This window comes from Rugamonas rubra (assembly GCF_900114705.1).
Lineage (GTDB): Bacteria > Pseudomonadota > Gammaproteobacteria > Burkholderiales > Burkholderiaceae_D > Rugamonas > Rugamonas rubra.
On record NZ_FOTW01000025.1, the window covers coordinates 57,144 to 114,814 of the forward strand.

The 57,671-nt window shown below is 65.8% G+C and carries 44 protein-coding genes (2 of these 44 cut by a window edge); 15 read left to right on the forward strand and 29 right to left on the reverse strand.

Translation table 11 applies throughout. The features are described from left to right. Positions 1 to 949, reverse strand: partial view of an arginine/lysine/ornithine decarboxylase gene (locus BM252_RS23525; protein ID WP_093390114.1) — the start only. Its footprint begins 1,304 nt before the window's first position; only the first 949 of its 2,253 coding nucleotides appear in the window; its start codon is at positions 947 to 949; its stop codon lies off the left edge, out of view. 241 nt (positions 950 to 1,190) lie between these two features. After that, positions 1,191 to 1,811 carry a DUF4337 domain-containing protein gene (locus BM252_RS23530; RefSeq protein ID WP_093390115.1) on the reverse strand — a complete coding sequence of 207 codons (621 nt, stop codon included), beginning with the start codon at positions 1,809 to 1,811 and terminating at the stop codon, positions 1,191 to 1,193. A 323-nt stretch (positions 1,812 to 2,134) separates the two neighbouring features. Here BM252_RS23530 and BM252_RS23535 point away from each other — a divergent pair, with 323 nt between their 5' ends. Further along, the gene (locus BM252_RS23535; protein ID WP_093390116.1) at positions 2,135 to 3,841 is read left to right on the forward strand and encodes a methyl-accepting chemotaxis protein; all 1,707 of its coding nucleotides are present in this window, start codon (positions 2,135 to 2,137) and stop codon (positions 3,839 to 3,841) included. Here BM252_RS23535 and BM252_RS23540 read toward each other — a convergent pair. Continuing rightward, positions 3,807 to 4,304, reverse strand: coding sequence for a dihydrofolate reductase (locus BM252_RS23540; RefSeq protein ID WP_093390117.1), 498 nt, complete (start codon positions 4,302 to 4,304; stop codon positions 3,807 to 3,809). The genes BM252_RS23535 and BM252_RS23540 overlap by 35 nt on opposite strands. Before the next feature lie 204 nt (positions 4,305 to 4,508). Here BM252_RS23540 and BM252_RS23545 point away from each other — a divergent pair, with 204 nt between their 5' ends. Next, positions 4,509 to 5,084, forward strand: a complete 576-nt coding sequence (locus BM252_RS23545; RefSeq protein ID WP_093390118.1) for a MepB family protein — start codon at positions 4,509 to 4,511, stop codon at positions 5,082 to 5,084. A 68-nt stretch (positions 5,085 to 5,152) separates the two neighbouring features. Here the strand turns inward: BM252_RS23545 and BM252_RS23550 are convergent, their stop codons facing one another. The 11 genes from BM252_RS23550 to wrbA all read right to left on the reverse strand — a co-directional run bounded on the left by BM252_RS23550 (position 5,153) and on the right by wrbA (position 20,366). Next, positions 5,153 to 6,766 carry an alkaline phosphatase D family protein gene (locus BM252_RS23550; RefSeq protein ID WP_093390119.1) on the reverse strand — a complete coding sequence of 538 codons (1,614 nt, stop codon included), beginning with the start codon at positions 6,764 to 6,766 and terminating at the stop codon, positions 5,153 to 5,155. An 877-nt stretch (positions 6,767 to 7,643) separates the two neighbouring features. Further along, on the reverse strand, positions 7,644 to 8,618 hold the full coding sequence (locus BM252_RS23555; RefSeq protein WP_093390120.1) for a thymidylate synthase: 975 nt from the start codon (positions 8,616 to 8,618) through the stop codon (positions 7,644 to 7,646). 211 nt (positions 8,619 to 8,829) lie between these two features. Then, positions 8,830 to 10,380, reverse strand: coding sequence for a DEAD/DEAH box helicase (locus BM252_RS23560; RefSeq protein WP_093390121.1), 1,551 nt, complete (start codon positions 10,378 to 10,380; stop codon positions 8,830 to 8,832). A 97-nt stretch (positions 10,381 to 10,477) separates the two neighbouring features. Next, positions 10,478 to 11,566 (reverse strand): threonine aldolase family protein, encoded by a 1,089-nt coding sequence (locus tag BM252_RS23565; RefSeq protein WP_093390122.1) that lies wholly within the window; start codon positions 11,564 to 11,566, stop codon positions 10,478 to 10,480. 160 nt (positions 11,567 to 11,726) lie between these two features. Further along, entirely contained in the window at positions 11,727 to 13,574 is a 1,848-nt protein-coding gene (locus BM252_RS23570) for an ABC transporter transmembrane domain-containing protein (protein ID WP_093390154.1), read from the reverse strand. A gap of 38 nt (positions 13,575 to 13,612) precedes the next feature. Then, complete coding sequence (locus BM252_RS23575; RefSeq protein WP_093390123.1) at positions 13,613 to 14,728, reverse strand: lipocalin-like domain-containing protein; 1,116 nt, start codon at positions 14,726 to 14,728, stop codon at positions 13,613 to 13,615. Between the two features lie 14 nt (positions 14,729 to 14,742). Continuing rightward, a complete protein-coding gene (locus BM252_RS23580; RefSeq protein ID WP_093390155.1) occupies positions 14,743 to 17,391 on the reverse strand; it encodes an FtsX-like permease family protein in 2,649 nt (882 codons plus the stop codon). After that, positions 17,391 to 17,858, reverse strand: a complete 468-nt coding sequence (locus BM252_RS23585; protein ID WP_245774406.1) for a DUF4124 domain-containing protein — start codon at positions 17,856 to 17,858, stop codon at positions 17,391 to 17,393. The genes BM252_RS23580 and BM252_RS23585 overlap by 1 nt, the downstream gene beginning before the upstream one ends. Positions 17,859 to 17,878: 20 nt before the next feature. Beyond that, on the reverse strand, positions 17,879 to 19,306 hold the full coding sequence (locus BM252_RS23590) for an FAD-binding oxidoreductase (RefSeq protein WP_174900648.1): 1,428 nt from the start codon (positions 19,304 to 19,306) through the stop codon (positions 17,879 to 17,881). After that, entirely contained in the window at positions 19,303 to 19,713 is a 411-nt protein-coding gene (locus BM252_RS23595) for a DUF2069 domain-containing protein (RefSeq protein WP_093390125.1), read from the reverse strand. Before BM252_RS23595 ends, BM252_RS23590 begins: the two co-directional genes overlap by 4 nt. Before the next feature lie 44 nt (positions 19,714 to 19,757). Next, complete coding sequence (wrbA, locus tag BM252_RS23600) at positions 19,758 to 20,366, reverse strand: NAD(P)H:quinone oxidoreductase (RefSeq protein WP_093390126.1); 609 nt, start codon at positions 20,364 to 20,366, stop codon at positions 19,758 to 19,760. A 67-nt stretch (positions 20,367 to 20,433) separates the two neighbouring features. Between wrbA and BM252_RS23605 the strand changes: the two genes are divergently transcribed. Then, the gene (locus tag BM252_RS23605) at positions 20,434 to 21,810 is read left to right on the forward strand and encodes a YihY family inner membrane protein (protein WP_093390157.1); all 1,377 of its coding nucleotides are present in this window, start codon (positions 20,434 to 20,436) and stop codon (positions 21,808 to 21,810) included. A gap of 13 nt (positions 21,811 to 21,823) precedes the next feature. On the opposite strand, the gene BM252_RS23610 is transcribed toward BM252_RS23605, so the two are convergent. Next, positions 21,824 to 22,153 carry an addiction module antidote protein gene (locus BM252_RS23610; RefSeq protein WP_093390158.1) on the reverse strand — a complete coding sequence of 110 codons (330 nt, stop codon included), beginning with the start codon at positions 22,151 to 22,153 and terminating at the stop codon, positions 21,824 to 21,826. A 160-nt stretch (positions 22,154 to 22,313) separates the two neighbouring features. On the opposite strand from BM252_RS23610, the gene BM252_RS23615 reads away from it, so the two are divergent. Next, positions 22,314 to 22,832: a transposase gene (locus tag BM252_RS23615; RefSeq protein ID WP_093390127.1), complete on the forward strand. Its 519-nt coding sequence runs from the start codon at positions 22,314 to 22,316 to the stop codon at positions 22,830 to 22,832. A 266-nt stretch (positions 22,833 to 23,098) separates the two neighbouring features. On the opposite strand, the gene BM252_RS30415 is transcribed toward BM252_RS23615, so the two are convergent. From BM252_RS30415 to BM252_RS23625, 3 genes are all read right to left on the reverse strand, one after another. Beyond that, complete coding sequence (locus BM252_RS30415; RefSeq protein WP_139236703.1) at positions 23,099 to 26,392, reverse strand: class I SAM-dependent methyltransferase; 3,294 nt, start codon at positions 26,390 to 26,392, stop codon at positions 23,099 to 23,101. Between the two features lie 353 nt (positions 26,393 to 26,745). Continuing rightward, complete coding sequence (locus BM252_RS23620) at positions 26,746 to 27,549, reverse strand: alpha/beta fold hydrolase (RefSeq protein WP_093390128.1); 804 nt, start codon at positions 27,547 to 27,549, stop codon at positions 26,746 to 26,748. Position 27,550: 1 nt separating this feature from the next. Next, positions 27,551 to 28,861 (reverse strand): O-acetylhomoserine aminocarboxypropyltransferase, encoded by a 1,311-nt coding sequence (locus BM252_RS23625; protein WP_093390129.1) that lies wholly within the window; start codon positions 28,859 to 28,861, stop codon positions 27,551 to 27,553. Between the two features lie 198 nt (positions 28,862 to 29,059). Between BM252_RS23625 and BM252_RS23630 the strand changes: the two genes are divergently transcribed. Next, positions 29,060 to 29,506 (forward strand): CBS domain-containing protein, encoded by a 447-nt coding sequence (locus tag BM252_RS23630; protein ID WP_093390130.1) that lies wholly within the window; start codon positions 29,060 to 29,062, stop codon positions 29,504 to 29,506. A gap of 151 nt (positions 29,507 to 29,657) precedes the next feature. Here BM252_RS23630 and BM252_RS31830 read toward each other — a convergent pair whose 3' ends face one another. After that, on the reverse strand, positions 29,658 to 30,311 hold the full coding sequence (locus tag BM252_RS31830; protein WP_093390131.1) for a PEP-CTERM sorting domain-containing protein: 654 nt from the start codon (positions 30,309 to 30,311) through the stop codon (positions 29,658 to 29,660). Positions 30,312 to 30,331: 20 nt separating this feature from the next. Next, the gene (locus BM252_RS23640; RefSeq protein ID WP_217429952.1) at positions 30,332 to 33,040 is read right to left on the reverse strand and encodes a phosphocholine-specific phospholipase C; all 2,709 of its coding nucleotides are present in this window, start codon (positions 33,038 to 33,040) and stop codon (positions 30,332 to 30,334) included. A gap of 303 nt (positions 33,041 to 33,343) precedes the next feature. On the opposite strand from BM252_RS23640, the gene BM252_RS23645 reads away from it, so the two are divergent. The 5 genes from BM252_RS23645 to BM252_RS23670 all read left to right on the forward strand — a co-directional run bounded on the left by BM252_RS23645 (position 33,344) and on the right by BM252_RS23670 (position 38,212). Further along, positions 33,344 to 35,764, forward strand: a complete 2,421-nt coding sequence (locus BM252_RS23645; protein ID WP_281249383.1) for a penicillin-binding protein 1A — start codon at positions 33,344 to 33,346, stop codon at positions 35,762 to 35,764. Between the two features lie 585 nt (positions 35,765 to 36,349). Then, positions 36,350 to 36,697, forward strand: a complete 348-nt coding sequence (locus tag BM252_RS23655; RefSeq protein ID WP_174900649.1) for a FlxA-like family protein — start codon at positions 36,350 to 36,352, stop codon at positions 36,695 to 36,697. A gap of 32 nt (positions 36,698 to 36,729) precedes the next feature. Next, positions 36,730 to 37,065 (forward strand): FlxA-like family protein, encoded by a 336-nt coding sequence (locus BM252_RS23660; RefSeq protein ID WP_093390133.1) that lies wholly within the window; start codon positions 36,730 to 36,732, stop codon positions 37,063 to 37,065. A 139-nt stretch (positions 37,066 to 37,204) separates the two neighbouring features. After that, positions 37,205 to 37,885, forward strand: coding sequence for a hypothetical protein (locus tag BM252_RS23665; RefSeq protein WP_093390134.1), 681 nt, complete (start codon positions 37,205 to 37,207; stop codon positions 37,883 to 37,885). 135 nt (positions 37,886 to 38,020) lie between these two features. Further along, positions 38,021 to 38,212, forward strand: a complete 192-nt coding sequence (locus BM252_RS23670; protein ID WP_245774407.1) for a hypothetical protein — start codon at positions 38,021 to 38,023, stop codon at positions 38,210 to 38,212. 68 nt (positions 38,213 to 38,280) lie between these two features. Here the strand turns inward: BM252_RS23670 and BM252_RS23675 are convergent, their stop codons facing one another. After that, a complete protein-coding gene (locus BM252_RS23675; protein ID WP_093390136.1) occupies positions 38,281 to 39,054 on the reverse strand; it encodes an SDR family oxidoreductase in 774 nt (257 codons plus the stop codon). A 127-nt stretch (positions 39,055 to 39,181) separates the two neighbouring features. Between BM252_RS23675 and BM252_RS23680 the strand changes: the two genes are divergently transcribed. Further along, complete coding sequence (locus BM252_RS23680; RefSeq protein ID WP_093390137.1) at positions 39,182 to 40,075, forward strand: LysR family transcriptional regulator; 894 nt, start codon at positions 39,182 to 39,184, stop codon at positions 40,073 to 40,075. Positions 40,076 to 40,175: 100 nt separating this feature from the next. Here BM252_RS23680 and BM252_RS23685 read toward each other — a convergent pair whose 3' ends face one another. From BM252_RS23685 to BM252_RS23720, 8 genes are all read right to left on the reverse strand, one after another. Continuing rightward, positions 40,176 to 42,224, reverse strand: coding sequence for a TonB-dependent receptor plug domain-containing protein (locus BM252_RS23685; RefSeq protein WP_245774408.1), 2,049 nt, complete (start codon positions 42,222 to 42,224; stop codon positions 40,176 to 40,178). A gap of 121 nt (positions 42,225 to 42,345) precedes the next feature. Next, entirely contained in the window at positions 42,346 to 43,200 is an 855-nt protein-coding gene (locus BM252_RS23690; RefSeq protein ID WP_217429953.1) for a citrate synthase family protein, read from the reverse strand. Between the two features lie 176 nt (positions 43,201 to 43,376). Then, positions 43,377 to 44,249, reverse strand: coding sequence for a citrate synthase family protein (locus BM252_RS23695; protein WP_245774409.1), 873 nt, complete (start codon positions 44,247 to 44,249; stop codon positions 43,377 to 43,379). 11 nt (positions 44,250 to 44,260) lie between these two features. After that, positions 44,261 to 45,205 carry an SDR family oxidoreductase gene (locus tag BM252_RS23700; RefSeq protein ID WP_093390139.1) on the reverse strand — a complete coding sequence of 315 codons (945 nt, stop codon included), beginning with the start codon at positions 45,203 to 45,205 and terminating at the stop codon, positions 44,261 to 44,263. Then, positions 45,205 to 47,100, reverse strand: coding sequence for a thiamine pyrophosphate-binding protein (locus tag BM252_RS23705; RefSeq protein WP_245774410.1), 1,896 nt, complete (start codon positions 47,098 to 47,100; stop codon positions 45,205 to 45,207). The genes BM252_RS23700 and BM252_RS23705 overlap by 1 nt, the downstream gene beginning before the upstream one ends. Positions 47,101 to 47,488: 388 nt before the next feature. Beyond that, on the reverse strand, positions 47,489 to 52,018 hold the full coding sequence (locus tag BM252_RS23710) for an EAL domain-containing protein (protein WP_093390140.1): 4,530 nt from the start codon (positions 52,016 to 52,018) through the stop codon (positions 47,489 to 47,491). A gap of 41 nt (positions 52,019 to 52,059) precedes the next feature. After that, positions 52,060 to 53,259 carry an ABC transporter substrate binding protein gene (locus BM252_RS23715; protein ID WP_245774411.1) on the reverse strand — a complete coding sequence of 400 codons (1,200 nt, stop codon included), beginning with the start codon at positions 53,257 to 53,259 and terminating at the stop codon, positions 52,060 to 52,062. A 128-nt stretch (positions 53,260 to 53,387) separates the two neighbouring features. Continuing rightward, positions 53,388 to 54,554, reverse strand: coding sequence for an ABC transporter substrate-binding protein (locus BM252_RS23720; protein ID WP_245774412.1), 1,167 nt, complete (start codon positions 54,552 to 54,554; stop codon positions 53,388 to 53,390). 596 nt (positions 54,555 to 55,150) lie between these two features. Here BM252_RS23720 and BM252_RS23725 point away from each other — a divergent pair. From BM252_RS23725 to BM252_RS23735, 4 genes are all read left to right on the forward strand, one after another. Beyond that, positions 55,151 to 56,047, forward strand: a complete 897-nt coding sequence (locus BM252_RS23725) for a class I SAM-dependent methyltransferase (protein WP_093390141.1) — start codon at positions 55,151 to 55,153, stop codon at positions 56,045 to 56,047. 196 nt (positions 56,048 to 56,243) lie between these two features. Beyond that, the gene (locus BM252_RS31195; RefSeq protein WP_174900650.1) at positions 56,244 to 56,381 is read left to right on the forward strand and encodes a hypothetical protein; all 138 of its coding nucleotides are present in this window, start codon (positions 56,244 to 56,246) and stop codon (positions 56,379 to 56,381) included. A 168-nt stretch (positions 56,382 to 56,549) separates the two neighbouring features. Next, positions 56,550 to 57,530: a TOMM precursor leader peptide-binding protein gene (locus BM252_RS23730; RefSeq protein WP_093390142.1), complete on the forward strand. Its 981-nt coding sequence runs from the start codon at positions 56,550 to 56,552 to the stop codon at positions 57,528 to 57,530. A 13-nt stretch (positions 57,531 to 57,543) separates the two neighbouring features. Then, on the forward strand, positions 57,544 to 57,671 hold the 5' end (the start) of the coding sequence (locus BM252_RS23735; RefSeq protein ID WP_174900651.1) for a YcaO-like family protein. The gene runs 1,219 nt beyond the window's last position; 128 of the gene's 1,347 nt are visible here — the first part of the coding sequence; it begins with the start codon at positions 57,544 to 57,546; its stop codon lies off the right edge, out of view.

Consider the following 57,671-nt stretch of genomic DNA (forward strand, 5'->3'; position numbering starts at 1 on the left):
GGGCGAAAGGGTTGGCCTCGATCTTGCGGGCGATGCTTTCCGGCGTGAACTCCTCCAGCGGGATCGGACCGATGATGCCGAGGTGGTTGCGGGTCGGCATCAGGAAGACGGGGATGGCGCCGCACATGATGATCGAGTGCAGGATCGACTTGTGGCAGTTGCGGTCGACCACGACGATGTCGCCCGGCGCCACCGTCGAGTGCCAGACCATCTTGTTCGAGGTCGAGGTGCCGTTGGTGACGAAATAGCAATGGTCGGCGTTGAAGATGCGCGCCGCGTTGCGTTCGGAGGCGGCGATGGGGCCGGTGTGGTCGAGCAGCTGGCCGAGTTCCTCGACGGCGTTGCAGACGTCGGCGCGCAGCATGTTCTCGCCGAAGAACTGGTGGAACATCTGGCCGATCGGCGACTTCAGGAAGGCCACGCCGCCCGAGTGGCCGGGGCAGTGCCAGGAGTAGGAGCCGTCGTTGGCGTAGTGCACCAGGGCGCGGAAGAAGGGCGGCGACAGGCCGTCCAGGTAGGACTTGGCCTCGCGGATGATGTGGCGGGCGACGAACTCGGGCGTGTCCTCGAACATGTGGATGAAGCCGTGCAGCTCGCGCAGGATGTCGTTGGGGATGTGGCGCGAGGTGCGCGTTTCGCCGTACAGGTAGATCGGGATGTCGGCGTTCTTGTAGCGGATCTCCTCGACGAAGGCGCGCAGCGACTTCAGGGCGTGGTCGGTCTCCTCGACCGAGCCGGCGCCGAACTCCTCGTCGTCGATCGACAGCACGAACGCCGAGGCGCGCGACTGCTGCTGGGCGAACTGCGACAGGTCGCCGTAACTGGTTACGCCCAGCACTTCCATGCCTTCTTTTTCCATCGCGGCGGCCAGGGCGCGGATGCCCAGGCCGGACGTATTTTCAGAACGGAAATCCTCGTCGATGATGACGATGGGGAAACGAAATTTCATGCTGTCTCCAGAAAAGAAGACCGCCCCTGGCCATAGCTTGGAGGGGCGGGCAGGGCGCAACGGCGCCAAAAAAAAATAAGAACGGGATTCTCGCAGAAATGCCGCCGATCTGGTAAAAAATCGTACGGAAATCTACAAACGACAACCCCGCATAGTGTGGCAGCGGTGTGACGCGGCGATGACAACCGCCTTCGGAGCCTGCCAGCGGCCCGGCCAGCGGCCCGGGGCGCGCCCTTTTAGTCTAGTGGCCGGCCGCGCCGACGCCCAGTTTCAGCATCAGCGCGGCTATCGGATCGACGTGCAGCCAGGCGAAGGCGCCCAGCGCGATGCCGACGCCGGCCACGCCGTAGGCCGCGCCCTGCAGCCACTTCTTGCGCGTGAGCAGGGTGATGGCGGCCAGCGAGATGGCGATCTGCTCGGCGGTGGTGGCCAGCGCCCACTGGTGGTGCTGGTGCATCGCCTCGTCCGACTTGTGGTTCCATTCGGTCGAGGAGGCCTCCCACTTCTCGGCCTCCTTCTTGATGTCCTCCTTCTCGCCCTTGTAGCGGGCCACGTCGGCCTTGTACTTCTCCGGGTCGACGCCGGGCAGGGTGGCGGCCAGCTCGGCCAGGTTCTGCTTGTTCGACTTGGCCTGGTAGTAGTTCCAGCTGTTGGCCGCCTGCGTCTTGTCGATCGCCGCGTTGTTCTTGAACAGCGCCGCGTCGTTCTGCGTGGCGCCGCCCTGGTAGCCGAACATGGCGCCGACGGTGGCGAGGATCGCCGTCATGACGGCGATGTTGCTGGAAAAACCGTCGCCGCCGTGGGCGGCGTGCTCCACCGCGTGGTCGTGCGGGCCGTGAACGTGAAAACCGTCTCCTGACATGGGCTATTGAATCCTTGAATGCGTTAATTGGGTTGAACTGGGTTGAAATACGGCGGCCGGGTGGCACGCGTCGCAATTGTAGGGCTTTTTGCGCCGGCTGACGATGAATTGAATCGAATCGGCCGGTGCGGCGCCGCCAGGCGTGGCCCGGGGGAAGGTCGCCAGTGTTGGATTTTTGCCGCATAGAAATTTGCTCCAGTTCAACCCGGATGCCGATGTGGGATTCGGAGAGAATCGCCCCGACTGAATTCTCGTATCGTAGTTTGGTTCGCCGCATCAATTTCTACTCCGCACCAGCAGCGCCAACCGGCAAGGAGCAAGCCATGTTCGCCAATCTGAAAATCAAGACCCTGGTCGTGGTCGCGCTCGGCGTGCTGCTCGCGCTGATGCTGGCCAACGGGGTGATGGGCATCTATAGCGCCGGCTATTCGGTCGCGCTGGTCAAGGACGTCACGCTTAAGGACCAGAAGAAAAGCGCCGAGCAGACCGCTATCCGGCTCGACATGGAACTGAGCCGCAGCCAGATCCTGCAGGCCCTGCAGCACAATCCGGAGCTGGCCTGGTCCAAGTTGCACGACCATCCGCTGGCGCTGCATTTCGAGCAGATCGACACGCTCGCGGCGCGCACCGCCAAGCGCTGGGACGCCTACCTGGCCATGCTGGGCGGCGCGGAGGAGCGGCGGCTGGCCGAGAAATGGCAGGCCGACAGCGCCGGCCTGGGGCTCGAGGCGATCCGCGCGGCCGGCGCGGCGATCAGGGCCAAGCAGTGGGACGAGGCCGAGACGGTGCTGATCAAGCGGATCAACCCGTCCTATCGGGTGGGCGACGTGGCGCTCAAGGCGCTGGCCGAGTTCGACGTCGAGAAGGCCAAGGCCAACGAGGCCGAGGTAGGCGCCAACCTGCAGGCGACCGCCTACGCCATGTTCCTAGTGCTGGCCCTGGGCCTGGTGTTGGGCGTGGCGGTGGGCTGGCTGCTGCTGGTGTCGATCTCGGCGCCGCTGCGGCAGGCCATGGCGATCGCCAGCCGGGTGGCCGAAGGCGACCTGAGCGGCTCCGCCGAGGCGCGCAGCGGCAACGAGATCGGCGCCCTGTTGACGGCGCTGGACCGGATGCGCGGCAAGCTGGCCGGCATCGTCCACGAGGTGCGCGGCAGCACCCGCACCATCGCCGCCGCCTCGGGTGAGATCGCGGCCGGCAACCTGGACCTGTCGCGCCGCACCGGCGACCAGGCCGGCTCGCTGGAGCGGACCGCCACGGCGATGGAGCAGCTGACCGGCACCGTCAAGCAGAACGCCGACAACGCGCGCCAGGCCAACCAACTGGCGCAATCGGCCTCGGCGGTGGCGGTCAAGGGCGGCGCGGTGGTGGCGCAGGTGGTCGAGACCATGGGCTCGATCAACGACTCGTCCAAGAAGATCGTCGACATCATCGGCGTCATCGACGGCATCGCCTTCCAGACGAATATTTTGGCGCTGAACGCGGCGGTGGAGGCGGCCCGCGCCGGCGAGCAGGGCCGCGGCTTCGCGGTGGTGGCGTCGGAGGTGCGCAACCTGGCGCAGCGCAGCGCCGGCGCGGCCAAGGAGATCAAGGAGTTGATCGGCGACTCGGTCGACAAGGTCGGCAGCGGCGCCAGGCTGGTCGACCAGGCCGGCGCGACGATGCAGGAGATCGTCAGCAGCATCCAGCGCGTGACCGACATCATGGGCGAAATCACCCACGCCAGCCAGGAACAGACCGCCGGCCTGGAGCAGATCAACGGCGCGATCGGGCAGATGGACGCGATCACCCAGCAGAACGTGGCCCTGGTGGAGGAGGCCTCGGCGGCGGCCAGCTCGCTGCAGTCGCAGGCCGACACGCTGAGCCAGGTGGTCAGCGTGTTCAAGCTCGATGGAGTAGCGGCGGCGCAGACGGCGCCGCCGGCGGTGGTCCGGCCCCGGGCGGCGGCGAGCGCCCAAGCCGGGGCCGCGACCGGCTCGGCCGTGCGGACGCTCGGGCTTAAGCGGCCGGTGCGGGCTGGCGGCGCCAGGTGACGAAGGCGTATTGCAGATCGGCGCTTGGGGAGGCGTGCTCCTCGCGCGAGGCCTCCCGCCATTGGGCGGAGTCGATGGCCGGGAAGAAGGCGTCGCAGTTGTAGGTTTTTTTGACCTCGGTGACGATCAGTTGGTCTGCCACGGCCATCGCCTGGCGGTAGATGTCGGCGCCGCCGATGATGAAGGCTTGCTGCCCGGCCACCAGGGCGACTGCGGCCTCGACCGACGACGCCGTCTCGACGCCGTCATGGCGCCAGTCCGGGTTGCGCGTGATGACGATGTTGCGCCGACCCGGCAGCGGCCGGCCGATCGAGTCGAAGGTCTTGCGGCCCATCACGATGGGGTGGCCGGTGGTGACGCGCTTGAAGTGCGCCATGTCTTCCGGCAGCTTCCACGGCAGGGTGTTGTCGATGCCGATGCCGCGCTGGGTGTCCATGGCGACGATGATGGTCAATTGGGTCATATTGTTTCCAAAGCAATTGCGGGCGCCGCGCCAACGGGGGCGGGCGGTGGTTGCCGATATTATCGGCGAAATCGGCGCGGCCGGTGGGCTGGCTTGGCGGAACGGTGTCGTATGTTCTGTGGCAAATTAAGTTTAATGCAATAATGCGAAACACAGAGCAGCCAGTATGCAGCCGGTTTATGGAATAGAGGTTGAAGTATAGATATGGGTAATAGTACAGATGTTGTCGGCGAGGCCGGGGAATTCGCCGATCCGGCGCGCGGCGCGTTGCCGGCGCAGTTGTTGGCGGCGCTGGCCGGCGCCTACCGCGACGCCGGCCTGGCGAGCAGCGCCGCGCCGGTGCGCGAGGCCGAGAGCGCCGAGTACGGCGCCTGCCGGCTGGGGCTGGCGGGTTTGTCGGTGGCGTTCCGCGTCGCCAAGACCACGCCGACCAAGATCGGCCAGTTCGTGACGATTTGGAAACGGCCGACGCCGCAGGCCGAGATCGCCCCGCTGGACGGCGCCGACGGCGTCGACGTGGTGGTGGTCAGCGTGGCCGAGGCCGGCCCCGGCGGCCGGCACGGCCAGTTCGTCTTCGACCGCGCGGTGTTGCTGGCCAAGGGCGTGATGTCGCGCGGCGGCGTCGGCGGCAAGCGCGCCCTGCGCGTGTATCCGCCGTGGACCGTGCCGGTGGCCAAGGACGCCATTCGCACGCAGCGGTGGCAGCTGGCCTGCTTCGTGCCGCTGCGCAACGACGGCGGCGCCGACCCGGCGCGCCTGCGCGCCTTGCTGAACCTCTGACATCGACCTGCGCGGCGAGGTGGCGCCGGAGCACGAGCTGCTCGGCGCCGACGGCATGCCCTTGGACTTTAGACCGCCTGCGGCTCCAGGGTCTTCTTGAACTGCGACACGCCGTCCAGGTCGAGCAGCTCGACCGTCATCGCCTTCGACTGCGGGTCGATGGTGACCTCGCCGAAGAACTGGTAGCCGGCGAACGGCGAGGAGTTGGCGATCTTCGGCGCCTTGGCGAACACTTCGGTGGGGCCGAAGGTCATGTCCAGCTTGTTCGGCCCGAAGGCGCCGGCGTTCATCGGTCCGGCGACGAACTCCCAGAACGGCGCGAAGTCGGTGAAGCTGGCCTTGGCCGGATCGTAGTAGTGCGCCGCGCAGTAGTGCACGTCGGCGGTGATCCAGGTGACGTTCTTGATGGCCTTGATGGCCTTGAGCAGGCGGGCGATCTCCAGCTCGCGGCCGGAGGCGGCGCCGTCGTCGCCGTTGGCGCTGGCCTCCCAGCGGGTGGCGCCGTTGGCCTCGGTGCCGTCCGGCACGTACAGGCTCAGCGGCATGTCCGCCGCGATCACCTTCCACACCGCCTTCGACGCCTTCAGCTCGCCGATCAGCCAGTCGATCTGCGCCGGGCCCAGGTAGGCGCTGCTGGCGTCCTCGACCGTTTGGCGGTTGGCCGAGTTCGGGCCCCGGTAGCTGCGCATGTCCAGCACGAACACGTCGAGCAGCGGGCCGTAGGAGACGCTGCGGTAGATGCGCTGCGGCTCGGACTGCTTGAAGTAGCGCATCGGCGCGTACTCGAGGAAGGCGCGCTGGCCGCGCGCCGCCAGGGTGGCCACGTTCTTCTCCTTGTAGCGCGCATCGGCCGACAGGTCCTTAGCCCCGTTGTAGTTGTTGACCACCTCGTGGTCGTCCCACTGCCACAGCTGCGGCACCTGGGCGGCGAACTTGCGGAAGTTCAAGTCCAGCGTGTTGTAGGCGTGGCGGCCACGGAACTCCTTGAGCGTCTCGGCCACCTTGCTGACCTCCTCGGTGACGATGCTCTTCCAGATCTTGCCGTTCTCGGCCACGGTCTCGGCCTTGATCGGGCCGTCGGCGTAGATGGTGTCGCCGCTGTGGATGAAGAAGTCCGGGTCGCGCTTGCGCATCGCCTCGTAGATCTTGACGCCGCCGAATTCGGTGTTGATGCCCCAGCCCTGGCCGGCGTTGTCGCCGCTCCAGTGGAAGCGCACCGGCTTGGTGCTGGCGGCGCCGGGCGCGGTGCGGAACTGGCCGCTCAGCACTTCGCTCTCGATGCGGCCGTCGCTCGGGTCGACGTAGCGCACGCGCACGTTGAGCGTTTGGCCGGCCGGCAGGCCGCTCAGGTCGACGCGGCTGGTGAAGTCGGTCGCCTCGGTGGCGGTGGGGCCGACGATGCGGCTGGGGTTGCTGAACTTGTCGCTGGTGTCGTACTCGACGATCATCTGCGCGTTGCGGTCGCTGCGACTCCAGACGATGGCCTGGTTCGAGGTGACGTCGCCGAATTGGATGCCGGACAGCAGCTTGGGCCGGTCCTTGTCGCTGATGATGACGGCCGGCGCGGCCGGCGACGAGTCGCCGCCGCAGCCGCTCAACAGGGCGGAACCGGACAGCGCGGTGCTGCCAACCAGAATGCCGCCCTGCGAGAGGAAACGGCGGCGCGAGAGAATGGAAGTCATGGAAGCTCCTAAAAGAATAGCTATCCATGCTATGTTCTTCACATGACAACATGATGAAACGGGCAACGGAGCGGGCCGGCGGGCGGGCCGGCCGGCGTGGTCGCTCCGGCGCGGATGGGGCGGCCAAGACGCTCAGTTTGGTATGTCGCGAAGTTCGCCCTCTTTAGACTGCCTGCCCAAAAAGAGGACGCACCTCTGCATGGTCTTGGTCCTGCACGCGGTCGGTCTCTTTCTGACGGCGGTTGTATGACTGCCATGACACTGACATAGCGCCTTCGCTGACCAGCGCCATTTCCCCTGTTCATTGAGCCATCTCAATTTCAGACGCCAACACGAGAGTGCTTCCTCGCACTTTGACGAGAATCGAGGCGAAGTATCTCTTTTGCAATACTATTGAACTCGGCAGCTTCGCCAGTTCAGGAATAAACTTTCCTCTGCACAGCGGGAAATAGAATGAACAATCACATGTCCTACGGGGCTGTAAAGCACAGGAGGCAGAGATAATGGCTCATGGTCCAAAAAATCGCTGGTGGGGCGGATTCACCATGTTTGCGGGCATTATTTCGCTCGCTTCCGTTCTGCTTCCTGCGATTTTCGGAAACAGAATGATTGTTTCCCCAGTGCTTTTGTTCGGGATAGTGATAATTTGCAATCTCGCAAATTGCATGATTCCGGACACCTCAGAGAAAGAAAATGATGCGATTTTTTCGAAAATCTTCTTTCTCCGGCTTGCCCTGTCAACTGCATTTTCAGCGTTGATAATCGCAATCCATCTGGTTGCGATTAGGTTCTAGGCGTCAACGAGGTGCGTTTGATACTTTTCTGGGCGCATCTTTTCTCCCGTTTACACTGCTGCAGCGGCGTGCGAAAGGCGAGTTTACACCGCCATCGGCGCCGTAATCGGCGCATGGTGCTGATAGCCCACCAGCGAAAAGTCCGACGGCTCGATCTTCTCCAGCCACTCCGGCTCGTACTTGCCGGTCTTGGCGAATTCCGGCACGCGGTCGGAAATGACGAACTGCGGCGCCGGGAAGGGCGCGCGGGTCAGCTGTTCCTTGACCATGTCCAGATGGTTTTCGTAGATGTGCGCGTCGCCGATGAAGTAGGTGAACCAGCGCGGCGTGTAGCCGGTCAGGCGCGCCACCAGATGCAGCAGGGCGGCGCCCTCGGCCAGGTTGAACGGCGTGCCCAGGCCGATGTCGTTGCTGCGCACGTAGAGGCAGAGCGACAGCTCGCGCGTGCCGGCGTTGGGGATGAACTGGTACAGCAGATGGCAGGCGGGCAGGGCGACGGCGTCCAGGTCGGCCGGGTTCCAGCCGTGGAACAGGATGCGGCGGCTGCCCGGGTTGTTGACGATGGTGTCCAGGCACTCGCGCAGCTGGTCGATGGCTTTGTACAGCAAAACCTTCTTGACGCCCTCGTCGTCGATGGGGGCGACCAGGCGGAAGCCGTTCAACTGCGCGTCGGCGATCTGCGCCGGCTGGTCCGCTTCGATCAGCTTGTAGCCGGGCCAGCCGCGCCACTGCACGCCGTAGACCGGGCCGAGGTCGTCCTCGCCCATGCGGTAGGGGTTGTCCAGCCACTGCTGGTTCTCGTTGGCGTTCTGGTCCCACACCTTGCAGCCGAGGGCGCGGAAGTCGGCCGCGCTGCGCGAGGCGCGCAGGAAGGCGCACAATTCGCCGACCACCGATTTGAAGGCCAGCTTCTTCGTCGTCACGGCGGGAAAGCCGTCGTTGAGCAGGTCGAAGCGCATCATCGCGCCGGGCACGCTGAGGGTGCGGATGCCGGTGCGGTTGTTCTGCCAGCTGCCGGTGTCAAGAACGGTTTTGATCAAATCCTGGTATTGCTGCATGTGGTACTCCAACGTGGAACTGGCGCCGCAGGGGGCGTCTTGAAAGGGTAGATTGTAGCAGGCGGCCATTCGGCTCGCCTCGTGGCGGCGTGGTGCAAGGTCAAGGTGCCGGCGGCGCCCAAACCACCCAGCGGCGCAGAGCCAGGGTCAGACCCTAGGGTCTGACCCTCGATTCAAGCCGGTGGGTTCGCCAATGTCAGTGCACGCTCGCTTAACGGCCGCGCCCGCCGGGCTTGGCGGCCTTGCGCGCGGCCGGCTGGGCCGCCGCGCGGGCGGTCGACTTGGCGCCCCGGCCGGCGGTGACGAACACGGCGCCTTTCGGCACCGGCGCGCCGGCGGCTTGGCCACCTCGCCGCGCCGCTCCACCACCGGCCCCCGCACCGCCGCCGAACTTGCCGGACTTGGCCGCCGGGGCGCCCAGGCCGGCCACCGGCGTGGCGCTGGACTGGCCGGGATGGCCGCCGGAAAGCGTCGATTTGCCAGCGGACGGCATCGCTTTGCCGCCCGACGGCGCAGCCTTGCCGCCGGGCGGCCCGGTGAAGGCGCGCTTCTTCTTAGTCGTCGCCTCCTTGGCTGCTGTGGCGGCCACCGCGGCGGCGGCGCCGGCCGGGCCGGTGGCCGGCACGCGGTGGTCGGCCTCGAAGCCGGGCTCCTCCTCGCGGCGGATCACCTGGCGGGTCAATTTTTCGATCTCGGCCAGCAGGTCGACCTCGTCGGCGCAGACCAGCGAGACGGCCTCGCCCTCGGCACCGGCGCGGCCGGTGCGGCCGATGCGGTGGATGTAGTCCTCGGCCACGGTCGGCAGGTCGAAGTTGACCACCTGCGGCAGGGCGTCGATGTCGAGCCCGCGCGCGGCCACGTCGGTGGCGACGAGCACCTGCACCTGCGCCGTCTTGAAGCGGTCCAGCGCGCGCAGGCGCGCCGGCTGGGTCTTGTCGCCGTGGATGGCGTCGGCCGCCACGCCTTGCTCCAGCAGGATCTTGACAAGCGCGTCGACGCCCTTGCGCGTCTTGACGAACACCAGCACCTGGCCCCAGCGCCGCTGCTTGAGCAGGTGCAGGAACAGCTCCGGCTTGCGCTTCTTGTCGGTCGGGATCAGCCACTGCTTGACGGTCTTGGTGGCGGTGTTGCGCGGGCTGACCTGGATCTGCACCGGGTTGTTGAGCAGGCCGCCGGCCAGCGCGCGGATGGCGTCGGAGAAGGTGGCCGAGAACAGCAAAGTCTGGCGCTGCTTGGGCAGGGCGTCGAACACGGCGTTGAGTTCGCGCGAGAAGCCCAGGTCGAGCATGCGGTCGGCTTCGTCGAGCACCAGGGTTTGCAGCGAGTCGAAGTTGAGCACGCCCTGGCCGTACAGGTCGAGCAGGCGGCCGGGGGTGGCCACCAGCACGTCGAGGCCCTTGCGCAGCTTGCTGATCTGCGGTTCGATCGCCACGCCGCCATACGCCACATAGGAGCGCAACGGCAGGCTGGCGCCGTAGCGGCGGAAGCTGTCGTAGACCTGCTCGGCCAGCTCGCGCGTGGGCACCAGCACCAGGCAGCGCACCGATTGTGGCGCGACCACGCCGTCCATGGTCAGCCGCTGTAGGATGGGCAGGGCGAAGCCGGCGGTCTTGCCGGTGCCGGTCTGGGCGGCGGCCATCAGGTCGCGGCCGGCCAGCACGGCGGGGATCGCCTGCGCCTGCACCGGCGTCGGTTCCGTGTAGCCCAGCGCGTCTAGGGTGCGCTGGATGGGGTCGATCAGGCCGAGGGTGTGGAAGCTCATGGTGTGGATTCTGTGAATTCTGAAGAAGGGGCGCAGTGTAGCGGCTGGCGGCCGCTTCTGCTGGATTAGTTGGGCGGCTTGGCGGGCCGCCGGAAGGTCACGGACCGGACAGCGCGGCGGCCCACAGCGCCAGGATCTCGCGCACGCGCGCGTCGGCCAGGGTCAGCAGGTTGTCGCCGACGTAGAGCTCGACCACGCTGTGGCCGGCCAGGGCGCCGTGGTTGGCGCGGTTGAACAGCCAGACGCCGTGTTCGGCGGCGACCTGGTTGCGGATCTCGTTGGCGCGCTCGCGCGCCACCGGCAGGTGCAGGTGCAGCATGTTGGCCTGCGGCCGCGCCGGGTTCGGCACCAGTTGCGGCACGCCGCGGAGCTGCTCGTACAGCCATTCGGTGCGGCGGAAGTAGTCGGGCATGGCGGCCAGGCGGGCGTCGAACTGCATGGCGGCGGCCACCACGTATGGCGTGCGGTGCACCACGTTGCCACCCTGGCGGCGGAACCATTCCTGCGCCGTGGCGACAAAGTCGGCGCGGCCGGCCAGCATGGCGCCGCCCAGGCCGCCGATGCCCTTGTACAGCGAGACGTAGATCGAGTCGAAGCCGGCGGCGATCTCTTGCGGCGTGCGGCCGTAGCCGGCGGCGGCCTCCCACAGGCGGGCGCCGTCCATGTGCAGGTGGATGTTGTGCGAGCGGCAGTGGTCCTTGATCTCGTCGAGCTCCTGCCAGCTCGGGCACTGGCCGCCGATCTCGCGCGCCGGGATCTCGATGGCGGCGGCGCCCAGCCGGTCGGGGATGGCGCGCAGTTCGTCGAGCGTCCACGGGCGGTGCTGGTCGCCGATTTGCAGCGCTTGGAAGTGGTCGAGCAGTTGGTGGTTGCCGCGCTCGTGGCGGAAGATGTGGGCGGTCGGGTGCAGCGCCACCAGCCGGCTGCCGCGTTCGGCGCAGGCCAGGCGCAGCGCCGTCACCTGGGTCATGGTGCCGGTGATGCAGAAGGTGGCCGCCTCGCAGCCGAGCAGGCCGGCCACCTTGCGTTCGAACTCCTGGATCAGCGCGCCCTCGCCGTAGGTGTCGTGGCCGACGTCGTTGGCCTCGCACCAGGCGGCCATGGCGGCGAAGGTCTGCGCCGGCGTCGCCTGGCGGTGGCCCGGCAGGACGGTGTGGCATTGCTGGCGCAGGTCGGCGTCGTTCATGGCGGGCTCCGGTTGATCAATAGGATGGGGCTGGCGGGATTGCTGCCAGCGGCTCCGAAACTGCCCAGAGGCGGAGAACCAGGGTCAGACCCTAGGGTCTGACCCTAGATTTAGGCCGCTGGTTTTTTTTGGGCTGGCTGCATTCGGGCCGCTCCGGGGTTCAGTGCTGCACGTGCACGCTGTGGAACTGCAGCGCGGCCAAATTGGCGTAGATGCCGCCCAGCGCCACCAGCGAGGAGTGGGTGCCGGTCTCGACGATCTTGCCGTCCTCCATGACGATGATGCGGTCGGCGCGCTGCACCGTGGCCAGGCGGTGGGCGATGATGACGGTGGTGCGGCCCACCATGGCCGCCTCCAGCGCCGTCTGCACCAGGCGCTCGGACTCGGCGTCGAGCGCGCTGGTGGCCTCGTCGAGCAGCAGCAGCGGCGGGTTCTTCAACAACGCGCGCGCGATGGCGATGCGCTGGCGCTGGCCGCCGGACAAACGCACGCCGCGCTCGCCGAGGAAGGACTGGTAGCCCTGCGGCAGGCGCTCGATGAACTCGTGGGCGGCGGCCAGCTTGGCCGCCTGGATCACCTCGGCGTCGCTGGCGCCGGCGCGGCCGTAGCGGATGTTCTCCATCGCGTCGGCCGAGAAGATCACCGTGTCCTGCGGCACGATGCCGATGGCGTCGCGCAGGGTGTGCAGCTCGAGCTGGGTGATGTCGACGCCGTCGAGCTTGATGCTGCCGCTCTGCGGGTCGTAGAAGCGCAGGAACAGCTGGAACAGCGTGGTCTTGCCGGCGCCCGAGGGGCCGACCACGGCCACCGTCTCGCCCGGCTTGATGTCGAGCGACAGGTGGCCCAGGGCCGCCGTGTCCGGCCGCGACGGGTAGCTGAAGCTGACGTCCGACAGCGTCAGCGCGGCGCCGTTGGCGGCGCGCGGCGGCAGCGGCAGCGGCACGGCCGGCGACTGGATCTGCGATTTCACCGACATCAGCTCGAGCAGGCGCTCGGTGGCGCCGGCGGCGCGCTGCGCCTCGCCCATCACCTCGGACAGGGCGCCGATGGCGCCGGCGACGATGGAGGCGTAGAGGATGAACTGGCCCAGGTCGCCGCCCGTCATGGTCCCCTCGAGCACGGCGTGGGCGCCCAGCCACAGCACGAAGACGATGGTGCCGAACACCAGCACGATGGCGATCATGGTCAGCAGGGCGCGGGCGCGGATGCGCCGCATGGCCGTGGCGAAGGCGCCCTCGACCGAGGCGCCGAAGCGGCCCGACTCGATTTTTTCGTGGGTGAAGGCCTGCACGGTGGGCATGGCGTTGAGGATCTCGCCGGCCATGGCCGAGGCGTCGGCGATGCGGTCCTGCGAGTCGCGCGACAGCTTGCGCACGCGGCGGCCGAACATCACGATCGGCAGCACGGTCAAAATCAGCAGGCCGATGATGATGGCCGACAGCTTGGGGCTGGTCACGAACAGCATCACCAGGCCGCCGATGAACAGCAGCACGTTGCGCAGCGCCATGGAGATGCTGGTGCCGACCACGGCCTGGATCAGGGTGGTGTCGGTGGTGATGCGCGACAGCACCTCGCCGGTCTGCGTGGTCTCGAAGAACTCGGGGCTTTGCGTGACGACGTGGCTGTAGACGGCGTTGCGGATGTCGGCGGTGACCCGCTCGCCCAGCCAGGACACCGTGTAGAAGCGGGCGGCGGTGGCCAGGGCCAGCACGGTGGCGACGGCGAACAGGGCGAGGAACACCAAGTCGACGTGCTCGATGCTCTTGCCGCCGTTGGCGCCGCCGAAGCCGAGGTCGATCATCTGCTTGAACGCGGCCGGAATCGCCAGCGTGGAGCAGGCCGCCACCACCAGCGCCACGCCGGCCATGGCGAATTGGCGGCGGTAGGGTCGCAGGAAGGGCATCAGCCCCTTGAAGGCGGCCAGGCTGCCCTTCTTCGCCTCGCGCTTGTCCGTGGCGGCGCTGGGCGCCGCTGCTTGCTGGGTGCTGCCGGTGGTGCTAGTGGTCATCGTGTTGGCGGTTTCGGTTGTGAGCGTGTTGAGCGTGTTCATAGTTTCATCGGACTTACATAGCCGGTCATTTCCAGATAGGCGCGCCCGGCCGGCGCGCCGTCGCGGGTGAGCGTCACCGCGCCCTCCCAATACACCGCGCCGGTGGAACGGCGCGAATCCAACTCCTGGTCGTCCTGCAAAGGGGTGACGCCCCACACGGTCGAACCGGTGGTGAGCAGGGTGGCAACGGGATACTCTGCATTGGTGCGGGGCGAACGCCACCGCCTTTGCGCGGTAAAGCTGACCTGGTCCGGCGCGTACTGCGTGATCTTGCCCGCCGCGTCGCGCCATGTCGCGTGCGCCCATAGTTTACCACCTGTGGCGCTGCGGATCTGGAAAGCCATCAAGGCGCCGCCATCGGCCAGGTTGGCGCCGACCCAGTCCCAGCCGGTGGCGCCGGCGTCCAGCACCTGGCTGGACCACTCGTGGTCGAGCCAGGTGACGCCGTTCACCGCCTCCGCCTTGCCGCCACGGGTGACGGTGCCGGTGGTGGTTAACTGTGGCGCGCTGTAGTAGTAGCTGGCCTGGGCCGGGCGCGGCCCCTTGCGCGAAAAGCCGCCCTCGCCCTGCAGCAGCAGGGGCTGGCTGGGCGCCAGGCGCAGCGCCAGCGCGAAGGACGGCGTGTCCAGCGTGACGCTGTAGACGCCGTCGGCGCCGCGCCGCATGCGCCAGTCGTCCAGTTTGATGTCGGTGTCGCCGACCTTGGCATAGGCCAGGCCGAAGCCCTCGCGCGCGCTGCGCTGGTCGTGCAGCAGCTTGCCGACGGCCGGGTCGGACAGCGCGGCGTGGCCGATGATCAGCTGCTTGGGCGCGAACTGGCTGGGGTTGGCGCGGTCGTGCTCGGTGGCGCTGCGGAAGAAGGTGACCTGGTAGCCCAGCGTTTTGCCGTCGGCCGTGGTGAGCCAGCCGGTGGCGTACCACCACTCGGTTTTGTAGTCCGGGTGGGCGCCGTAGGCGGCCGGGAAGCTCATCGGGGTGGCCAGCGGCGCCACCGCCGCGAACTGCGGCGGCGCGGCGAGCGCCGGCAGCGGCGCCAGCACGAGGCCGGCGGCCAGGGCGAGGGCGCCGGCCAGCGGCGCCCACAGTGCGGCGAGTCGTGAAGTGAAGCGCATTCGCAGTCCTCGCATTACCAGTCCTCCCTTACTGCGCGTATCGGCCCGCCGGACAGCGCCTGGCGGCCCGACAGCAGGGCCGTCAGCGCGGCGGCGGTGAGCAGCAGCGCCGCCACGGTGGCCAGCAGCGGCCACGGCAGGTGCAGCTGCATGGTCCAGTGGAAGGACTGCGGGTTGATGATGAAGACCAAAATCAGGCTGATGACCCAGCCCAGCACGAAGCCGGTGGCGATGCCCAGCGCGGTCAGCGCGCCGCCCTCGATGGCCAGGATGCCGAGGATCTGGCCGCGCGTGACGCCGATGTGGCGCAGCATGCCGAACTCCTTGGCGCGCGCCAGCGTCTGCGCCGAGAAGGTGGCGGCCACGCCGAACAGGCCGATGATGATGGCGATCGCCTCAAGCAGATAGGTGATGGCGAAGCTGCGGTCGAACACCTTCATACTCATGGCGCGGATCTCGGACGGCACGCTGACCTCCAGCGTGGCGCCGAAGGGCAGCTGCTTGAGGCTTTTTTCAAAGTCGGCCGCCTCGGTGCCGGGCTTGAGCCAGATGGCGGAATCGCTGGCGTCCATGTCGCCGGTGATGGCGCGGTAGTCGTTCAGCTGCATTTGAACGCTGCCGGTCGGCCGCGTGTAGTCGCGCCACACGCCCGCGACGATGAAGGGATGCAGCTTGCCGGCCAGCGGCAGCTCGATGCGCTGGCCTGGCTTCATGCCGTACAGGTCCACCATGGCCTCGGAGATCCACACCGGCTTCAAGCCCTGGAAGGCGGCCGGCGCCAGCGTGGCGCCGACCATCGCCAGCGACTTGCCGGGATCGGCCGGGTCGATGCCGCCCCGCGCGATCAGCGCCACGTTGGGCCGGTTCGGCGCCAGCGACACGCCCTTGGCGCGCAGGAAGGAGGCCGTCGCCACGCCGGGCAGGGCGGCGATGAGCGCCTGTTCCGGCGGCCGCAGCCCGGCCGTGCTACCGGCGCTGGCGGTGCGGGCGTACAGGTCGGCCGGCAGAATTTGCTGGAGCCAGTCGTCCAGCGAAACGCGGAAGCTGGCCACCATGATGGCCATCGCCACCATCAGGCTGAAGCTCGACAGCACGCCGCCCAGCGCGATGCCGGCCTGGCTGGAGGCGTTGGCCAGCCGCGCCAGGGTCAGCGACAGCACGGCCGGCGCGTTCGGCCGGTTGGCGGTGGCGGCGCTCCAGCGGCGGTGGGCGTAGCGGAATACGATGGCGGCCAGGCGCGGCATCAGCGCGATGGTGCCAACTAATAGAAGGGCGATGGACAGGTAGCCGAACAGCGGCAGCTCGAGGATGGGCGGCGCCTGCGTCAGCGCGGCGGCCAGGGCGATGCACAGCAGCGCCGGCCACACCTTGGCCAGGCCGGCCATGGCCGCCTCCTCGGTGCCGGACTTGAGGGCCACGGCCGGCTTGGCGCGCGCCGCCTCGAAGGCCGGCGCGGCGCAGCCGAGCAGCGCGACGCCGACACCGAGCGCGAAGTAGACGGCGGCCGCCACGGGCGTGAATTGCACCTCGGGCCTGACGCCGGAGAAGAAGCCGGCGCCCAAATCGCCGCCGAAGAAGCGCAGGGCGGCGGCGGCCATGGCGTAGCCGGCGGCCACGCCGATCAGCGAGCCGGCCACACCCAGGCTCAGGCCTTCCAGCAGAATCTGGCGCAGCAGACGGCCACGCTCCATACCCAGCACGCGCAGCAGGGCGAACTGGCTGCGCCGGCGTATCACCGACAGCGCCTGCGTCGAGAAAACCAGGAAGGCGCCGGTGAACAGCGCCACCAGTGCCAGCACCGTCAGGTTGACGCGGTAAGCGCGGCTCATGCCGTCGTTGCGGCTGTTCTGGTCCTCGTCATTGGGCTGGCTGACGCGGAAGCGGCCGGGGAAGTCGCGTTCCAGCTCGCGCGCCAGTTGGGCCTTGAAGGCGTCGCGGTTGACGCCGTCGCGCAGTTTCAGGTCGACGCGCGACAGCTTGCCCAGCTTGTTGAAGCGCCACTGCGCCGCGCCCAGGTCCATCACGCCGATGCGCTGGCCGGCGCGGGCCCGTTGCAGCGGCCCGGCCAGACGCAGCTGTATGGTGCCGGTGCCCGCTTGCAGGGCCACGTTGGCGCCCACGCCAACCTTCAACCACTGCTGCGCCGCCAGCGACAGGAACAGCGCGTCGTCGGCCAGCGTGTCGAACACCTTGTCCGGCTGCGGCGCGCCGAGCAGGTCGGGCGCGATGAAGCCGGCGCGGAAGGGATCGACGCCGAGTATCTTCAGCGCGCTGTGCTGGCCGGCCACCGAGGCGTCTATCTCCAGCACCGGCGAGGCGACGGCCACGCCGGCCCGTTCCGCCAGGCGCGGATAGATCTGCTCGTCGAACAGCGGCTCGGTGCCGTTGACCTGCACGTCGGCCAGGCCGGACAGGCCCTTGATCGCCGAGGTGAACTCGTTGAAGGCGGCGGCATTGATCAGGTGGATGGCGAAGCCGAGCGAGATGCCGACGGCGATGGCGGCGATGGCCGTGATCGTGCGCAGCGGATGCGCGCGCCATTCGCCGAACAGCAGCCAGCGCGACAGCTGGCGCCAGGACTTGGCTTGCACGCGCGTCTGTGCGCGCGCCTGCGCAGATGCCGGGGCGCTCGCCTGAGTGCTCGCGGGGGAGGCCGGCCGCATCAGCCGGGACATCCGAGCTTCAACTGCTCGGCGGCGTGGCGGGCCTTGCGTTGGGCCGACTCGACGCGCCCGATTGGGGCGCCCTTCAAATCGTCATCGGCCCACTTCTTGTTCAGTTTGAGCTTGTTGCACTTGGCTTGGCGCGCGTCGGCGGCGCGGGCAACGCGATCCATGTCGCGGGCGTCTTTCGCCTCGGCGCGGTGGCGGTCCTGCTCCAGCTCCTTGGACAGGCGCTGCTGGCGCGTCAGCTCGGCCGCCGCAGCTGCCGGTGATTGGGTGGGTGCGGCCGGCGGCGCCAGCACGGTGCTGGTACCGTTTTGGCAAGGCGTTTCGGTGTAGGTCACTTTGCCGTCAACGGTGCATTTGTAGACCGTCTGCGCGCCGGCCGTGGCGGCCGCGCCGCACAGCGTCAGCGCGAGCAGGGCACGCAAGGTCGAACGCATCGCCGGACGCAGTGTCGAAAGCATCGTTGAACTCGTCGTCAAAATCAAAGTATCTTCCCAGGATTCATGATGCCCAGCGGATCCAGCGCCGCTTTGATCGCCCGCATCATGTTCAACTCGACGGGCGATTTGTAGTGCGCCAGCTCGTCGCGTTTAAGCGCGCCGATGCCGTGTTCGGCCGAGATCGAACCGGCGAACTGCATCACGCTGTCGTGCACCACGCGGTTGACCTTGTCCTGGTTGGCCAGGAAGTCCTCGTTGGAGATGCCCACCGGCGGCGCTACGTTGAAGTGCAGATTGCCGTCGCCCAGATGGCCGAAGCACACCAGCTGGCAGCCGGGGAAGGCCGCCTCCAGCTGCGGGCTGGTGGCGGTGATGAAGTCGGCGATGCGCGACACCGGCAGCGAAATATCGTGCTTGATGTTCTTGCCGTCGGCCGCCTGCGCCAACGGAATATGCTCGCGCAGCTGCCACAGACCGGTGGACTGCGCCACCGAGCTGGCCACGGCCGCGTCCTCGATGATGCCAGCGTCCAGTGCCGCGCCGATGGCATCTTCCAACAGCCCGACGGCGTGCTGCTCCGATTCGCTGCTGGTCAGCTCCAGCAGCACGTACTGCGCATGCGGCTGTGTGAAGGGCTTGGGCAGCTGCGGGAAGTGCTTGCCGACCAGGTTCAGGCAAAAGCGCGACATCAGCTCGAAGGCCGTCAGGCTGGCGCCGCAGCGCTCCTGCATCAAAGTCAGCAGCTGCAAGGCCTGCGCCGGCGAGTCCAGCGCCGCCAGCGCCGTGATGCTGGCCTTCGGCTGCGGATACAGCTTGAGCACCGCGCCGGTGATCACGCCCAGCGTGCCCTCGGCGCCGATGAACAGGTCGCGCAGGTCGTAGCCGGTGTTGTCCTTGCGCAGACCGCGCAGACCGTCCCAAATCTCCCCCTGCGCCGTCACCACCTCCAGCCCCAGGCACAGCTCGCGCGTGTTCCCGTAGCGGAGCACGGCCGTGCCGCCGGCGTTGGTCGACAGATTGCCGCCGATGGTGCAACTGCCCTCGGCCGCCAGCGACAGCGGGAACAGCCGGGCCTGTTCGGCCGCCGCCTCCTGCACCTGCTGCAGGATGCAGCCGGCGTCCACCGTCATCGTGTGGTTGACCGCGTCGATCGCCCGCACCCGGTTCAGCCGCGCCAGCGACAGCACGACCGCGTCGCCGCTGGCGTCCGGCACGCCGCCCAGCACCAGGCCGGTCTTGCCGCCCTGTGGCACCAGCGCCACACGCCACTGCGCGCAGGCCCGCACCAACTGCGCCACCTGCTCGACCGTTGAAGGCCGCAGCACGGCGGCGGCCTTGCCGGTGAAACGGCCGCGCCAATCGGTGAGGAAGGGCGCCATGTCGGCGGCGTCGGTCAGCACATGGGCGTCGCCCGCCACCTCGCGGCAGCGCGCCAGGAAGGCCGGCAGATCGGTGCGCGCGGTGTTCATTTGGAGTGGTTGGTCTGGTTGACCTTGGCCAGCAGTTCCTTGGCCATCTTCTTCGCCGCCTTTTTATACGGCCGCAGGTACATGACGGCGCAGACGAAGTAGACGCAGACGATCAGCGCCTCGCCCCAGCCCAGCCAGGCGGACAGGGTGCCGATGTCGCTATAGCCGCGCACCACGCCTTCGGTGAAGTAGAGCAGGATGACCATCGACGTCCACTGCAGCGTGTAGATGTCGCGCTTGATCACGCCATGGAGGGGAATCAGCAGCGGCAGCGCCTTCAGCACCACCCAGGAGCCGCCCGGATGCAGCGGCGCCAGCACCATCTCCCACAGCACGCACCAGATGATCAGCGTGACCAGGCTGCCGATGGCGCCCCAGTGGAAGTAGCGTTGCATATTCGTCTGCATAGTCGTCTGTCTATTGTTAGGCATCTTGTTTGGCACAGTCGCCATCAGGCGCCGCGCAGCTTGACGGCCGTCTCGGCCAGACGCTTGCCCAGCGCGATGGCCAGACGTTTCTCGTCCTCCGTGATGGCCTTGGCGCCGTCCAGGCCGGACCAGTGGCTGGCGCCGTAGGGCGTGCCGCCGCTGGCGGTGGTCATCAGTTCCGGATTCGTGTAGGGCAGGCCGAGTACCATCAGGCCGTGGTGGAACAGCGGGATCATCATCGACAGCAGCGTCGTCTCCTGGCCGCCGTGCAGGCTGCCGGTGGAGGTGAACACGCAGGCCGGTTTGCCGGCCAGGGCGCCGGACAGCCACTGGGCCGCCGTGCCGTCCCAAAAATACTTCATCGCCGAGGCCATGTTGCCGAAGCGGGTAGGCGAACCGAGCGCCAAGCCGTCGCATTCCGCCAGGTCGTCCAACTCCACGTAGGGCGCGCCTTCGGCCGGCACTTCCGGCGCCGTCGCCTCGGTCACTGTGGAGATGGCCGGCACCGTGCGCAGGCGCGCGTCGCAACCGGGAACGCTCTCGATGCCCTGGGCGATCAGCTCGGCCAGTTTGCGCGTGGCGCCGTGACGTGAGTAAAACAATACGAGAATAATCAGATTTGCTTGGTTCATCTTGGTATTATAGGGCGCTTTGAAGGGCGGCAGCAGTGCCGTCCGCGCGCTTTTGAGTATCGATTACATGTTTTTAAAATATTTGACCCCGTTTTTCCATTACCTCTCCCGCAGCGGCCGCGATCGGTTTGACGCCGTGCGCGCACTCACCTGGCAGGAGGTGCGCGACCTGTCGCTGTTCGCCCGCCGCCGCCTGCGCGAGGAAAGCCTGCCCCAGGTGGCCGGCAGCCTCACCTTCACCACCGTGTTCGCGCTGGTGCCGCTGCTGACCATCGCACTGGCCATCTTCACCACCTTCCCGATGTTTAACACCTTCCGCACCTCGCTCGAAGCCTACTTCGTGCAGAGCGTGATGCCGAAGGCGATCGCCAACACCATCCTCAATTACCTGACCATGTTCGCCAGCAAAGCGACGCGGCTGTCGGCGGTGGGCGCGGTGGCGCTGATCGTCACCTCCATCGCCATGATGGGCATGATCGAAAAGGTCTTCAACCGCATCTGGCGCGTGCGCACCGAGCGCGGCTGGACCAAGCGCATTTTGGTGTACTGGGCCATCGTCACGCTCGGCCCGCTGCTGATCGGCGTGTCGCTGACCATGTCCGCGCAGTTTTCCTTGGCCACCAGCGATTTGGTGGGCGACATTCCCGTGCTCGGCAAGCTGCTTTACATGATAGTGTCGCTGTCGCTCACCACCGCCGGCTTCACGCTGCTGTACGTGGCCGTGCCCAACCGCGAGGTCGACTGGCGCGACGCCGCCTGGGGCGGCCTGGTGGCCGGCCTGGTGTTCGAGCTGGCCAAGCGCGCCTTCGCCGTCTTCATCACCCAGTTCCCCACCTATTCGAAGATCTACGGCGCGCTCGCCGCGCTGCCGCTGTTCCTGCTGTGGGTGTACGTGTCGTGGATCATCACGCTGCTCGGCGCGCTGCTGGTGGCCGCGCTGCCGGTGGTGAAGTACGAGCGCTGGTGGTACGAGCCGGCGCCCGGCGGCGAGTTCGTCGACGCCATCGCCATCCTCAAGGTGCTGCACGTGGCCTGCAAATGCGGCGACACGGCGCTGGTCAGCTCGCGCAAGATCCGCTCCAACACCCGCATCGGCTACGACGAGATGGACATGCTGCTCGAGCGGATGGCGGCCGAGGGCTGGGTCGGCCGGGTCAACGTCGAGGCGCCGCTGCGGGTGCAGTTTGGCAAGCGCGTCAGCGACGGCTCGGACCACTGGGTGCTGCTGGCCAACGTGCAGCGGCTGACATTGGCCGAGGTGTACCGCCTGTTCGTCTTCGGCGGCATGCCGCTCAACGCCGGCGTGGTGGCCGACAGCGACGACGAGCGCGACATCCAGGCCGCGCGCGACGCGGCGGCCCTGGCGCGCAATGTGGAGACGGCGGTGGAGCAGGGGCTCGGGCGCACGCTGGAGGAGCATTTTGGGCCGTTGGATTGCCGCTAGCTCCTGGGCTGGCCTACCCTGGAATGGGCGTGGCGGCCTCCACCGATAAGCGCATACCCACCGTTTGCAGGATCGCGATCAGCGTCTTCAGCGTGGGATTGCCTTTCGGTGACAAGGCGCGATAGAGCGACTCGCGGCTGATGCCCGCTTGGCTGGCAACCAGCCCCAAGCCCCCGTAGGCTTCCGCCACGACGCGCAAGGCGGCCAAGCCCGCTCCCCGGTCGGCAGGATCGTCCAGCGACTCCATAGCCGCCCTCAGATACTCAACCGCCAAGGCATGATCGGCTCTTAATTCGGCGATTTCGCGCTCACGATGCGAGACAACGTTCTTCAGCTTGTTCATGATTGCGTGCTCTTCCATTCCAACCAGTATTGCTTGGCAAGCCGAATGTCGGCCGCCTGCCGCTTTTTGCTCCCGCCCATTAGGCCACCTCTAGAAACCTAGCCTGCCGCTCGCCGGTTCGGTAAAATTCTGCATCAGCCCGCGACCAACGAGTACCACAATGATGAAGCCCCGGATCAGCCTGTTTGCAGAACATGAACGCGAAGATCGGTGTACAAAGATCGGCGATCCGCTGGTCGGTTTAACCAACCATGTCAGCGTGGACAAGCGTTACAAACTCATCCGCAAAATCACCGTCACCAACGCCGCCGTGGCCGACACCACCGTCTTCGAGGCCCTGCTCGATCCGAGCAACACCAGCAAAGCGGTGTACGCCGACCGGGGCTACCCCAGCGCCGAGCGCGAAAGCGCGCTCAAGCAGGCCGGCTGGCATGTCCACATCCAGCGCCGGGGCCACGCCACCAAAGGTATTTCCGCCGCGCAGAAGCGGCGCAACCGCCGCATCGCCACTCCGCGCGCGCGCGTCGAGCATGTGTTCGGCGCGCTGGCGCAGATGGGCGGAAAACTCGTGCGATGCCTGGGCATCGTGCGCACCACCTTCGCGTTGCACCTCAAAGCGGCCAGCTACAACTTGAAGCGGCTCGTCTTCTTGAAAGAACGCGGGCTGGCGCCGTTCTAAACAGGGGCAAAACGGCTGGAAAGGGCAGTTTTTCCACCGCCAGATCCGGCCGCGCACTCACCAACGCCTATTTCGCTCAGCCGCGCGACCTATTCTTTTGTTACCAGCAACGTCGGCTGGCAGGCGCTTTTTCCTTTACGTCGTTACGAAAGCCAGTTATTCGAGGTGGCCTTAAGCATTTACATGCTGGAACAAACGCCAGTGGAACGAGGAATTGAGGTGGACGCTGGCGGAGCATTTTGACCCGCCAGCTTGCCGCTTGCTATTCAACTCAGGCTAAAATTTTCGCCCTCCCAAAATGAAAGTTTAGCTTCGTCTACAGTTCCAACGAGTGCATTCGCAACATCTGGGCTAATATTTTTTACTTTTTCGTATGTTTTATCAAAGCTTTGGCTGTCCTCTGCCAAAGACGCAAGCCTTGCTGATGTTATTAGAATTGGAATGTTGTTATCCAAGCTTGCATCCATGGGGACGGCTAATCCGAGTGCAGCTATTTCACGTCGTTTTGAAATATCATTTTCATTTTTCGCCCATGCCAGATACACTTCTTTTTTCATTCCGACAAGATGTTCATTTTCCTGGGGTATTTGTTTCAATACATCCAGCGCTCTTTCCCATTTTTTTTCATGTATAAGAATTTCGACCTCAATCGAGGTACTATATTCACGTTGGGAAATGGAATTTTTTACACTCAACCAAATTTCTTTTGCTTTACTTACGTTGTCCTGCAAGCAAAGTAGTTTGCAATACTGTTGTAAAACTCGTCCGTCGGTGCGATGACTATCCCAAAGCCCGCTAAGAATTGGAAGTGCTTCGGATAGCGCAGATTGTGATCCATTTCGAATTAAGTGCGAAGCATATCTTAGTCTTAGGCGATTACTCCCCGGATGCCGTTTTAAACCTTGCATTAAAACGCGCTGCTCATTTATTGCATCCCCTTTCTTTTGATAGGCGCGAGCAAGATTGTCATATACGAAAGCGCCCGAATTTGCGTCTGAGCGGAGTTCCGTTTCAAATGCGAGTACTGCTTTATCATAATTTTTCAAGCCAAAATATACTCGACCAAACTCGTGCGCTACCCAAGGACTGGATTTTTCATCTAGCTCGTATTTTAAGAGAATTCTATAAGCATCTTCATATCGTTTTAACGAAAGCAGGCTGTCGACATAAGCATTTTTTATATGAGGAGCATCTTCATATTTCGCGATAAGCCCCTCAAATTCATCTTCGCCGCCAACAATATTTAGGCGTACATGACAAGACGCTCGTCTCATTTCTGCCTGAGTGCTCTTCAGACCTAACTTCATCGCCACTTCTAACGCCCAGAGCGCTGCATCATAATCCTTTCGGATTCGGTATGAATAATCTGAGGCCCAAAATATTTCTGTTTTGTAGTAGGCGCCGAATTTTTCTATTTCGTTGCGATCACCCATCGCGAGTTTGTGATAATACCCCTCACGTAACCATCTTGGGTCATCGTCTTTTTTGTAGAGTTCCGAAAACGCAGATGAAATACGGGCATGTTCCGCACTGCTGTCTTGTAAAGTGTGGGTTGAGTCAAAATCCTCAGGGGAAATTAAGTCATCCTTATTTTCGGTTAATGGAATACCGGCTCCGAGGACGGTAATTAAGTCCGATCTGTGTTTGTCGTAAACCCAGTAAATCAGTCCAGCCTCTTCTGCTGCTTCAACACTAACCTTTCCAGCCAAGCCTTCCACCAAAGCTCTAGGAACAGGAATTCTTATTAGGGCGAGCCAAATAATTGCATTTCGCGATGTGTCATCAACTAGGTCACGAAGTAACGCCTCCCGCATCTTCCCTCGGAGTTTATCCAAAAATACGGAGTCAGTTAACCGTTTGCCTCCATCTTTACGTAGCGTAAGCGCCGCCAGCACACTGAGATATGGATGACGATCAATCGCCTTAATTAGTACATCTGGATACTCATCAGCACCAAGTTCTTTTAAATCCACAAAGTCATTGAGCACGTTTTCGACATGATTTCCTTCGGGGAATCGGCCCATGGGGCAGCCTGGCACGGTGAATATATGTTCACTTTTGATAAATGCTAGATCTGGACGATTTCGACTTGTTATTATTAATTTTGCACCTGCGATGTCACTAATTCGTTTTAAAAAATGACGAATTTCGGGGTCTTGCACCTCACCAAGGGGATCAATAAGGCGTTCAAAATGATCTATCGCGATGATGGAGAGTGGAAGTACAGTCTCCAGAAAATTGTCTATCACTTCGGCGAGATCAAGAAAGGCGATTTTCTTTAAGCTGGAAAATAATTCAGGCATAATCGTGCAGCCAATGCCAGCTAGGAATTGTTCAAGAATATTCCAAACGCTCGACGATGCTTGAACGTCAATTAATACCACATGTTTTTTATATGAGCGCTTTGATAGAACTTCTTTAATTAGTGCTGATTTTCCTGATAAGGCTCCGCCATAAACTAAAGTTACTGTTTGGTCAATTCGAAGGAATTCTTCTAAGCTATCTTGATAGTTTGCCCGATCTCTAAAGGAATTTGAGTGAAGCATGACGAGATTGTCAGATGGCTCATCTGCTAGCCGGAATGCAGCCAGAGCGCGTTCAAACGATTTCTGAAGAATTTGCGCTTCTTGCGTTCGTGACGGGGGCTCGATGCCAGGAACTTTGATGCGAATAAGCTGCTGCTGAAGAGCAGCATATTGAAGATCAAAATCAAGTTTGGCTATGTGCACTTCGCGAAATTTACCATCATCTGTCGTTAACCAGCCGAGTTCGCCCCAAGTCTTTAACTGATTTGATCGTTCTAATATAACCATCGAACGGACGAAGTCGATTGTAATATCTCTATCGGAATCAGAATCGCGGAGTTTACAATGCAAGGCAAACCAACGATTTCCCTTAGGTGTAGGCTCCGAAACCATATTAGTGTTGAAATCTAAGGACTCGAGAAGTTGGCAAAAATTATTCGGAAGCCAGCACGCATTTCCGCGTTCACTGGTTGGGAAAACCTGTAGATCTTGGATTATTAGAGTGTCAACAACCTGAAGATTTTTGCGTAAATGATCCAATAAATTTACTGTATCATCGATGTCTAATTCATGAAATACATTCCGTATCACGACGATACGTGGGGTAGGTGCAAATGCGATGCTTGGCCATGAGGCATAAAATTTTTCCAAGTCCATTCGGTCAACTCGTCTATGAATTCCTAATGACTGGGCGAGGCCAAAAACCATAGTTGTATTTATGTCGTTGTCGATTCCAATATAAATCCATTTTTCTCTCTGCATAAACGAGTCAACGGAACTTAATCGTTGAAGTAGTACACCTTTCCCGCATCCAATATCAAGTATACTTCCAGTTTCATTTTGCCCAATGGCTATTGCTAAAGGGAGGCTAATGTTTTTTAACTGAGAGTCAAACGCTGCATCGGCAGCTTCTTGTATATTCTCTACATCACCGTAGTCTCCGAGGTAGATCAGTAAATTTTTTTGTTTCTGTTCAGTTTGTGCTGCCTTGGCTTCTTGTTTAAGTCGTTTTTCGCGATTGGTAAGATGGCTCATTGTTTCCCCGAATAAATGTTTAATGTCAACGTGTATTTACCACGTGAGGATTAGCTTTGCCTGGTTTTGCAGAAAAACTATAATTCTATTGAATTTTAAATAAATTATCGGTTAATTAATATTAACCGTCTAGATATCCGGTATTGTGCGAGGCGTTTTCAACGCCGCAACTGCATGTTGTTCCGAGCTAACGCATACTTGACGTGTCTAGAGCGTTGGGGATCTTATTGTTCGGAGTCGTTTGTCGAACGCGATAGTCGCTTCCACAGCGCAGGTGTTTGCAAACTAACAGAAGTGATCGACCGCTTCTGGCCGTTTCCGGACAGTCCATACTATTCACTGTAGGCTAAGAATCAAGCTCGCGCAAACCCCACCAACGCATCCAACACCGCATCCGGCTGCTCCGCCATCAGCTCGTGCCCGGCATCCACCTGCACCACCTTGCCGTGCGCGATGGACGAGGTCAGCAGCTTGGTCGAGCGCGGCGGCGTCATCATGTCGCGCAGGCCGAAGATGAACAGGGTGGGGCAGCGCACCGCCTTGGCGGCGGCCTCGCCGTTGGCGTAGGCGTTGCAAGCGAAAAAGTCGGTGTAGAACACCTGCGCCGGGTTGATCTGCGAAATGCGCTGCTTGAGCCGCATGGCGCCGCCCATGGCGTAGAAGCCGGGGCCGGGGAAGGACGGCTTTTGCGCGATCGACGAGTGCGACCAGATGTTGACCATGTCGATGGCGGCCTGCTCGTCGCTGCGCGAGGTTTCCAGCAGCGTGTCGGACACCTTCATCGGGTAGGTCGAGCCCAGCAGGCCCAACTGGCGCACCCGCTGCGGCGCCTGGTGCGATGTCTCCAGCGCGATCAGCGAGCCCATGCTATGGCCGAACAGCGCGGCCTGGGCCACGCCGGCGGCGTCGAGCAGCTCCAGCAGCCAGGCAGCCAGCTCTTCGACGCTGGCCTTGGCGGCGCCCTTGCTGCGGCCGTGGCCGGGCAGGTCGACGGCCAGCACGCCAAAGCCGTGGTGGGCGAAGTAGCGGCTCTGCAGCGCCCACACGGAGTGGTCGTTCTGCGCGCCGTGGAGGAAGACGACGGTGGGCAGGGCGGCGTCGAAGGGCTTGCCGCCGGTGTAGCAATAGGCGTCCACGCCTTGCACGGTGAGCAGCATGTCAGCTTCCTTTCTGGGACAGTTTGAGCGCGCGCGCCAGGTCTTCGATCAGGTCGTCCGCGTCCTCCAGGCCGACCGACAGGCGCAGCGTGCCTTCGCTGATGCCGGCGGCGGCGAGCTGGTCGCTGGGCACGCGGAAGTGCGTGGTCGAGGCGGGGTGGATGGCCAGCGACTTGGCGTCGCCGACGTTGGCCAGGTGCGAGAACACTTTCAGCCCGTCGATGAAGCGGCGGCCGGCGGCGCGGTCGCCCTTCAGGTTGAAGGTGAAGACGGCGCCGCTGCCCTTGGGCAGCAGGGTCTTGGCCAGTTCGTAGTCGGGGTGGCTGTCCAGCTCGGGGTAGGAGACGGACTCGACGGCGGGGTTGGTGAGCAGGAAGTCGATCACCTTGCGGGTGTTGGACACGTGGCGCTCCATGCGCAGGCCCAGCGTTTCCACGCCTTGCAGGATGGCGAAGGCGTTGTGCGGGCTCATCACGGCGCCGAAGTCGCGCAGGCCTTCGCGCCGCGCGCGCAGGGCGAAGGCGCCGACGGTGGACTCTTCGGCGAAGACCATGCCGTGGAAGCCGTCGTAGGGTTCGCACAGCTCGCCGAAGCGGCCGGTCTGGTCGTAGGCGCTCTGCCAGTCGAAGGTGCCGCCGTCGACCAGCAGGCCGCCGATGGCGGTGCCGTGGCCGCAAAGGAATTTGGTGGCCGAGTGGAACACCAGGTCGGCGCCGTGGTCGAATGGTCGTAGCAGGTAGGGCGTGGTGAAGGTGGAGTCGAGCATCAGCGGCAGGTGGTGCTCGTGGGCCAGGGCGGCGATCTGCGGCACGTTGAGCACGTCCAGGCCGGGGTTGCCCAGCGTTTCGGCGAACAGCACCTTGGTGTTGGGGCGGATGGCGTCGCGCCAGGCGTCGGCGTCGCGCGGGTCGACGAAGGTGGTCTCAATGCCGAAGCGCTTGAGCGTGTAGGCGAGCATGTTGTGCGAGCCGCCGTACAGGGCGCGCGAGGCGACGATGTGCGAGCCGGCGCCGGCAATGGTGACCAGGCCCAGGTGCATGGCGGCTTGGCCGCTGGCGGTGGCGATGCCGGCCACGCCGCCTTCCAGCGCGGCGATGCGTTCTTCGAGCACGGCGTTGGTGGGGTTGGAGATGCGCGAGTAGACGTGGCCGGCGCGCTCCATATTAAACAGCGCGGCGGCCTGGTCGGAATCTTTGAAGGCGAAGGCGGAGGTGAAGTAGACCGGGGTGGCGCGGGCGCCGGTGGTGGGGTCCGGCGTGGCGCCGGCGTGCAGCGACAGGGTGTCGAAGCCGGGGTAGTGGGGTCCGCTCATGTGTTCTCATTCTGAAAAGATTGGAATGGAGCAGATGCTACTTGAATCAAGCGCATGCAACAAGCTTGCTCAAATGTTGCGTTTTGATTATTCACAATGCTGGATTTTTTGCCGGGCATAGGCTACATTCGCTGTAAGGCGACAAAAACAGATTTCTCGTTCAGAGAGCCCATTCACACGCGGACAGGACGGCCCAAAATGAAAGTTTCCGAAATTCTCCAGGTTAAAGGCAATATTCTTTACACCATTACCCCAGACCAGATGATGGTTGATGCCGCCAACACCATGGCAGAGAAGGACATCGGCTCGCTGGTGGTGATGGAGTTTGGCGACCTGGTCGGCATGCTCACCTTCCGCGAGGTGCTCAAGGCCGTGCACAACAATGCGGGTTCGGTTGGCGGCGGGACGGTGCGCAAGCATATGGATGACCATCCGATTACGGTGACGGCGGATACCGAGGTCAACGAGGTGCGGCGGATTATGCTGGAAAAGCATGCGCGGTATTTGCCGGTGATGAACGCCAAGACCATTTTGGGCGTGATCTCGTTTTACGACGTGGCGCGCGCGGTGTTGGAGGCGCAGAGCTTCGAGAACCGTATGCTCAAGGCTTACATTCGCGATTGGCCGGCGGAAACCACTGATTGAGGTTGTGCTTGCTGTAGTCAAGAACGCCATCGGATTCGATGGCGTTTTTTTTGTGCTGTACCCCGCAACCCGCTACGCTACGGTCGGGGTCAGACCCCGTACGGGGTCTGACCCCTTTGCTTGAGGGGTGACTTTTTCGGTATGCAGGGAGTTAAAGCGCTTGCTTCGCGACGCGGCGGCGCAGCCAGCCAAAAAGTCCCAGGCCGGCCAGCAGCATGGCGGCGCTGCCCGGTTCCGGCACGGCCGACACTTGGCCCAGCGCCACGTCGGTCACGCCGGCCAGGTAGCCGCTACCCTGCGAGTCGATGCGGAAGCCGGTGAAGTATTCGCCGACGCCGGTGGCGACGAAGCCCTTGAAGCCGAAGCCGGCGCTGCCGTCCGGCAGGCTGACGCCGTGGTAGGCGTAGCTGCCCTGGTTGGTGTCGATGGTGATGTCGACCGGGCCGGCGGTGACGGCGGCGTCGAAGCCGAGCATGCTGTAGCGCGGCGCTTCGTTCACTTGCGCCACCAGCGGCGACCAGTATTCGTTGCTCATCACGGGGCGCAGCTTGCCGACCGACATGGCGGTGCCGGCGCCGACCACTAGGTTTTCATCGGACACATAGGTGACGTCGCCACGGCTGAAGTCGCTGCCGGGGAAGTGGTAGCCACGGCCGAAGTCGTCGAAGTTGCTGTTGACGGCGATGTGGCCGGCGGCGTTGAAGGCGGCGCGCTGGTCGAAGCCGAGCACGCCGGCCTGGGCCAGGGCGCTGGCGGCGGCCAGGGTCAAGCCCAGCAGGGCGCGTTGCAGTTTGTGGTGTTTCATTTTCTCTTTCCGTTCTTGCGTCAGACGACGCTGAAGTTGCACGGGCCGCCCAGCTGGGCGTAGCCGTCGTTGTACAGGCACCAGGCGGTGTAGGCGCCGGGGGCGAGCTTGCTGGTGTCGAAGGTGGCCAGGCCGGCGGCGGCGGTGACGTATTGCCACACCAGATAAGTGCCGCTGCCCGGCGTAACGCCGGCCGGCCAGATGCCGATCCAGTTGGTGCTGGTCACCTTGGCGGCGGGCACGGCGTAGTCGAACACGATGGGCTTGCCGCGCGCCACGCTTGGGCTAGCCGCGCTGAGCTGGGTCACGCTGAAGCTGACCGGGCCGCCCAGCACCACGTAGCCGTTCTTGTACAGATACCAGACGGTGTACTCGCCCACAGTCAGCGCGCTGGTGCTGAACGAGGCGGTGCCATTCTGCGCCGGAGCGTAGGCCCATTGCAGCGCGTTGCCTTTGCCGGGCGAGGTGCCGGGGGCGTAGATGCCGATCCAGTTCTCCGCGTCCAGCTTGCCCGGCGGCGCGGCGTAGTGCAGCAGCACCGGCGCGCCGCGCGAGACGTGCGGGGTGCTGGTGTCGAGCGTGACCTTGACGCGGTTGGTGCCGATCTGCGGATCGGTGCGGCTGGCGCGGCCCGTTTCGACGTGGCCGGCCAGCTGGCGCGACCAGCCGGCGTCGGCGTCGCAGCTGATGTTGAGGTCGTACCAGCCGAAGCTGGCGTCCAGCGCCAAGTCGACGGACAGGCTCTGGCCGGTGGCCACGGTGTAGATGGCCGGCTCGGCGCCGTAGGCCATGTCGGTGATGGTGAAGCGGCAGGGCTTGGCGCCGCCGGTGTTCAGCAGGCTCAGGCCCAGCGCGCCACGGTCGCGGTCGTAGCTGCTGCGCACTTCGGGCTTGGCGCCGCCGGCGGCCAGGCCCAGCGCGCCTTGGAAGCCGCGCAGGTAGCCGTTGGCGCCGTGCACGGTCAGCTGGTAGCTGTTGCCGGTCCAGTTCCAAATTTCCTGTTCGATGCTCTTGCCCGGCTCGACCGTGTAGTACCACGGGCCGTCGCTGCGCAGCGAGGAGTAGACGATGTAGGCGGCGCCGGCGGTGCCGTCGTTGGCGAAGTCCAGCTCGAACTGTTTGCCGCCCTTGTGGCTGCCGTGTACCGACAATTCATAGGGCAGGGCGCAGGCGTAGCGCGTGCCGGTGACGGTGGGGCAGGGTTCCTGCTTGGGCAGGGTCTGCACGGCCGGCGGTTGCGGGTAGGGCTTGCCGGTCACGCGCTGGTAGGCGGCGGACTTGGGCACGCTGGCCGGCCAGGTCTTGTTGGGCTTGCTGAAGTCGAAGGCGGAGGTGAGGTCGCCGCAGACGGCGCGGCGCCATGGCGAGATCAGCTCGCACTCGACCTTGGCGCGGTCCTTGCCGCGTCCGGCCACCAGCCATTCTTCCAGGAAGCGGATCTTCGAGGTGTGGTCGAACAGTTGCGAGCAGACGCGGCCGCCCTTGCTCCACGGCGAAATCACCAGCATCGGCACGCGCGGGCCGAGGCCGACCGGCACGCCGCCGTAGTTTTCGTACTTGCCGATGTCGGCCAGGGTGGTCTTGCCCATGCCGGCGGTGAGCGGCGCCAGGTCGGACGGCACGTGGTCGAAGAAGCCGTCGTTTTCGTCGTACATCAGCAGGAACACGGTTTTCGACCACACGGTCGGGTTGGCCACCAGCGCGGCCAGCAGGCGCGCCGTCAGGTTTTCGCCGGCGTTGGGCGAGGCGGGCGAGTGTTCGGTGTAGTCGTTCGGCGCGCAGATCCACGACACCTGCGGCAGGCGGTTCTCGCGCACGTCGTCGGCGAAGGCCTTGACCAGCCAGTCGCCCTTGGTGCCGGCGGAGTTGCTCTCGGTCGAACCGGCGGCCAGCGCGCGGCCCTTCTGGTACAGCGGCGAGTCGCTGCCGAGGCGGCTGCCGTCGGCGTTGACGCGGAAGTTCTTGAAGTAGGCCAGGTAGTTGTCGCCGTAGTTGTCCCACTCTTGATACACCTTCCAGCTGACCTGGTTGGCTTCCAGCGTTTCGGCGTAGGTGCGCCAGTTGGGCGCGCCGGCGGTGACGGCGGCGGAGATGTTGTCGCGCGCCGGGTCGTTGTTGTAGAAGCCGGTCGGGCTGACGTTGTACAGGCTGCCCATGGCGCCCAGCCAGCCTTGGCTGCTGCCGGTCAGCGAGTACATGCGGTTGGGGTCGGTGGCGCCGAAGATCGAGCAGTGGTAGGCGTCGCAGATGGTGAAGGCGTCGGCCAGCGCGTAGTAGAAGGGCAGGTCGCCGCGGTCGAAGTAGCCCATGGTTTGCGCCGTCTTCTGCGGCACCCAGGCGTTCCAGCCCTGCCAGGTGGTCTGCGAGCCCTTCCACGAGTGGTTGGTGCCGACCGACAAGGCGCTGGTGTTCTTGGCGTCGAAGTGGAAGGGCAGCACGTGGCCGCCGGCCGGGTTGGGCTGATACCAGACCGGGTTGCCGCCGGGCAGGGCGATGGCGCGCGGGTCGTCGAAGCCGCGCACGCCGGACAGGGTGCCGAAGTAGTGGTCGAAGGAGCGGTTCTCCTGCATGAAGATGACGACGTGTTCGACGTCGGCCAGGGTGCCGGTGACGTTGTTGGCGGGCACGGCGAGGGCCTCGCGGATTACGCTGGGGAACATGGTGGTGGCGCTGGCGCCGGCCGTTGCGGCGGCGAAACTGAGGAACTTGCGTCGTCCTGCTGAGATCATCTTGCTTCCTTCGATTGGGACTGCGGGGGCGTGGGAAGCGGCAATGATAACGATCAAATATGACAACAGTATTGCCGGATTGATCTTGTTGGATCAACATTCGTTCGGTTGGTGCGCTGGGTTTTATAGAAAACTCAGCGGCCCGATTTGAGGGTCAGACCCTAGGGTCTGACCCTGGCTCGTTGCCGTTGGGTGGTTTTGTAGCCGCTGGCGCCTTCAGTTTGTAACCCCGGCTCCAGCTGATTCCCGAGGAACCTCATATATACTTGCGCCCTGCGAACAATGAACGACGGGCTTTAAACAGTGGAATTCTTACGAAAGCTGGCCGCGTGGCTGCAACAACATGCCCGGCCGTGGGCCGACAAGGCGATTCTCGGCGCGCGCCAAGCCTATGCGCGCGGCCAGGCCTACTTGATGAGCAAGCCGGAGAAGCGCCGGCCCTGGTTCTTCGCGCTGTGGTCCGGCGTCGCGCTGGCGGCGCTGTTTGTGGTGTATGTGCTGCTGTTGATTCCGCTAACCCCCGGCATCCGCGACCTCAAGCAGGCGCGCGCCGCGCGCGCCACGGCCATCGTCTCGGCTGACGGCAAGGAGCTGGCCAGCTTCGACCAGGGCTTGCAGGAGCGCGTGCCGCTCGCCAAGATCTCGCCCCACGTCATCGCCGCGCTGATCGCCACCGAGGACCACCGCTTCTACGAGCACCACGGCATCGACTTAACGCGGGTCGGCGGCGCGGTCTTCCACACGCTGCTGGGCGACGCCCAGGGCGGCTCGACCATCACCCAGCAGTTGGCGCGCAATATGTTCCCGGAGGAGATAGGCCGCTCGCGCAACATCAACCGCAAGCTGAAAGAGATGATCACCGCGCTGAAGATCGAGGCGACCTACAGCAAGCCGGAGATTCTGGAAGCCTATCTGAACACCGTGCCCTTCCTGTACAACACCTTCGGCATCGAGATGGCCGCGCGCACCTATTTCGACAAGTCGGCGCTGCAACTGGATATTCTGGAAAGCGCGACCCTGGTCGGCATGCTCAAGGGCACCAGCTACTACAATCCGGTCGGCAATGCCGGGCGCTCGGTGCAGCGCCGCAACGTGGTGCTGGGGCAGATGCGCAAGCACGAGCTGTTTAGCGAGGCGCGCTACCAGAGTCTGCTGAAGAAGCCGCTGCGCGTGCACTTCGCCCGCCAGGCCGAGCGCAGCAGCACCGACACCCATTTCACCGCCTTCGTGCGCAAGTGGTTGATCCAGTGGGCCGACGAGAACGACTACAACCTGCAACTGGACGGCCTGGTGGTGCACACCACCTTGGACTTCGGGCTGCAATCGGCGGCCATGCGCGCGGTGGAGCGCCAGGGCCGCGCGCTGCAGGCGATCGCCGACACGGAATGGAGCCAGCGCTCCACCTATTCGGCCACCTCGACCAGCGCCTACGGCGAAACCCACGAGGGCGCGCCGTCCTTCGCCTACTTCTGGCAGTCGCACCCGGACTACGCCGACGCCATCGTGCGCGAGTCGCGCGACTACCGCAAGGCGGTCGAGGGCGGCGAGGAGGCGGCCGTGGCGTTCAAGCGCTTGAAGGCGGACCGCCAGTTCATCGCCCAGCTGCACGCCGCGAAGACGCGCCTGGAGGCCGGCATGGTGGCGCTCGATCCGGCCAGCGGACAGATCAAGGCCTGGGTCGGCAGCCGCAACTTCCAGCGCGAGCAGTTCGACCACGTCAGCCAGGCGGCGCGCCAGCCGGGCTCGACCTTCAAGCCCATCGTCTACGGCGCCGCGCTGGAAAAGGGCTTCCTGCCCGAGCGGCCCTATCGCGACGCGGTGCTCGACATCAAGGCGGCCGACGGCAGCGTCTGGCGGCCGACCGACATGAGCGGCTCGACCGGCAACATGATGACCATGCGCGACGGCCTGGTCTATTCCAAGAACACCATCACCGCGCAGGTGATGCAGGACGTCGGCCTGCCGCCCATCGTCAAGCTGGCGCGCGGCCTCGGCGTGCGGCAGAGCAAGCTGGCCTCGGTGCCGTCGCTGGCGCTGGGCACCAGCCCGGTCACGCTGTTGGAGATGGTCAACGCCTACGCCAGCATCGCCGCCGAGGGCGAGTACCGCAAGCCGGTGTTCGTCACCAGCATCACCGACCGCAGCGGCAAGGTGATCGCCAACTTCGAGGCGGCGAAACCGGAGCGGGCCATGTCGGCCGAGTCGGCCGGCAAGCTGATCGACATGATGCGCGGCGTCGTCAACCGGGGCACCGGCACCGGCGTGCGCTACCGCTTCGGCATCAACGGCGACGTCGCCGGCAAGACCGGCACGACGCAGAACAACGCCGACGGCTGGTTCATCCTGATGCATCCGAACTTGGTGACGGGCGCCTGGGTCGGCTTCAACGATACCCGCGTCACCATGCGCAGCAACTACTGGGGGCAGGGCGGCCACAACGCCGTGCTGCTGGTGGGCGACTTCGTCCGCAGCGCGCTGGACAGCGGCAAGCTCGACGCGACGGCGCTGCTGCCGGGCGGCAAGCGCGTGGCGGTGGCGCGGCCGGCGGTGGAGGAGGAGGACGTCAGCGAGGAGGCCAGCGACCTGCAACAGGACGGCGTGCCGCCGGCGCCGACTCCGCCGCCGATACCGGACGAGCAGGATGAGCCGCCGGAACCGGCCGAGCCGAAGCCGTCGCCTTCGCCAATGCCGACGCCGACGCCGGCGAACGAGGGCGGCGGCTGACGGCTTGAGCCGGCAAGGCAGGGACTGGCGCTGCCAAGTTCGGTCTTCGTGAATCCCGGCGGCTTCGTTTTTACCCCGCACCCCGATCCGCCCGGGGTCAGACCCCCTGCGGGGTCTGACCCCTTTGCCTGCGGGGTAAGGCAAGTATTCCACTCATCTGCAGCAAGTGATCGGGCCTGCAGCTCAGTCGCAGGGCGGGCGCGCAGGAAGTCGCGTGGCTGTACCCAACTGATGTTCCAGTTGCAGGCCACCGGCACCTGGCGCTGGTGGGCGACCACCATGCCGCGCGCCGGCGTCACCAGGATGTATTGGCCGTGGATGCCCCAGGCCATGTAGCCGTAACCGAAGCGCCGTCTGGCCACATGGGGCGGGTGTATGTTGGTGCCGTTGGCCACGTATTTCCCATACATCATGAACAGCAGGCTCTGCGGGCCAAGGTCGGAAAATCTCTAGTCGAAATAGTAATTTCCGCGCACGGTCGGGCGTGAAAAAATGTTGGCGTGTGACAATGTGCGCAATTATCGCCGAGTTTCCATGATATATTTGTTACTGTTGTTTTTTTTGCTTGTGGCTTTATTGGAGAGCATGATGGTCGCGATTGTTTCGAGTGGGATGAGCACCTCCGGCGGCATGGAGACGAGCGGGGATACGCAGAGCCGCGTCGCCGCCTTGCAGGCGAAGATCAAGGGGCTGGTCAAAACCATTGGTCAGATCCAAAAGCAAATCGGCGAGGAAGCCGATCCCAAGGCCAGAAAAGTGTTGATCAAGATGGTAGACAACCTGCAGCAGACCATCTTGATGATCGAGCAGCAGATCCAGCAGTTGGAGCGCAACGAAAGGCAGAAGGAACTCAATCGCATCGAGGCCCGCCGCGAACACGAGGAGGGCGCCAAGGCCGATCCCTCGCGCCGTGCCGCCTTGCGCATCGGCTGAACCTTGGTCGAACCGGACAACAGGAGAGCATCATGGTGGCTAGCGTAGCGAGTGGTTTGGGGGCGTCCGCGCGGATGGGGGCGAGCATGGAGAGCCAGGGCAGCATCTCGATGTTGCTGTCCAAGATCAAGGGCCTGCGGAAGAACCTGCGTCTGATGCAAAAGCAATTGATGGAGACCACCGATCCGGCCGAACGAAAAGTCCTCCTCAAGATGATCCAGGACGTGCAGGCGATGATGGCGATGTTCGAGGCGCAGATCCGCCAGATCCAGCAGGCCGACCAGCGCCGCGAGGCGCATCAGCAAGAGGCGAACCGCAAGCGCCATGAGCCCGGCCCGGACGACTCGTTCGAACCGTACCAAGCATAGGCAGTGACGCGTAGCTTGCCGCCATGACCGAGCAAGCCGCTGCCTGGCGGCTTGGCGCAAGGGCGGAACGGGGCCGGGATCGAATTGAAGGCCGGCGACAATCGTTGCACGATTTTCTTACGTTATCAGAGGATGACTAATGCGCTATCCATTGCTTGTGTTGTCGGTCGTTGCCACCGCCTTGTTGGGCGGCTGTTCGTCGCGGTTTGCTTTGCTCAGGCAGCAGACTGAGGCCGTCCCCGAGGCGAACCGGGCGTACATCATCGGCTCCTATGCCATCGATTGCGCGCCGCGAGAAAGCGGCTGCAGCCAAGCCTTCAATTCGATCTCGACCTTTTATCGCGCCGTGGACAACCACGATGCCGGCGACCGGCTGAGCATTAGCTCGGGGAGCATGTTTGGCGGTGATACGGTGCCCGACTTCATCCGTCCGGATCGGCGCGACAAGGGAATCCACTTCTGCGTTCCTCTTCCCGCAGGAAAATACAGCATCTACAGCTACGATTTCTACAATTATGCCGGCGGTGGCAGCGGCTATTCATTCCGGAAGGACAACTATTTCAACCTTCCATTCACACTCGCGGCGGGCGAGGTGGCCTACCTCGGCACGTTGAAGGTGACCACCTCCGTCGGCGAAAATTTCTTCGGCATGAAGATGGCGGCGCCGGGAGTGCTGATGCTGTCGAGCTCCCCCGTCGACGGCGTGGCGGCCGCCTTGCAAAAGTGTCCGGAAAGCGTACGCGGCCGCCCTGTGCGCGACGCGTCGCTGCGGGTGGCGGACGCCGCCACGCCTTTCGTCCGCGCCGATCCCAAGCCCTGAGCCGCCCATGTCGCTGCGCGGGGCGGCGCCAGCCTGGCCCAAGCGGCACCGACCGCGTCGGCGCACCGCTGTTCGGCCGAGGCGGTCAAGCAGGCGAAGAGCCTGCTAACCTTCCACTTCGGCCCCGACGATCGCATGGAAATCGATACGGACGTCAAAGTGCTGGCGCCGATCCGCAACCCGGCCAACAAGAAGCAGTCCTTCGACGTGCTGGAGGTGTGGGGCACCATCTACAAGGGCCAGTACCGCATGCATTTGATCTATGCGCAACTCGGTGGGAGCTGCGTATTGATGGGGCAGGAAATCCTGGAGCACGCCAGCCTCTAGCCGGCCCGGTTGTTGTCGGCCGCAACCGGAGACACGCACCGGCCTGCCTCCTTGAGATGAGGGAGCTGTTACTTCGTCGTGTAGCCGCCGTTGGCCAGAATCGTCTGGCCGGTGATCCACCAGCCGTCGGTGACCAGGTACTGCACCAGGGTGACAATGTCCTGCGGCTCGGTCAGGCCGGTGCGGGTGAACTTGCTGAGCGCCGCCGCCGTTTGGTTATATTGCGCCGACTCGGCCGTTTCCTGGCCGTAGAAGAACGGTGTTTCCATCGGACCCGGCGCGACGGCGGTGACCGAGATGCCGCGTTCACCGAACTCCTTGGCTGCCGCGCGGGTGAAGTGCTCCACCGGCGCCTTGCTGCCGGCGTACACCGAGTACAGGCCGGTGAAGGCGCCCAGCAGCGAGGTGACGATGGTGCACAGCTTGCCGCCGTCGCTCAGCTTCTTGCCGGCCTCCTGCATGAAGAAGAAGGCGGCCTTGGAGTTGATGGCAAAGATCTGGTCGTAGTCCGCCTCGGCGATCTCGCCGAAGGGCTTCTTGATGACCATGCCGGTGGTGTTGATGGCGATGTCGATCCGGCCGAAGGCGCCGATGGCCTCGTCGAACAGGCGGCTCACCTCGCCAACGCGGGTCAGGTCGCCCTGCACGGCCATAGCCTGCGCGCCGGCCGCCTTGACGGCCGCGACGGTATCCTCGGCCGCCGCCCGGGTCGCCGTGCTGTTGTAGTGCACGACGATGGCGGCCGCGCCGTTGGCGGCGAAGTGGCGCGCCATGGCGCCGCCGAGGTTCTTGGCGCCGCCGCCGATTAAGATGACTTTGTCCTGGATGGTCGATGCGCTCATGTCTGTGTTTCCTCTATGGTTGGGGGACTCGATGAAAACTGCTGAGTGAAGTATAGGCGTCGGGTTTTGATAGATAAACACAGAGAAATTGGATAGACTGTGCCGAATACACCAACAATCGAAGCCCATGGACAGAATCAAGGCTCTAGACGTATTCGTGAAAGTGGTCGATACCTGCAGCTTTACGCGGGCGGCCGAATTGTCCGAGCTGCCGCGTTCGACGGTCTCGGCCGTCGTCGCCCAGCTGGAGCGTGATTTGGGCGTGCGCCTGCTACACCGCTCCACCCGGCGGGTCAGCCCGACGCCGGACGGGGAGGCCTTGTTGGAGCGCGCCAGGCAATTGCTGGTCGACGTGGACGAGATGGAAACCATGTTCCGCTTCGACGGCGGCGGGGTGGCGGGGCGCTTGAAGATCGACGTTCCCAGCCGCATAGCCACGCGGCTCATCGCGCCGGCGCTGCCGGATTTTTTCCGCCGCTATCCGGAGGTGGAGTTGCTGATCGGGGTGACCGACCGCGCCATCGACCTGGTGCAGGACGGCGTGGACTGCGCGATCCGGGTCGGCGCTGGCGAATCGAGCAGCCTGATCGCGCGTTCGCTCGGCGAGTTCGAGATCATCAACTGCGCCAGCCCGGCCTACTTGGCTGAGCACGGTGTTCCGGCCTCGCCCGGCGACCTGGCGCGGCACTGGATTGTCAACTACTTGTCGGCCAGCAGCGGCCGCGTCGTGCCATGGGAGTATCGGGATGGGGCGGAGCTGAAGACCGTCGCGGCGCGCAGCCACGTTTCGGTCAACCAGGCCGATACCTACATTACCTGCGCGGTGGCGGGGATGGGGCTGATTCAGGTTCCCGCGTATGACGTTCGGCACCATGTGCAGGCGGGGGAGTTGCAGGAGGTGTTGCCGCAATGGCGGGCCGATCCGATGCCCATCGCGGCGCTGTATCCGCACCGCCGGCAGTTGTCGCCGCGTGTGCGGGTGTTCATCGCGTGGATGAAGGAGTTGTTGCAGGGAGTATGAGCGGGGCGCTGACGTTGCTTGCGGCGTGGCGGAATACCGCAAAGAAAAAGGGTTGGACCGCCTCGGCGGTCCAACCCTTTTTTTGCGCCGTCCAGCCGGCTTAGAGCTTGTAGACCGCCTGCACCGACAAGGCGCGCGGCGCCATCGGCAGGTCGTGCGGGATGGCCAGGCCGGGGGCCAGGCTCGGTTCGCGCGCGTCGGCGTTGAAGAGGTTGCGCACCGAGGCCGAGAAGTTCCATTGCTGGCGGCCGCGCCGCGTCGCCACGGTCAGGTCCAGCGTGGTGTAGTCGGCCACCGGGTCGCGCGCGTCGCCGGCGGCGCGCTTGCGCCCGGCCACCCAGTTCAGCTGCGAACTGAGCATGTAGCCGCTGCTGAACTGCCAGTCGGCGCGGCCGTACAGGTGGTGGTGCGGGGCGTAGCCGGCGTCGCGGCCGGTGGCGTCGTCGACCGAGCGCTGCCAGGCGTAGTTGCCGAGCAGGCGCCAGTCGCGGTTGACGTTCCAGCTGCCTTCCAGCTCCAGGCCGTGGCCGGTCTGGTCGCCGGTGTTGGCGTAGGCGGCGCCGGTGCCGACGCCGGGATTGTTGACGGTGCGGATGATGTTGCTCATCGAGTAGCGGTACAGCGTCATGTTGACCTGGGCGTCGGCGCGCGCCTGCCAGGCGAACACGGCCTCGAGCGTGCCGTTGGTTTCCGGCTGCAGCTTGGGGTTGCCCATGGTGACGGGGTTGCTGACGGCGTAGCCCTCGTTGAAGGAGGGCGCGCGGAAGGCGCGGCCGTACAGCAGCTTGGCGGTCAGGTCGAAGGTGGCGTCCCACACCAGCGCCAGGCGCGGGTTGGTGGTGTTGCCGAAGTCCGAGTAGCGGTCGTGGCGGATGCCGGCGGTCAGGTTCCAGTCCTTGGCCAGATGCCATTCGTCCTGCAGGTACAGGTAGTCGATCTTGCGGCGGTGCGGCAGGATGAAGGAGCGGTCGCCGGCGAACTCGACCACGCCGGGCAGCGGGATGGGCGCACCGTTGGGGGCGTAGCTGAAGTTGCGCCGTTCGCGGCTGCGGTACATGTCGAGGTCGTCGTGGCCGACGCCGATGCGCCAGTGGTGGCCGTTCAGGCCGCTGTAGTCGGCGAAGGCGGACAGGCGCAGTTGGCGCTCCCACACCTCGGGGGCGCCGATCATGCCGTTGGGGAATTTTCCACTGGGCAGCACGGTGCCGGGCGGCAGCAGGTTGAAGTCGACCGGGATCAGCTGGTTGTATTGCAGCGTGCTAACGGTGGCGCCCAGGCCCCAGTCGCGGCTGAACTGCGGGTCGGCCCAGCTCAGGCTGGTGGTGTAGCGTTCGCTCTTCTGCTGGCCGACCGGGTCGAGCGCCGAGGCGATGCCGGCGCCGGTGCCCAGCTTGTCGCGCAGCTTGTAGCCGAAGCGGGCGCGCCAGTGGCCGCGCGCCAGGTCGAGGTTGCCGTCGACCGCCTGGTAGCCGGTGTTGACCGGGCCGGGGGCCAGGCTGGCGTGGGTGCCGAACAGCTTGTCGTTGCGGCTCTGGGCGTCGGCGTCGATGATGCTGTTCTGGCCGTCGCTGTCGCCGACGCGCAGGTAGGCGGCGACGTCGACGGTGCCGAGCTTGCCGCCGTGCTGCAGCCAGACGTCGCGCGTTTGGAAGGAGCCGAGGCGGGCGCCGATTTCGGTGCCCGGCGTCTCGGCGGCGCCCTTGGTGATGATGTTGATGACGCCGGAGAAGGCGTCCGAGCCGTACAGCGCCGAACCGGGGCCGCGGATGATCTCGATGCGGGCAATGTGTTCGACCGGATAGCCGCCCCACAGATTGCCCTTGTTGCCCTGGTAGATGGTGGTGATCGGCACGCCGTTCTGCAACACCAGCACCTGCGGCGTGACTTGGCTGACGATGCCTCGCACCACGTACAGGGGCGAATAGTTGTTGGCGCTGCGGTTGACGTGGATGCCGGCGACGCCCTCGAGCACCTGGTCGAGGTCGCTGGCGCCGATCGCCGCGATGTCGGCCGCCGTGATCACCGAGGCGACCGCCGGCGCGCGGCGCAGGGCCTGCACGGTGCCGGTGGCGATGCTGACGCTGTCGTTGTCGCCGTAGACCAGGGTGAGCTCGTCCTCGTCGCTGGGACTCTGCGCCAACGCTTGCATGTTAGGAATGGTGAGGGCCGCTGCCAGATACAGGGGGTATGCGTACTTAGCCTTCAAAACCTATCTCCCGGGAATGTTTTTTTGCATTGTAGCGCGGCAACCGTAACAAATGTACAAAATATCATTGCCCGGTAGCATGTGCGTTCCACTCGCGGCGCGCCAGGCCGGCGTAGGCGACGCCGCTGCACGGGGTGGCGAAGAGGACGCCCTCGGGTTTTGCGGCCGCTTCCACGAGGCAAGGAGGCATTCCTGCTAGGAAGGTGGGGATGCGCAGCAGCTGGTACTCGCGCGCCGTCAGGCCCATGTCGGCGATCAGGGCGGCGTGCAGGGAGGCGTAGTTCATGCGCAACTGGGGGTAGTGTGGAAGCAACACTTTTTCCACTTCGAAGGCCAGTTTGACGTGTGCGCCCTGGTCCAGGCCGAGTTTTTCGGCCAGTTGCATGATCCACGGCAGGCGTTCGTCGGTCGAGTTGATCGGCCGGCCGTAGCCGTAGATGCGGTGGGCGCGGGCGTGCGCCAACACCAGCGGCGCCAGCTCGGCGCCGGCCTGTACTTGAAGTAAGGCCGTTTGCAGGAAGTCGATGGCGCGCAGGCCGGCTTGGCCGCCGTAGACGGTGCCCTCGGACAGCGCCAGCGCGGCGACGATGCCCAGGTTGGCGCTGCTGCGGGCGTTGCCGGCCAGGGCGGCGACGCGGTTGTTCCACAGCCGCGCGTCCGGGTAGCTGGTGTAGACCCAGATGGCGTGCAGCATCTCGATCTGGCCGCTGCTCAGGCGGCGGCCGGTGATGCCGAACACGTAGAGGTCGACCCAGTCGAGGTCTTTCAGCTCGCGGTGCAGGTCGTGGCCGCGAAACACGGCGTGGCTGCCGGGGTAGGCGGCGCCGACGCTGGTGCGCAGGCGGCCGGCGTGCTCTTGCAGCAGGGCCGGGCCGCGCAGCGGAGTTTCGGCCCCGGCCACGGCGTCGGCGGCCTTCATTTTCACCCCGCACCCCGATCCGCCAAGGTCGGGGTCAGACCCCGTACGGGGTCTGACCCCTTGCTTGCGGGTTTTGCCAGCGGGCCACTCGTCCAAGAACTGGCCTGTATTGGCTTCAGTGGCGGAGGTGGCGGAGGTCGCGGCGTTCTGAGCCGGGTGGTTCAAGGTGGTATCGCTCATGGCGCCTCCGGCGTGGCGGCTGGGTCGAGTTCCAGCGGGTAGAAGGGGAACTGGCGGAAGCCGCCGGCCTGTTGTTCCAGCGCGTGGGCGGCGGCGCCGGGCAGGCGCAGCAGCAGGTAGAGCATTTCGCCCTCGGCCGGCGTCAGGCCCAGGTCGCTCAGGGCGGCGGCGGCCACGCCGCTGATGGCCAGCGGCAGGCCGATGGTCAGGCGCAGCGTTTCCAAGCGTTCGAGCAGCCAGGCGCAGCGCGGGCCGGCCTGGTAGCCGGCCAGGGTGGTCAGCAGCTGGCGCACCACGGTGGTGGTGGAGACGCCGTGCGGCTCGAAGCCGGGCAGGTGGCCGGCGGCGGGCCAGACCTGCATCGGCTCGCCGGCCGGCGCCGGGTCGTAGTCGGCCCAGGCGGCCAGGTCGGTGCCGCAGCGCTGCCACAGCAGCATGGCGTCGTGCACGTCGCGCGCGCCGCCGTTGCGGCCGGCGCCGACCGACAGCGCGGCGATCAGGCTGGCGGCGGCGGTGGAGCCGCCGACGCCGCCGCACATGGCGGCGTGCACCGAGGCGTCGCGCGGGCCGGGGTTGGCCAGCGCCACGGCCAGCGCCTCCAGTGTGGCGACGGCGGCCGGCGCTGGGCGCTCGTCGCGCAGCAAGAGCAGCAGCATCTCGACCCAGCGCGCCTGGCCGACCAGCTCGCCGAACACGTCGTAGCCACGGCAGTAGGCGGCGCGGGTGGCGAAGGGGTTGTCCGGTTCGGGCTCCTCCTGCCAGATGCGGGTGTGGATCAGGTCGCGCGGCGACGGGGTGGGCGCGCCGCCGTTGGCTGCGTTGTTGCCGGCGCCGGCGCCGCTGGCGCTGGTGTCGGCCGGCTTGGACATGGGCGACTCCATCACAACAGGCTCATGCCGCCGTCGACCACGATCTCTTCGCCGACCATGTAGGACGAGTCGGCGCTGGCCAGGAACAGGGCGGCCTTGGCCACCTCCTCGGCGCTGCCGAAGCGGCGGCTGGGCGACTTGTCGGCGATGGCCTGCTTCTTGGCGGTGGCCAGCGCGTCGGGCAGGCCGAGGCGGTCGAACATGGGCGTGGCGATCGGGCCGGGGCTGATGGCGTTGACGCGGATGCCGCGCCCGATCAGCTCCAGGGCGAGCGACTTGACCAGCGAGCGCAGCCCGGCCTTGGCGGCGCCGTAGACGCTGAAGTTGGGCGAGCCGAGCTGGTTGGTGATCGAGGTGGTGACGATCACGCTGGCGCCGGGGCGCAGCAGCGGCAGGGCCTGTTGGATGGTGAAGAACACACCCTTCAGGTTGACCGCCAGTTGGGCGTCGAACGAGGCCTCGGTGACCTGTTCGATCGGCGCCGGGCTGGCGATGCCGGCGTTGATGAACAGGACGTCGAGGTGGCCGTAGCGCTGCTTGACCTGGGCCATGGCGGCGGCGATCTCGTCGACCTGGCCGGCGTCGCTGCGCATCACCAGGGCTTGGCCGTCGAGCACCGAGCCGGCCATCGCCAGGCCGGCCGGATCGCGGCCGGTGATGGCGATGCGCGCGCCCTCGTTCTGGAACAGCAGGGCGCTGGCCAGGCCGATGCCGCTGCTGCCGCCGGTGACCAGGGCCACCTTGCCGGCCAGCTTGCCGGACTGCTTGGCGGCGGAGGCGGCGCCGAGCGCGATGCGCAGGTCGGCCGCCGCGTTGATGGCGAGGTCGAGGTCGATGTCGTGCTCAAAGTCCAGCTGGCGGGCTGCGGCGCGCGGCGCGCGAATCGGCGCGCGATTTGGCGCGAGGTCGGGCGCCTGTTCCAGCGTGTCGGCCGGCTTGTCGTGGTGGGCCGCCATTATTGTCCGTCCTCCAGCAGCACGCGCATGCGGTTGCCGATGGGCGGCACCTGCTCCGGGTCGATGTACACGTCGAGCAGGGTCGGGCCGGGGTGGTTGCAGATGGCCTTGATGTCGAGCGCGGCCAGGTCGGCGGCCGAGCGGATGGTGTGGCCACGGCCGCCGAGGGCGCGCGACAGCATGGCGAAGTCGGTTGGCGGCAGGGCGTAGCCGATTTGCTCGCCGCCACCGAGGCGCTGGCCGTGCTTGACCATGCCATAGGCGGCGTCGTTGAGCACGACGAAGATCACGCAGAGCTGCTCGGCCACCGCCGTCGACAGCTCCTGGCCGCTCATCAGCATGCTGCCGTCGCCGGTGATGCAGACCACCGGCGCGGCCGGGTTGGCGGCGGCGGTGCCGACGGCGGCGCCGATGGCCCAGCCCATCGGCGCGAAGTGGCCGGTAAGGCGCAGCCAGCCGCCGGCGCTGCGGCGCTCGTTGCGCACGCCGGGCGGCAGGCCGGCGCTGGCCATGCGGCGGTCCTCCGGTTGCAGATAGTGGGTGGCCCAGGCGACGCTGTTGCCGGCGTCGGCCAGGAAGCGGGTGGTCGGCGGGAACAGCCGGCCCAGCTCGTTCATCAGGCGCGGCGGCGCCAGCGGCACGGCGTCGCTGTGGAAGGCGGCCGGATCGGCCAGCAGGCTGCCGGCTTCCCACTCTTTATGGCACAGCTCGCGGGCGGCGCGGCGCCGCTCGACCTTCACGTCGGCCTGCTCCTGCACTTCCAGGATGCGCGTCACCAGACGCTGGAACACCGGCCGCAGGCCGCCGCGCACATGCATGCGCGCCATCGGCGAGCGGGCCAGGTGCTCCTCGCACTCGTCGATGTGCACCAGGCGCTCGTTGAGCAGGCTGTCGCACCAGCCGGCCGTGTTCCATTCGCCCATGGTGCTGCCGATGGCCAGGATCAGGTCGACCGACTCGTCGCGCAGCGTCGCCTCGGCCGAGGCGTGGCCGCCGAAGCCGAACACGCCGCGATACAGCGGATGGTGGGTGCTGACCAGTCCCTTGCCGTCGGGCGGCACGATGAAGGTGGCGCCTTTCAGCGTGGCGAACTGCATGATCAGGTCGATCGCCTCGCCGCAGGCGGGGCCGATCAGCAGCACCACGTTGCGCGATGCCGCCAGCATGGCCAGCAGCTTGTCGACGGCGCCGGCGTCGATCAACGCGGACGGGCGCAGCAACGCGGCCAGGTCGTAGGCCGGGCCGGTCGGCTTGGCCGGGGCGCGGAACACGTCGACCGGCACGCTCAGGTGGACCGGGCCGAACGGCGCGCGGGTGGCGTGCTGCAGCGCGGTGACCAGCTTCCACTCGAGCTGTTGCGGGTGCGACACCAGCGAGTTGTAGCGGGTGCAGTGGCGGAACATGCTGAGCACGTCGATGCCGGTGCAGGTCGATTCCTGCAGCGTGTGTTTGCCGAACGAGGGCAGGGCCGGCTGGCCGGTGATGACCAGCATCGGCACGTCGTTGCCGTAGGCGGTGGCGACGGCGGTGATCAGGTTGGTGGCGCCGGGGCCGGAGGTGGCGACGCAAACGCCGATCTTGCCGGTCTCGCGGGCGTAGCCGTCGGCCATGAAGGCGGCGCCGGCCTCGTGGCGGGCGACGATGTGGCTCAGGTTGCCGCCACGGCGCTGGTGGCGGGCGATGGCGTTGTAGAGCGGCTCGATGGCGCCGCCGGGGATGCCGAAGATGTAGTCGACGCCGAGCTGCTCCAGGTAGGCGACCAGCAGGTCGGCCATGTCCATGTCCATCACCTGGCCGTCGAGCGTGGCCGGCGGCGGGTTGGACAGTGGCTTGGACAGCGCGGCGCTGCGTTGCAGCAGGGGGGATTGATCTTCAAATTCGACGGCGTCATACATGCGAAGCTCCTCAATGTTGATTGATCGGCTAGGCGGGGATGCGGTGAGCCGAAACAAAAGCGATATCTAGACGAAAACATTACTTGCGTGATGGCAAATTATGTTGCGGCGCAATAATAGCCTAAAAACAAGGAGAGTTGTTACTTTTAGATAGAATTGGGGGAATTATTCTATCTTTACAGCATTTATTGTTTCGAAATGATAACAATTCGCGGGCTCTCGTCGTGCCTGGACCGCGGGCAAAACCCAGCGGCAGAATCCAGGGTCAGACCCTAGGGTCTGACCCTGGTTCCTTGCCTGTGGGCGGCTTTGGGGCCGCTAGCGCCTTGACGAAAAAAAAGCCGGGTGCGCGTGAAGCGGACCCGGCCTTGGCGTGGCGCGGCGGCGCTCAGGCGCGCAGCAGCGCCGCCTCCTGCGAGCGCACCAGCTCGGCGAACTGCGCGGCCGGCACGGCCTGGCTCAGGTGGTAGCCCTGCAGCAGGTCGCAGTGCTTGGCGCGCAGGAACTGCAGCTGGGCCTGGGTTTCGACGCCCTCGGCCACCACCTCCAGGCGCAGGCTGTGGGCCAGCGCGATGATGGCGGTGACGATGGCGGCGTCGTCGGCGTCCTGCGGCACGTCGCGCACGAAGGAGCGGTCGATCTTGATGATGTCGACCGGGAAGCGCTTCAGGTAGGACAGCGAGGAATAGCCGGTGCCGAAGTCGTCGATCGACAGCCGCACGCCGAGGTTGCGCAGGCGGTGCAGCGCCTTCAAGGTGTCCTCGGCGTTCTCCATCAGGGTGCTCTCGGTGATCTCCAGCTCGAGCAGGTTGGGCGGCAGGCCGGTGTCGGCCAGCGCCGCCTCGACCGAGGCGGCGAAGTCCTTCTGCAGCAGCTGGCGCACCGACAGGTTGACCGCCACGCTCAGCGGCGGCAGGCCCTGTTCGATCCACTCCTTGAGCTGGGCGCAGGCGGTGCGCAGCACCCAGTCGCCGAGCGGGTTGATCAAGCCGGTCTCCTCGGCCAGTGGAATGAACTCGACCGGCGAGACCATGCCGCGGGTCGGATGGCGCCAGCGCACCAGCGCTTCCATGGCGATGATGCGGCCGGTCGACAGCATGGCCTGCGGCTGGTAGTAGACCTCCAGCTGCTGCTGTTCCAGCGCGCGGCGCAGGTCGCTCTCGAGCCGCACGTGCTCGGAGATCGACTGCTCCATCGAGGCCTCGTAGAACTGGAAGCCGGTGTTGGTCTTCTTGGCGCGGTACATGGCGCTGTCGGCGTGCTTGACCAGGGTGGCGACGTCGGTGCCGTCGTGCGGGTAGATGGCGATGCCGACGCTGCTGGTGACGAAGATGTCGTGGCCGTCGATCTGGAACGGCGCGGCCAGCACGCGGCAGATGTTGTGCGCCGCCGTGGCGGCCGCCGCCGGTCCCTCCAGGTCGCCCAGCACCACGGTGAACTCGTCGCCGCCGAGGCGGGCCACGGTGTCGACATTGCGCACGCTGTGCCGCACGCGCTGCGCCACCGCCACCAGCAGGCGGTCGCCGACGTCGTGGCCGAGGTTGTCGTTGACGTACTTGAAGCGGTCCAGGTCCATGAACAGCACGGCCAGCTGGCCCTTGGTGGCGTCGGCCTGTTCGATGGACTGGCCGAGCAGCTCGAAGAACAGGGTGCGGTTGGGCAGGCCGGTGAGCAGGTCGTTGTAGGCCAGGTGGCGGATGCGCTTCTCGGCGCGGTTGGCCTCGATGATGCGGCGCACCCGCTGCGACAGCACGGCGTAGTGGATCGGTTTGGGGATGTAGTCGCTGGCGCCGGCGGCGAAGGCGCGTTCGACCGAGGAGTTGTCCTGCAGGGCGGTGATCATCAGCACCGGGATGGCGCTGCCGCCGGGCAGTTCCTGCATGCGGGCGCAGGCGGTGAAGCCGTCCATCACCGGCATCACCGCGTCCATCAGGATCACGTCGGGCTGGAAGCGCTTGAGCATGGCCAGCGCCTGGGCGCCGTCGGCCGCCTCTTCGACCTGGAAGCCGTCGCGCTGCAGAATGTAGCGCAGGGTGCTGCGGGTGCTGCGGTCGTCGTCGACGATCAGCACCTGGGCCAGCTCCTCCTGCGGTCCCTGGGTGTCGAAGGCGTCGGCCGCCACCTCGCCGGTGAGGAAGGCGGCCACCTCGTGGTAGGCGGCGCGCAGGCGCGGCAGCAGCGGCGCGATCTGCGCCACCTGGTGGGCGATGGCCAGCTGCTCGGCCTGTTCGGCCAGCTCGGCCAGGGCGTTGGCGCCGAGGTTGCCGGACGAGCCCTTGAGGGCGTGGGCGCGGGCCCGCGCCGCCTCGTTGTCGCCATCCTGCACGGCGTGTTCCAGCTCGTTCAGGTAGGTCGGGGTGTCCTCGAGGAAGGGCGAGATGGCGTGCGGCAGCGCCGCGCCGAGGATTTCGCGCAGCTTGTCGAAGACGGCGCGGTCGACCGCCACGGCGGCGTCGGCCGGCAGCGCGTCGTCGTCGAGCAGTTCGGCGGCGTCGACCTGCTGGCCGGCGGCGCGGATGGCTATGCCGTCGCCGTCGCTATCGTTGTCCGTCTTGGCGTCGCTCTTGGCGTCGGCGCCGAGCAGCGGCGCCGGCACGCCGTGCGGCAGCCATTTTTCCAGCTTGTGGCGCAGCTCGACCAGGGTGATCGGCTTGGCCAGGTAGTCGTCCATGCCGGCGGCCATGCATTTCTCGGCGTCGCCGCGCTGGGTGTTGGCGGTCATCGCCACCAGCGGGGTGCGCCGGCCCAGCGCCTCCTCGGCGACGCGGATGTGGGCGGTGGCCTCGTAGCCGTCCATCTCCGGCATGCTGCAATCCATCAGGATCAGGTCGAAGCGGTCGCGCTGCGCCGCCTCGACGGCCTCGCGGCCGTTGGAGGCGAATTCGCAGACGCAGCCGTTCATCGCCAGCATGCCGGCGGCGACCATCTGGTTGGTGCGGTTGTCCTCGGCCACCAGCACGCGGAACTGGCGTCCCGCCGCGCCGGGCGGCGGCGCCAGGCGCGGCGCCTCGGCGGTGTGGCGGCCGGCCAGCAGCTCGCGCAACGCGGCCAGCAGGCGCTCCTGGCGCAGCGGCTTGCCCAGCGTGGCGTGGCCGCTGAGCAGGGCGCCGCCGGCGGCCGGGCCGTGGCGGTCGAGCACCAGCAGCTGCGGCACCAGGCCGGCGGCCTCGATGCGGCGGCCCAGGGCGGCGCCGTGTTCGTCGGTGGCGTGCAGGTCGAGCACCACGACGGCGTAGGGCTGGCCGGCGGCGGCGGCGGTCTTCAGCTCGTCGAGGGCGGCCAGGCCGGAGCCGGTGACGAAGCCGTTTACGCCGGCGCGCGTGAGCACGCCGTCGAGGAACTCGCGCACCACGGCGTTGCCGTCGACGGCCAAGACGCGGCGCCCGGCCAGGGTGGCGTCGGGCGTGGCGACCGGCTGCTGGACGGCCGGCCGGCAGCGGATCGAGAAGACGAAGGTGGTGCCGGCGCCGGGCGCGCTGGCCACCGAGATGGCGCCGCCGAGCAGGCCGACCAGTTGTTTGCAGATGGCCAGGCCGAGGCCGGTGCCGCCGAAGCGGCGGGTGGTCGACGGGTCGGGCTGGACGTAGGATTCGAACAGGTGCTGCTGCGCCTCCTGGCTCATGCCGATGCCGCTGTCGCGCACTTCGAAGGAGAGGCCGAAGGGCGCGCCGGCGCCGGCCTCGGCCAGCGCGATGCGCACCACCACCTCGCCCCGTTCGGTGAACTTGACGGCGTTGCCGAGCAGGTTGATGAGGATCTGGCGCAGCCGCAGCGAGTCGCCGTTGATCCGCTCGGGCACGCCGGGCGCCAGCAGGTAGGCCAGCTCGACGCCTTTTTGCTGGGCCGGCCGGGCCACCAGTTCGATGACCTCCTCGAGCAGCTTGCGCAGGTCGAAGTCGACCTCCTCGAGCGCCAGCTTGCCGGCGTCCATCTTGGAGAAGTCGAGGATGTTGTTGATCAGGTCGATCAGCGTGCGCGAGGAGTTCCAGGCGACGTCGACGCATTCCTGCTGCCGTTGGTTGAGGTGCATTTCCTTCAACATGTCGAGCATGCCGACCACGCCGTTGAGCGGGGTGCGCACCTCGTGGCTGACGGTGGCGGCGAACTGCGCCTTCATCAGGGCCATGCTGACGGCGGCGTCGCGCGAGTCCTTCAACTCGGCCTCGCGCTGCTCGAGCACGTTCATCATCTGGTTGAAGGCCGAGCCCATTTCGATCAGGTCGCGCGGGCCGTCCGGCGCGGCGCGCATGCCGGACTCGCCGGCCTGGGCGCGCCGCATCAGGGTCGAGAGGGCGTTGAGCGGGTTGATCATGTGGCGCGTCAGCAGGCTGACCAGGCCGAGCAGGATGACGGCGAACGACAGGGTGATCGCCAGGTTGCCCAGCAACAACGACAGGGTCAGCCGTTGCAGGGTGTTCTTGCTGACCTGGACCTGGACGTAGCCGAGCAGCTGCGGCTGGTGGTCCTGCACCTCGAACGGCGAGGCCTCGGCTTGGCCGCCGTAGACCGGGGCGCCGAACAGCCAGGCGTCGTCGCTCTCGCCGACCAGGCTGGCGCGGGCCGGGTTGGCCTTGCCGGCCGGCGCGGTGGTCAGGCGGGTTTCCGGCTCGGTGCGCACCAGCAGCACGCGCTGGCGGTTGTCGATGATGCGCAGGCCTTCCACGTCGGGGAAGGCGAGGGTGGTGGTGACCACGTCGCGGGCGTTCTCGGCCGAGTGGAACAGCAGCGCCAGGGTGGACTGGCGCGCCAGGTTGTCGGCGATGCGCTGGCCCTGCTCGAGGAAGTAGTCGCGCATGCGGGCGCGCGCCTCCCAGGCGTTCATGAAGGAGGAGAACAGCGCCAGCCCGAGAATGGCGGCGGAGACGATGACGGTGAGTTGGCGCCGGAAACCGGTGCGGCGTAGATAGTTATGAAACATATTTACCGTGCTCGGGAGTCAAAGGTGGAACGGCTAGCGCGTCATGGCTGCGGATAGACGAAGTCGAAGGCGCGCTGCTGTTGGTAGCCCAGGTTGAGCCCCATGTGGTTGGCGGTGCGCACGTTGATGGCGGTCTGCAGCTCGCGCAGCGGCACCAGGCTGCGCCGCTTGGCGTCGCCGGCGATCATCCCCATGGCCGAGCTGGCCAGGGTGCGGCCCAGCTCGACGTTGTTGGGCACCATGGCGAACAGGGCGCCCTTTTTCACGTGCAGCACGTTGCTCGAGAACAGGGGCACGCCGCTGTTCCACGACTCGCGCAGCACCAGCGGCAGGATGGTGCTCTCCTCGACGGTGGTGGTGTCGTGCGGCAGCCAGACGGCGTCGCGGCGCGGGTCGGCGGCGTTGATCAACTGCGGATACAGCTGGGCGGCGCGGGCCAGGTCGCCGGCCACGTGGCTCGACAGCTCCAGGCCCTGGGCGCGGGCGGCGTCGCGCGCCAGCTTCATCAGCCATTCGCTCTTTTGCGGGTTGTAGACGACGATCACGCGGCGCAGCTCGGGCAGCAGGGCGCGCAGGCGGGCGAACAGCAGCGCCGGGTCGGGCGTCATGCTGATGCCGGCCACGTTCTCGCTCTCCGACAGCAGCAGCACGCCGCCGACCAGCACGGAAATCTCGCGGTCCAGGCCGGCCGTGGCGTTGAGGCCCTGGCGGCCCAGCGCGATGACGACACGGGTGCCGTTGTGTTTCAGGGTGGTGTTGAGTTCGGCGGTGTCCACCTTCGGGTCGACCGGGTAGCTGCGCACGCGCAGCTTGGTGCGCTCCTCGATGCCCTGGATCATGCTGACGAAGGCGCTGCGGAAGGGTTCGTCCACGTTCGGATACAGCACGGCGATGCTGCCCTTGCCGATCGAGGCTTGCAACTCGGGCCGGCGCAGCTGGTCCTCCAGCTGGGCCAGCGTGACGGGGCGCACCTCGGCCCACTGCGGCGCGCTCACGGTGCCGGACTCGATGCGGTCGAGCAGGGCGCCGACCGCGTTGCGCGGCGCGGCGCCGGGCAGGTCGACGATGGAGGCGGCGGCCGGGCGGCCGGGCGCGGCCGATGGCGCCGTCCGCGGCTGTGGCTGGGTTGGCTGTTGCGCGCGCGCCGGCGCCATGGCGAGCGTGGCGGCCAGGGCCAACATGCACATCAGAGCGCCGCTGGCGAGGTTTTGGCCAGCGTTGAATATTTTCTTTTTGATCATTAAACCGTCCATTGCGGCCCCGCGCGATCGTCGTCAACCGCTGGTATGCCGGGGCAAGAGCATCTGGCCAGTAGTATATGCTCTCTATTTACTATTAAGAAAGAATTTTCCCCATCCGTGCCCCGGTATCAGGGTTCCGGGAAGAGGAAATCGAAGGTCCGTTGTTGTCCTGCGTCAATATTCAAGCCGATGTGGCTGGCGGTGCGCCAATTGAAGGCGATGCGCACCGCGCGCAGCGGGCTGACGCCGCGCCGCGCCGGCTCGCCCTGCAGCAGGGCGGCGGCCAGGCCGGCCAGTTCGCGGCCCAGTTCGTAGTTGTTCGGGTAGAGGGCGAACAGCGCGCCCTTCTTGACGTGCAGGATGCTGCTGGAAAAGATCGGCACGTTGCGGTTCCACGATTCCTTCAGCACGATGGGCAGGATGGTGGCCTCGTCGACGGTGGTGGGGTCGGGCGGCAGCCAGAGCGCGTCGTGGCGGCCGTCGGCGGCGGCGAAGGCGGCCTCGTAGCGGCGCGCGGCGCCGGCCAGGTCGCCGGCCTCCAGCGCGTTCAACTCCAGGCCGAGGCCGCGCGCCGCCTCGCGCGCCTGGCGCATCAGCGCCTCGCTGTTCTGCGGGTTGTAGACGACGATGACGCGGCGCACCGCCGGCAGCAAACTCTTCAGGCGGGCGAACAGCAGGGCCGGATCGGGCGACAGGCTGATGCCGTTCAGCTTGTCGGCGTCCGGCACCGAGCTGACGCCGCCGACCACCACGCCGAGCGCCGGCTCGAGCCCGCTGGCCGCCTTGACGCCCTGGCGGCCGAGGGCGATGACGACGCGGCTGCCGTTGCGCTTCAAGGTGGCCTGCAGTTCGGCCAGGTCGGCGTTGCTGGCCACCGGGTAGCTGCGCACGCGCAGCTTGCCGCCGTCCTCGATGCCGTCGATGATCTCGGTGAAGACTTTGCGGTAGGGTTCGCCGATGTCGGGGAACAGCACGGCGACCGCCTCGCCGGCCGGGCGGCGCGCGGCGTCGCCGGACTGGGCCAGTTGCAGCGCATCGGCGTGGCGCGGCCGTGGCGCCGGCTCGCCCGTCCGCGCCGGGGCGGCGGCGAAGGTGGCGGTGCTGGCGGCGGGGCCCGCGTCCGGGTTGGCGTTGGCGCCGGCCGGCGCGGCGGTGCCCAACAGCGCGGCCAGCAGCAGCAGGCCCAGTTGCGTCACCGGCCAGGCGCCCGGCAGCGGGCGCAGCGGCAGGCGCGTCGCGCCGCGCCGGCGCTGCGGGGGCGCGCTAAACAGATGTCTAAGAAATAAAATGGCCAAGTCGAACGGCAATAGTTAAGACTCACGGTGTTGTTCAACGTTGCAGCGGCGCGCAGGCGCGGGTATCGCGCATGCAGCGGCCACTGCCACAGCGGCAGAATATGTCATACGGGCAAGTGTATCTCTGCGGGCGCGATTGTGGGGCAAAAAAGTTACATTTTTTGCAGTGCGCTTGATCTGGCTTGTCATAAAAGTCACATTTGCCCGGTGTGCGGCGCAACATGGAGGGGGCGGGGCGGGCTCGGCGGCGGGCAAAAAAGGTTCTTCTCGGATCGCCTGGACGCCGAGCTTAGCCCGCAAACCAAGGGGTCTGACCCCATGCGGGGTCAGACCCCGAGGCATATCGGTGTGCGGGGCAAAAAAAAAGCCCGCTGCGGGAGCGGGCTAAATCTATTCCTTGGAGGAGATAGAGGAGACAGGTCAATGATGCCGCATCGCACTATCTTTTTCCAATTTTTAATTGTGATCATAGAGATTCAGAAAACGAATATCTGTTGTTGCCGCGCCGCAAGTGATGGCGTGTGGATAAGATTTTCTCGGATGTCACATGTTCCGCTATAGAATCATCCGCAATTCAATATTGATAGGTTGGCAAGATGACTAGCGACAGCAGCAACCCGATTCCCGATTCCGTGGCCGCCGCGCCGGACGCCGGCCTGCTCGATGCCGGCCGGCCCAGCCGCAGCGCGCTGGCGGTGGCCATGCTGCGCGCCGCCCACCAACTGCTCGACGGCGCCAGCGTGTTCGCCGACCCGCTGGCCCTTGCCATCATCGGCCCTGCGCTGGCGGCCCAGGTGCGCGACGAGCCGGCCCGCTTCGACGCCGGCCTGGGCCGCGTGCTGCGCATGGCGATGGCGCTGCGCAGCCGGGTCGCCGAGGACGAGCTGGCGCGGGCGGTGGCGCGCGGCGTGCGGCAGTATGTGGTGCTCGGTGCCGGCCTGGACACCTCGGCCTACCGCAACGGCGTGGCCGATCTGCGCGTGTTCGAGGTCGACCATCCGGCCACCCAGGTGTGGAAGCGCGGCCTGCTGGACGCCGCCGGCATCGCCATGCCGGCCACGCTGAACCTGGTGCCGCTCGACTTCGAGCGCGATACGCTGGGCGCGGCGCTGGCCGGCGCCGGCTGCCGGCTCGACCAGCCGGTGTTCTTCTCCTGGCTGGGCGTGACCTTGTACTTGAGCGACCAAGCCATCTTCGCCACGCTGGCCCAGGTGGCCGCGCTGCCGGCCGGCAGCGGCATCGTGTTCGACTACGGCGTGGCGCCCGAGCTGCTCGAGCCGATGGCGCGCATGGGCATGCAGCACATCGCCCGCAAGTACGCCGCCGAGGGCGAACCGTGGAAAAGCTTCTTCGATCCGGCCGAGCTGGCGCGCCGCCTGCACGGGCTGGGATTCAGCGCCCTGGCCGATTCGGGTGCCGCCGAGCTGCTGGCGCGCTACCCGGCGGCGCACAGCGTCGGCGGCGGCACGCGTCTGATGCTGGCAAATGTATAAAATTAGACATTTTGTTAAATATTTTAGAGTGGTGGCTCTACTATGATATTTTTACGACAAGTCTTTCCGTGCAGCAACGCAATCCGTGTTACTCTCGATCCTGGCACTCCTTATAAGAAAAACATGCTTGCATATGTGTAATTCGAGTAAAGGTTTCGCCGTTCACCCACTCTGAGATAACAAGGAAAAAGAGAAAATGGAAATCCAAATCGACACCAGCTTCATCCTCATCACCGATTCGACCGAATCGGAATACCTGCAAGACGACATGAACGGCGCTCTGGCCGATGTCAGCGTTTCCTGCTGCACCTGCTCCTGCTCCTGCTGCTGCTAATGGATGGCTGCGCTGAGCGGCGGCCCCGGCCGGCGCCCATGCGTTGCCGCGGCTGATCGAGCTTGCGCGCACTTGTGCGTCAAGTGCGCGCCGATCGGCACGCGCCGGCGGGCGCCCGGTTTCGGCCGGCGCGCCCGCATTCCAGGGTTTTGAATGATAGGTATCGCTATGAATGACTGTCTCTATGTATCGCCGCTGGCGGAAATCACCACCATCGGCGCCGACAAGATCGCCTTGTCCGTGGTCGGCCGCCGCTTCACGGTGGAGGACAAGGTCGGCATGCTCAAGGGCATCCTGGCGCTGGCCCGCGACGGCGTCAGCCGCGACGCGCTGGTCGAGCACATGGCCGACAGCTTCCCCGCCGAGGCGGTCGACGCCGCCCTCAAGGCCCTGCTCGACACCAAGGTGCTGGTGCGCCACAACGGCCGTGCCAGCGGCGACGCCACCCACGAACACTTGACCCACCGGCGCGAACTGGAGGGCCTGACCATGCCCGGCCAGGGCGCCGCCTACGAGCGCGCCAACTGGCTGGTGGCGCTGGCTGGCGAGGGCGCCTGCGCCGACGCGCTGGCCGCCTCCTTCGCCGAACTGGACGTCGCCGTGCTGCGCGTCGGCGCCGATGCCGCTTTGCCTTGCGCTGCCGCTGCCGGCAAGCGCGCGCTGCTGATCGTTTGCGCCGACCACGAGGACTACGCGCTGTTCCGCGCCATGAACGCCAAGGCGGTCGAGGCCGGCATGCCCAGCCTGTACGTCGGCATCGACTGGAGCACCGTGCAGTGCGGCCCGCTGGTGATGCCGCGCGCCACCGCCTGCTATGAATGCTACTTCCACCGGGTGCGCGGCACGCGCAAGTTCGTCGCCGAGTTCGACGTGCGCAGCCTGCCGGACGCCATCATGTACCACGCCGTTCCGAGCAAACTGGCGCTGCGCTTCGGCGTTGCCGAGGCCTCGCGCGTGGCGCTGCAGTACCTCAGCGGCACGCTGGAGAACCTGCAGCACAGCGTGTTCAGCGAGATCGACAGCCTGAGCGGCGAGATCCACCGCAGCCGCATCCTGCGCCTGCCGCGTTGCGCCGCCTGCGGCAACGCCAGCAGCGCGCGCCCGGTGGGCAGCGTGTTCCAGCAGGCCTTGCTGCGTCGGCGGGCTTGAGATGGGCCGCACCATGGAACAAATGAACCTGGACGCCGCCGACCCGGACCAGCGCCTGGCGCTGATCCACCAGGCGCTGGTGCACCGCCGCCACGGCATCATCACCACGCTGCTGGAGGAGACCGAGCACCCGGACGCGCG

What these genes read in the sequence shown, in the direction of transcription:
- BM252_RS23530 (WP_093390115.1), bottom strand. Translation starts at nt 1,811, where the DNA reads ATGTCAGGAGACGGTTTTCACGTTCACGGCCCGCACGACCACGCGGTG.
- BM252_RS23535 (WP_093390116.1), top strand. Translation starts at nt 2,135, where the DNA reads ATGTTCGCCAATCTGAAAATCAAGACCCTGGTCGTGGTCGCGCTCGGC.
- BM252_RS23540 (WP_093390117.1), bottom strand. Translation starts at nt 4,304, where the DNA reads ATGACCCAATTGACCATCATCGTCGCCATGGACACCCAGCGCGGCATC.
- BM252_RS23545 (WP_093390118.1), top strand. Translation starts at nt 4,509, where the DNA reads ATGGGTAATAGTACAGATGTTGTCGGCGAGGCCGGGGAATTCGCCGAT.
- BM252_RS23550 (WP_093390119.1), bottom strand. Translation starts at nt 6,766, where the DNA reads ATGACTTCCATTCTCTCGCGCCGCCGTTTCCTCTCGCAGGGCGGCATT.
- BM252_RS23555 (WP_093390120.1), bottom strand. Translation starts at nt 8,618, where the DNA reads ATGCAGCAATACCAGGATTTGATCAAAACCGTTCTTGACACCGGCAGC.
- BM252_RS23560 (WP_093390121.1), bottom strand. Translation starts at nt 10,380, where the DNA reads ATGAGCTTCCACACCCTCGGCCTGATCGACCCCATCCAGCGCACCCTA.
- BM252_RS23565 (WP_093390122.1), bottom strand. Translation starts at nt 11,566, where the DNA reads ATGAACGACGCCGACCTGCGCCAGCAATGCCACACCGTCCTGCCGGGC.
- BM252_RS23570 (WP_093390154.1), bottom strand. Translation starts at nt 13,574, where the DNA reads ATGACCACTAGCACCACCGGCAGCACCCAGCAAGCAGCGGCGCCCAGC.
- BM252_RS23575 (WP_093390123.1), bottom strand. Translation starts at nt 14,728, where the DNA reads ATGCGCTTCACTTCACGACTCGCCGCACTGTGGGCGCCGCTGGCCGGC.
- BM252_RS23580 (WP_093390155.1), bottom strand. Translation starts at nt 17,391, where the DNA reads ATGCGGCCGGCCTCCCCCGCGAGCACTCAGGCGAGCGCCCCGGCATCT.
- BM252_RS23585 (WP_245774406.1), bottom strand. Translation starts at nt 17,858, where the DNA reads ATGCTTTCGACACTGCGTCCGGCGATGCGTTCGACCTTGCGTGCCCTG.
- BM252_RS23590 (WP_174900648.1), bottom strand. Translation starts at nt 19,306, where the DNA reads ATGAACACCGCGCGCACCGATCTGCCGGCCTTCCTGGCGCGCTGCCGC.
- BM252_RS23595 (WP_093390125.1), bottom strand. Translation starts at nt 19,713, where the DNA reads ATGCAGACGAATATGCAACGCTACTTCCACTGGGGCGCCATCGGCAGC.
- wrbA (WP_093390126.1), bottom strand. Translation starts at nt 20,366, where the DNA reads ATGAACCAAGCAAATCTGATTATTCTCGTATTGTTTTACTCACGTCAC.
- BM252_RS23605 (WP_093390157.1), top strand. Translation starts at nt 20,434, where the DNA reads ATGTTTTTAAAATATTTGACCCCGTTTTTCCATTACCTCTCCCGCAGC.
- BM252_RS23610 (WP_093390158.1), bottom strand. Translation starts at nt 22,153, where the DNA reads ATGAACAAGCTGAAGAACGTTGTCTCGCATCGTGAGCGCGAAATCGCC.
- BM252_RS23615 (WP_093390127.1), top strand. Translation starts at nt 22,314, where the DNA reads ATGATGAAGCCCCGGATCAGCCTGTTTGCAGAACATGAACGCGAAGAT.
- BM252_RS30415 (WP_139236703.1), bottom strand. Translation starts at nt 26,392, where the DNA reads ATGAGCCATCTTACCAATCGCGAAAAACGACTTAAACAAGAAGCCAAG.
- BM252_RS23620 (WP_093390128.1), bottom strand. Translation starts at nt 27,549, where the DNA reads ATGCTGCTCACCGTGCAAGGCGTGGACGCCTATTGCTACACCGGCGGC.
- BM252_RS23625 (WP_093390129.1), bottom strand. Translation starts at nt 28,861, where the DNA reads ATGAGCGGACCCCACTACCCCGGCTTCGACACCCTGTCGCTGCACGCC.
- BM252_RS23630 (WP_093390130.1), top strand. Translation starts at nt 29,060, where the DNA reads ATGAAAGTTTCCGAAATTCTCCAGGTTAAAGGCAATATTCTTTACACC.
- BM252_RS31830 (WP_093390131.1), bottom strand. Translation starts at nt 30,311, where the DNA reads ATGAAACACCACAAACTGCAACGCGCCCTGCTGGGCTTGACCCTGGCC.
- BM252_RS23640 (WP_217429952.1), bottom strand. Translation starts at nt 33,040, where the DNA reads ATGATCTCAGCAGGACGACGCAAGTTCCTCAGTTTCGCCGCCGCAACG.
- BM252_RS23655 (WP_174900649.1), top strand. Translation starts at nt 36,350, where the DNA reads ATGATGGTCGCGATTGTTTCGAGTGGGATGAGCACCTCCGGCGGCATG.
- BM252_RS23660 (WP_093390133.1), top strand. Translation starts at nt 36,730, where the DNA reads ATGGTGGCTAGCGTAGCGAGTGGTTTGGGGGCGTCCGCGCGGATGGGG.
- BM252_RS23665 (WP_093390134.1), top strand. Translation starts at nt 37,205, where the DNA reads ATGCGCTATCCATTGCTTGTGTTGTCGGTCGTTGCCACCGCCTTGTTG.
- BM252_RS23670 (WP_245774407.1), top strand. Translation starts at nt 38,021, where the DNA reads ATGGAAATCGATACGGACGTCAAAGTGCTGGCGCCGATCCGCAACCCG.
- BM252_RS23675 (WP_093390136.1), bottom strand. Translation starts at nt 39,054, where the DNA reads ATGAGCGCATCGACCATCCAGGACAAAGTCATCTTAATCGGCGGCGGC.
- BM252_RS23680 (WP_093390137.1), top strand. Translation starts at nt 39,182, where the DNA reads ATGGACAGAATCAAGGCTCTAGACGTATTCGTGAAAGTGGTCGATACC.
- BM252_RS23685 (WP_245774408.1), bottom strand. Translation starts at nt 42,224, where the DNA reads ATGCAAGCGTTGGCGCAGAGTCCCAGCGACGAGGACGAGCTCACCCTG.
- BM252_RS23690 (WP_217429953.1), bottom strand. Translation starts at nt 43,200, where the DNA reads ATGAAGGCCGCCGACGCCGTGGCCGGGGCCGAAACTCCGCTGCGCGGC.
- BM252_RS23695 (WP_245774409.1), bottom strand. Translation starts at nt 44,249, where the DNA reads ATGTCCAAGCCGGCCGACACCAGCGCCAGCGGCGCCGGCGCCGGCAAC.
- BM252_RS23700 (WP_093390139.1), bottom strand. Translation starts at nt 45,205, where the DNA reads ATGGCGGCCCACCACGACAAGCCGGCCGACACGCTGGAACAGGCGCCC.
- BM252_RS23705 (WP_245774410.1), bottom strand. Translation starts at nt 47,100, where the DNA reads ATGTATGACGCCGTCGAATTTGAAGATCAATCCCCCCTGCTGCAACGC.
- BM252_RS23710 (WP_093390140.1), bottom strand. Translation starts at nt 52,018, where the DNA reads ATGTTTCATAACTATCTACGCCGCACCGGTTTCCGGCGCCAACTCACC.
- BM252_RS23715 (WP_245774411.1), bottom strand. Translation starts at nt 53,259, where the DNA reads ATGATCAAAAAGAAAATATTCAACGCTGGCCAAAACCTCGCCAGCGGC.
- BM252_RS23725 (WP_093390141.1), top strand. Translation starts at nt 55,151, where the DNA reads ATGACTAGCGACAGCAGCAACCCGATTCCCGATTCCGTGGCCGCCGCG.
- BM252_RS31195 (WP_174900650.1), top strand. Translation starts at nt 56,244, where the DNA reads ATGGAAATCCAAATCGACACCAGCTTCATCCTCATCACCGATTCGACC.
- BM252_RS23730 (WP_093390142.1), top strand. Translation starts at nt 56,550, where the DNA reads ATGAATGACTGTCTCTATGTATCGCCGCTGGCGGAAATCACCACCATC.